Origin of the sequence: Psychrobacter sp. 78a-MNA-CIBAN-0178, assembly GCF_040309625.1 — a bacterium.
Lineage (GTDB): Bacteria > Pseudomonadota > Gammaproteobacteria > Pseudomonadales > Moraxellaceae > Psychrobacter > Psychrobacter okhotskensis.
The window spans coordinates 1-51557 of record NZ_JBEOOZ010000022.1; the positions used below are offsets into that span (position 1 = coordinate 1).

At 44.8% G+C, this 51557-nt stretch carries 41 protein-coding genes; 9 read left to right on the forward strand and 32 right to left on the reverse strand.

Annotated elements, in window-relative coordinates:
* Positions 1-43: 43 nt before the first annotated feature.
* From AAEY80_RS11275 to AAEY80_RS11290, 4 genes are all read right to left on the reverse strand, one after another.
* The gene (locus AAEY80_RS11275) at positions 44-763 is read right to left on the reverse strand and encodes an NAD(P)-binding domain-containing protein (protein ID WP_350588327.1); all 720 of its coding nucleotides are present in this window, start codon (positions 761-763) and stop codon (positions 44-46) included.
* Between the two features lie 467 nt (positions 764-1230).
* Positions 1231-1872: a MarC family protein gene (locus AAEY80_RS11280; protein WP_025653130.1), complete on the reverse strand. Its 642-nt coding sequence runs from the start codon at positions 1870-1872 to the stop codon at positions 1231-1233.
* A gap of 267 nt (positions 1873-2139) precedes the next feature.
* Complete coding sequence (nadC, locus tag AAEY80_RS11285; protein WP_101211549.1) at positions 2140-3000, reverse strand: carboxylating nicotinate-nucleotide diphosphorylase; 861 nt, start codon at positions 2998-3000, stop codon at positions 2140-2142.
* A 168-nt stretch (positions 3001-3168) separates the two neighbouring features.
* Positions 3169-4272: an NUDIX hydrolase gene (locus tag AAEY80_RS11290; protein ID WP_201555375.1), complete on the reverse strand. Its 1104-nt coding sequence runs from the start codon at positions 4270-4272 to the stop codon at positions 3169-3171.
* 492 nt (positions 4273-4764) lie between these two features.
* Here AAEY80_RS11290 and nadA point away from each other — a divergent pair, with 492 nt between their 5' ends.
* From nadA to AAEY80_RS11305, 3 genes are all read left to right on the forward strand, one after another.
* Positions 4765-5904 (forward strand): quinolinate synthase NadA, encoded by a 1140-nt coding sequence (nadA, locus tag AAEY80_RS11295; protein WP_350588328.1) that lies wholly within the window; start codon positions 4765-4767, stop codon positions 5902-5904.
* Position 5905: 1 nt separating this feature from the next.
* Complete coding sequence (gene nadB / locus AAEY80_RS11300) at positions 5906-7855, forward strand: L-aspartate oxidase (RefSeq protein WP_350588329.1); 1950 nt, start codon at positions 5906-5908, stop codon at positions 7853-7855.
* 78 nt (positions 7856-7933) lie between these two features.
* A complete protein-coding gene (locus AAEY80_RS11305; RefSeq protein WP_350588330.1) occupies positions 7934-8827 on the forward strand; it encodes a phosphatidate cytidylyltransferase in 894 nt (297 codons plus the stop codon).
* A gap of 143 nt (positions 8828-8970) precedes the next feature.
* Here the strand turns inward: AAEY80_RS11305 and AAEY80_RS11310 are convergent, their stop codons facing one another.
* The 3 genes from AAEY80_RS11310 to AAEY80_RS11320 are packed head-to-tail and all read right to left on the reverse strand — an operon-like array spanning position 8971 to position 13810.
* Positions 8971-9786: an SDR family NAD(P)-dependent oxidoreductase gene (locus tag AAEY80_RS11310; protein ID WP_201607445.1), complete on the reverse strand. Its 816-nt coding sequence runs from the start codon at positions 9784-9786 to the stop codon at positions 8971-8973.
* An 8-nt stretch (positions 9787-9794) separates the two neighbouring features.
* Positions 9795-11000 (reverse strand): patatin-like phospholipase family protein, encoded by a 1206-nt coding sequence (locus AAEY80_RS11315; RefSeq protein WP_350588331.1) that lies wholly within the window; start codon positions 10998-11000, stop codon positions 9795-9797.
* A gap of 14 nt (positions 11001-11014) precedes the next feature.
* On the reverse strand, positions 11015-13810 hold the full coding sequence (locus tag AAEY80_RS11320) for an alpha/beta fold hydrolase (RefSeq protein ID WP_350588332.1): 2796 nt from the start codon (positions 13808-13810) through the stop codon (positions 11015-11017).
* A 267-nt stretch (positions 13811-14077) separates the two neighbouring features.
* Here AAEY80_RS11320 and AAEY80_RS11325 point away from each other — a divergent pair, with 267 nt between their 5' ends.
* Positions 14078-14989, forward strand: coding sequence for a LysO family transporter (locus tag AAEY80_RS11325; RefSeq protein ID WP_201566363.1), 912 nt, complete (start codon positions 14078-14080; stop codon positions 14987-14989).
* Positions 14990-15034: 45 nt separating this feature from the next.
* On the opposite strand, the gene AAEY80_RS11330 is transcribed toward AAEY80_RS11325, so the two are convergent.
* The 9 genes from AAEY80_RS11330 to AAEY80_RS11370 all read right to left on the reverse strand — a co-directional run bounded on the left by AAEY80_RS11330 (position 15035) and on the right by AAEY80_RS11370 (position 23233).
* Positions 15035-15751: an OmpA family protein gene (locus AAEY80_RS11330; protein WP_350588333.1), complete on the reverse strand. Its 717-nt coding sequence runs from the start codon at positions 15749-15751 to the stop codon at positions 15035-15037.
* Positions 15752-15828: 77 nt separating this feature from the next.
* Entirely contained in the window at positions 15829-16413 is a 585-nt protein-coding gene (locus tag AAEY80_RS11335; protein WP_173239406.1) for an OmpA family protein, read from the reverse strand.
* Between the two features lie 84 nt (positions 16414-16497).
* The gene (locus tag AAEY80_RS11340) at positions 16498-17691 is read right to left on the reverse strand and encodes a hypothetical protein (protein ID WP_350588334.1); all 1194 of its coding nucleotides are present in this window, start codon (positions 17689-17691) and stop codon (positions 16498-16500) included.
* Between the two features lie 58 nt (positions 17692-17749).
* A complete protein-coding gene (locus AAEY80_RS11345) occupies positions 17750-18403 on the reverse strand; it encodes an OmpA family protein (protein WP_350588335.1) in 654 nt (217 codons plus the stop codon).
* Between the two features lie 85 nt (positions 18404-18488).
* Positions 18489-19151 (reverse strand): OmpA family protein, encoded by a 663-nt coding sequence (locus tag AAEY80_RS11350; RefSeq protein ID WP_350588336.1) that lies wholly within the window; start codon positions 19149-19151, stop codon positions 18489-18491.
* A 12-nt stretch (positions 19152-19163) separates the two neighbouring features.
* A complete protein-coding gene (locus AAEY80_RS11355; RefSeq protein WP_350588337.1) occupies positions 19164-19826 on the reverse strand; it encodes an OmpA family protein in 663 nt (220 codons plus the stop codon).
* Between the two features lie 11 nt (positions 19827-19837).
* Positions 19838-20536 (reverse strand): OmpA family protein, encoded by a 699-nt coding sequence (locus AAEY80_RS11360; RefSeq protein WP_201566358.1) that lies wholly within the window; start codon positions 20534-20536, stop codon positions 19838-19840.
* 38 nt (positions 20537-20574) lie between these two features.
* Positions 20575-21843, reverse strand: coding sequence for an FAD-dependent monooxygenase (locus tag AAEY80_RS11365; protein ID WP_350588338.1), 1269 nt, complete (start codon positions 21841-21843; stop codon positions 20575-20577).
* Positions 21844-21922: 79 nt separating this feature from the next.
* Positions 21923-23233 carry an FAD-dependent monooxygenase gene (locus AAEY80_RS11370; RefSeq protein WP_420877192.1) on the reverse strand — a complete coding sequence of 437 codons (1311 nt, stop codon included), beginning with the start codon at positions 23231-23233 and terminating at the stop codon, positions 21923-21925.
* A gap of 669 nt (positions 23234-23902) precedes the next feature.
* Here AAEY80_RS11370 and AAEY80_RS11375 point away from each other — a divergent pair.
* On the forward strand, positions 23903-24991 hold the full coding sequence (locus AAEY80_RS11375) for a PhoH family protein (protein ID WP_037026095.1): 1089 nt from the start codon (positions 23903-23905) through the stop codon (positions 24989-24991).
* Positions 24992-25135: 144 nt separating this feature from the next.
* Positions 25136-25732 carry an rRNA maturation RNase YbeY gene (gene ybeY, locus AAEY80_RS11380; RefSeq protein WP_025653111.1) on the forward strand — a complete coding sequence of 199 codons (597 nt, stop codon included), beginning with the start codon at positions 25136-25138 and terminating at the stop codon, positions 25730-25732.
* 68 nt (positions 25733-25800) lie between these two features.
* Here the strand turns inward: ybeY and AAEY80_RS11385 are convergent, their stop codons facing one another.
* Complete coding sequence (locus AAEY80_RS11385; RefSeq protein ID WP_025653110.1) at positions 25801-26676, reverse strand: mechanosensitive ion channel family protein; 876 nt, start codon at positions 26674-26676, stop codon at positions 25801-25803.
* Positions 26677-26837: 161 nt separating this feature from the next.
* Positions 26838-27725 (reverse strand): energy transducer TonB, encoded by an 888-nt coding sequence (locus tag AAEY80_RS11390; protein ID WP_201566356.1) that lies wholly within the window; start codon positions 27723-27725, stop codon positions 26838-26840.
* A 770-nt stretch (positions 27726-28495) separates the two neighbouring features.
* Here AAEY80_RS11390 and AAEY80_RS11395 point away from each other — a divergent pair.
* Positions 28496-29293, forward strand: coding sequence for a hypothetical protein (locus tag AAEY80_RS11395; RefSeq protein WP_201566355.1), 798 nt, complete (start codon positions 28496-28498; stop codon positions 29291-29293).
* Between the two features lie 185 nt (positions 29294-29478).
* On the opposite strand, the gene AAEY80_RS11400 is transcribed toward AAEY80_RS11395, so the two are convergent.
* From AAEY80_RS11400 to ndhC, 14 genes are all read right to left on the reverse strand, one after another.
* Positions 29479-30309 (reverse strand): ferredoxin--NADP reductase, encoded by an 831-nt coding sequence (locus AAEY80_RS11400; protein WP_201566354.1) that lies wholly within the window; start codon positions 30307-30309, stop codon positions 29479-29481.
* Positions 30310-30480: 171 nt separating this feature from the next.
* Complete coding sequence (gene nuoN / locus AAEY80_RS11405; RefSeq protein ID WP_025653105.1) at positions 30481-31959, reverse strand: NADH-quinone oxidoreductase subunit NuoN; 1479 nt, start codon at positions 31957-31959, stop codon at positions 30481-30483.
* Between the two features lie 3 nt (positions 31960-31962).
* On the reverse strand, positions 31963-33591 hold the full coding sequence (nuoM, locus tag AAEY80_RS11410; protein ID WP_025653104.1) for an NADH-quinone oxidoreductase subunit M: 1629 nt from the start codon (positions 33589-33591) through the stop codon (positions 31963-31965).
* 1 nt (position 33592) lies between these two features.
* Positions 33593-35467, reverse strand: coding sequence for an NADH-quinone oxidoreductase subunit L (gene nuoL / locus AAEY80_RS11415; protein ID WP_350588339.1), 1875 nt, complete (start codon positions 35465-35467; stop codon positions 33593-33595).
* A gap of 4 nt (positions 35468-35471) precedes the next feature.
* Positions 35472-35780 carry an NADH-quinone oxidoreductase subunit NuoK gene (gene nuoK / locus AAEY80_RS11420; protein ID WP_025653102.1) on the reverse strand — a complete coding sequence of 103 codons (309 nt, stop codon included), beginning with the start codon at positions 35778-35780 and terminating at the stop codon, positions 35472-35474.
* Positions 35781-35878: 98 nt separating this feature from the next.
* Positions 35879-36610, reverse strand: a complete 732-nt coding sequence (nuoJ, locus tag AAEY80_RS11425) for an NADH-quinone oxidoreductase subunit J (protein ID WP_101211531.1) — start codon at positions 36608-36610, stop codon at positions 35879-35881.
* Entirely contained in the window at positions 36607-37122 is a 516-nt protein-coding gene (nuoI, locus tag AAEY80_RS11430; RefSeq protein ID WP_420825602.1) for an NADH-quinone oxidoreductase subunit NuoI, read from the reverse strand. Before nuoI ends, nuoJ begins: the two co-directional genes overlap by 4 nt.
* 238 nt (positions 37123-37360) lie before the next feature.
* Positions 37361-38347: an NADH-quinone oxidoreductase subunit NuoH gene (gene nuoH / locus AAEY80_RS11435; protein ID WP_037026128.1), complete on the reverse strand. Its 987-nt coding sequence runs from the start codon at positions 38345-38347 to the stop codon at positions 37361-37363.
* Positions 38348-38399: 52 nt separating this feature from the next.
* The gene (nuoG, locus tag AAEY80_RS11440; RefSeq protein ID WP_350588340.1) at positions 38400-41477 is read right to left on the reverse strand and encodes an NADH-quinone oxidoreductase subunit NuoG; all 3078 of its coding nucleotides are present in this window, start codon (positions 41475-41477) and stop codon (positions 38400-38402) included.
* 10 nt (positions 41478-41487) lie between these two features.
* Positions 41488-42912, reverse strand: coding sequence for an NADH-quinone oxidoreductase subunit NuoF (gene nuoF, locus AAEY80_RS11445; protein WP_350588341.1), 1425 nt, complete (start codon positions 42910-42912; stop codon positions 41488-41490).
* A complete protein-coding gene (gene nuoE / locus AAEY80_RS11450; RefSeq protein ID WP_201566350.1) occupies positions 42909-43418 on the reverse strand; it encodes an NADH-quinone oxidoreductase subunit NuoE in 510 nt (169 codons plus the stop codon). The genes nuoF and nuoE overlap by 4 nt, the downstream gene beginning before the upstream one ends.
* A 182-nt stretch (positions 43419-43600) precedes the next feature.
* Positions 43601-45376: an NADH-quinone oxidoreductase subunit C/D gene (gene nuoC / locus AAEY80_RS11455; RefSeq protein ID WP_350588342.1), complete on the reverse strand. Its 1776-nt coding sequence runs from the start codon at positions 45374-45376 to the stop codon at positions 43601-43603.
* Between the two features lie 153 nt (positions 45377-45529).
* Complete coding sequence (locus AAEY80_RS11460) at positions 45530-46198, reverse strand: NuoB/complex I 20 kDa subunit family protein (protein WP_290188855.1); 669 nt, start codon at positions 46196-46198, stop codon at positions 45530-45532.
* Positions 46199-46318: 120 nt separating this feature from the next.
* Complete coding sequence (ndhC, locus tag AAEY80_RS11465) at positions 46319-46942, reverse strand: NADH-quinone oxidoreductase subunit A (RefSeq protein ID WP_350588343.1); 624 nt, start codon at positions 46940-46942, stop codon at positions 46319-46321.
* A gap of 848 nt (positions 46943-47790) precedes the next feature.
* Here ndhC and AAEY80_RS11470 point away from each other — a divergent pair.
* Together AAEY80_RS11470 and mgtE are read left to right on the forward strand one after the other, a co-directional pair.
* Positions 47791-49824: a UvrD-helicase domain-containing protein gene (locus AAEY80_RS11470; protein ID WP_350588344.1), complete on the forward strand. Its 2034-nt coding sequence runs from the start codon at positions 47791-47793 to the stop codon at positions 49822-49824.
* 134 nt (positions 49825-49958) lie between these two features.
* A complete protein-coding gene (mgtE, locus tag AAEY80_RS11475) occupies positions 49959-51362 on the forward strand; it encodes a magnesium transporter (RefSeq protein ID WP_101211522.1) in 1404 nt (467 codons plus the stop codon).
* Positions 51363-51557: the final 195 nt, after the last annotated feature.

Here is a 51557-nt window from a genome sequence, read left to right on the forward strand (position 1 = left end):
TCTAGTATCATTTGTCTGTAATCTTTAGAGTATGCCATAGACTTTAGTGTAACTGTTTATTGGTTCTTTGACTATAGCTGATAGTAACTGACTTGGTGCCATACTTATAGCACTGGGTGCCAATGTCTTCAGCAGAATAACTGCTGCCAATCAGTAAGATATCTTCGTCTTTAAACTCTAAGGCATCGCGGAAGTCATGGGCGTGCAAGATACGACCGGGGAACGCTTCTAATCCTTCGAAGTAAGGCATATTCGGCGTTGAGAAGTGACCGGTCGCTACTACGACGTAATCAAACTCTTCAACTTCTTGCTCACCGCTTTTATGATTCATCACCGTCACGGTGAATTTTTGTGTCTCATCATCGAATGATACCCAACGTACTGGGCATTCAAAACGGATGTACTTTTGAATGTCTTGCTTATCGATGCGTCCCATGATGTAGTCTTTTAAAACTTCACGCGGTGGGTATGAGGGGATCGCTTCACCAAAATGCTCATCAAACGAATAATCGGCAAACTCTAAGCATTCTTTTGGCCCATTCGACCATAAGTAGCGGTACATACTGCCGTGAACGGGTTCACCGTTTCTATCTAATCCAGTACGCCAACTGTAATTCCACATGCCACCGATAGCATTTTGCTTTTCATAACAGATGATCTCAGGTAAATCTGTCGCACCAGCTAAACGAGCCGCTTCAAAGGCTCGTAATTGCGCCAAACCACTTGGACCTGCTCCTAAAATAGCAATTCTTTTGTTACTCAAGATTAACTCCCATAAAAATAATGTATATCTATTATAACATATTTTCATTAATGGCGTTTTTGACAGTACTTTTGGTAATTAATAATGATTATTGAAGACACAACTACCATTTATAGTGAGTAAAAAGTGATATCGAACCAGCACGTACTACTGATATCCACTTTTGTTGCTTGCTGTGCCTGCGCAGACAAAGACTACAAAACATTGATATCAGCAATACCATCGCTTTTTTAAGATATTTTGACTATAAAAGATAGACTCTATTCAAAGTTTAGTCTTGTAACATTAAGGTGTTCAGTAAATATCGGTTTATCTGGATTAATACTGTTGGAGGGGTTTGCTAAGCGAAGATAGACTGTATATGTGTTACACAGCCTAGAGCGTGTGCTCAATCTGAACGCAAGAGCCTAAATGGCCTGAGAATGATAGTTGGAATGTTGGAAATGAGATGTCGAAAAAATAAGTAATTAGACTAAATCGGGAAATAAGGTGCGCAGTCCACTGACAATAATTTCGATAGAGACCGCAGCCAGTAGCATCCCCATGATTCGGCTCATAATATTAAGCCCAGTATCACCCAATAGACGGCTGATACGACCTGCTGCCATCAATGCCAAATAACAAAAGAGACTGATTAATAAGCCGGCGATTAATACCGCTGATACCCGCAAAATACCAGAAACTTGTGAAGAATAAATAATAACTGTGGAGATACCACCCGGTCCAATCATCATAGGGATCGCCAATGGCACTACTGCAGCAGCCATCGTCGGTGGCGAGTCTTGTACATGATCGACATCGAAGTTTTCTTGGTCCGGCTTAACGGGATTCCCGTCGCCATTCATCATATTCAAGGCAATCAAAAATACCAATATACCACCCGCCAGCTGGAACGAGCCGATAGAGATACCCAAAGCTTTTAGTAGCGTTTCACCTGCTATCGTAAAAAAGCTGATGGTAATAAAAATAGTCAAGCAAGCAACGCGTGCCACTTTGCGGCGATTATTCATTGAATAACCACGAGTCAAGTCCAAAAATAACGTCAAGGCGCTAAACGGATTGATCAACACCACAAAAGCTAAGATAATTTTGATGATTTCAGTATTCACTGAGCGCTCGCTTGTCTATCGATAAAACTTGGGCAAAAAGATAAGGCCATCGTGCGAGTGCAACGATGACCCAATAGGCGGTTAGCAGTGGCATTGTAGCATAGGCAGATAAGCTAATTAAATCATTAACTTTGCTTACCTTTCTGACACCAGTATATCAGCGAAAATAGTGGCTGACCCCCGATCGCTCAGCAGTCATTTGGTGGGTGGATAATCTGATGAAGACTAATGGTTAAACAAGTCGTGTTAAGACAGGCGTATTGAAAACTACGCGCTAAAATCCAGACCAATATCTAGCGCAGTAGTGCTATGCGTTAAATAGCCCATAGCAATAAAATCAACGCCCGTTTTTGCGGCTGCTTGCACCGTTTCAGGGGTGATGCCGCCAGAGGCTTCTGTTCTGGCACGACCTTTACACATGGCCACCGCCTGCGACAATATCTCAGGGGACATATTGTCTAATAGCACCAAACTCACACCAGCGTCTAGTGCTTGCGCTAATTGCTCTAGCGTATCCACCTCTACTTCAATGGGAATCAAATGGCCAGCGAAATTTTGCGCTTGTTGAATAGCGGTCTTGATATCACCAGCGATAGCAATATGATTGTCTTTAATTAAAATGGCGTCATCTAAGCCCAAGCGATGATTGCGACCACCGCCGCAGCGTACCGCGTACTTTTGGAGGATACGCAGGCCAGGAATGGTCTTGCGCGTACAAGTAATTTGCGCCGGATACTCTGCTACACTGTCAACAATCTGCCGTGTTGCCGTCGCAATGCCACTCAGATGGGTCATAAAGTTCAATGCAGTACGCTCTGCCGTCAATAGATGACGCGCATTACCACGCACGATAGCCAATACCGTATCTGCTTCAACTCTCTCACCATCGGTAACTTGAGCGATGAACGCTATCTGTGCATCAACCAAGGCAAACGATAAACGCGCCAAGTCCATACCACATATCACGCCGGCTTGCCGCGCTTTAATCTGGAGCTGCGCCTGCATATCGGCGGGAATGGTGGCTTGTGATGTGACATCTCCGCGTCGACCCAAGTCTTCGGTTAGGGCAGCCTCAACCAAGGGTTTAAGCAATACTTCATCCAACGCTGGCTCTCGTGCAACTGTCATCTTTAACCCTTATATAAATTTTAATGATTTAAACTCAAAATGAGCATAAATATAGCGCAAAGTGAGCAAGCTCGCAAGCAAAGGTAAGCATTTTATAGCTCTTTGTACCTGTGCTTAAAGTTTATAGAAATAGCATGCGGCAAGAATATCGCAGGAATAAGGTGGCGACTATTTGTTTCGTTTGGGTAATTTACTGTCCATTAACAAGCTTTGTAGCTCGATATCATGACGGAAACGGTAAAGCTTGGCAGGGCGACCGCGCTGAGCGCTACTACTCTGACCGGTTTCCATGACAAGGTTTTGCGCATCGAGCAGACGGCGGAAGTTTTGCTTGTGCAGGCGCACCCCTGATAAGGCTTCAACGCTTTGTTGTAATTGTGACAAGGTAAAAACGTCTGGCATTAAGCCAAAGATAAGCGGTCGGTATTCAATCTTTGCGCGCAATCTAGAGATGGCCGTCGCAATCACGCGGCGATGATCATAATACATGGGCACGCCAATCAGCTGCGACCAATCGGTAGGCAGCTTAGGTTGATGAGAAGTAGATTGATAAGAAGCAAGCTGCTGAGAGGTTTGCTCATTAAGTTGATAATTGAGCTGATAACTGGGTGGATATGTCGGTGCTTCAGGTATCAGTCCTGCTTCGTACAGCATCTCATAGCGTAGCAGTACATGCTCAGCGACCCACTCTCTACTCTCATAAGCCTTGTCATGACTTGCTGCGCTGGCATTCTCAATATCTGTATCGTCAGCGATAGATGCTGCCGTTAAGCCCCAGCATAAGCCAATACGCTGACGGCGACGCTGCTGAATGACCTCATCAGACCCAGCGTTTGCCCAGTCCAATAACGCCGGCACGATGTAATCCAGAATGATGCTAGGCGTCCCATCCAAGTGATTTTCCCATGGAAAATAATCATACCAATCTCGCCATAGCGCCTGACTTTGGCGTGCTTGCATTTGTGTCTCTTGCACCAGACCCAGATAGCTCACATACACCAGTGCATGACCATCAACATTGCGTCTATTGGTATCGACAAAGGTATATAACTGCTCTAGATAACCAAGCGGCTGCTGCGTTTGCTCTTCCACCCATTGCCGTACACCTGCTTGCAAGGAGCGATGCAACGGCATCAAAGGGCCATTGGGCAAGAGTTTGCCTTGATCCACTGTTAAGACCCGGGCGCTGTGGTCGGTAATCGCAACTAACACCGCGACCACCTCAGTGGTACCACTTCCCTGTTGATGTGCATGTGAATAAGACAACGTCATGACTTTAGCAACGATCCTTTGATTATATGAATGGAATGATGAGCTCGTCATATGCAACTCTGACAATAGTGCTCAGTATAACGTGAATCTAAAACTATCATAGCCTGCGGTTGTAATTATAAGGGGTTGAAAGAGTTGGATACCAACAATCATTAGGGCGTGTCCTCAATTCAACCGATAGCAATCTAAATGAGCTAAAAATGGTTAAATCTTGCCAAACATCGTCAAATAGCTAGGTAATATCTCGATATTGTCTGCACTATTTTCCTTGTTTGACTACAATTCACCTCATTTTTATCACCATTTTTAAAATGAGGACACGCCCTAGGAAATTCTGTAAAAATAAATATTATTTTGAAATCAAGTTATAAAAAACACTTGTATTTATGCTCAAAATGAGCATAATTAAAACACCTGATTCGCCAGCTGTCTCTAATTGACTTGTTTTTCGCGACATATTGCTTGTCGTTACTGCCTAAAAGGTTTGCATTTATGAAAACTTATCCTTACGACGCGCCCATCATGAGCAATGACACTCGCATTGCCACTCAAATGAATATTGAATATGCCAAAGCTAAAATGCCAGCAGACTTACCATGTGCTGAACGGCTTGCGGTTGAAGAAAATATCAAGCAATTATTGAAAGAACATAATGCGGTATTGGTTGCCCATTACTACGTCGATCCCTTTATTCAGGATTTGGCATTAGCAACTGGCGGTTGCGTGGGTGATTCACTCGAGATGGCGCGCTTTGGACAAGCGCATAGTGCGCAAACCCTAGTGGTCGCAGGCGTCCGCTTTATGGGTGAGTCGGCCAAAATTTTAAGTATGGAGAAGACCGTACTGATGCCAGACTTGGAAGCCGAGTGCTCGCTCGATTTGGGCTGCCCTGCTGATGAGTTCTCGGCCTTTTGTGATGCTCACCCTGAGCGTACCGTCGTGGTTTATGCCAATACCAGTGCTGCTGTGAAAGCCCGTGCCGATTGGGTAGTTACGTCATCGGTTGGCATCGACATCATTCGTCATTTGCATGCGAATGGTGAAAAAATTATTTGGGGCCCCGATCGCCATTTGGGTAAATATATTGCTAAAGAGACGGGCGCAGATATGCTGCTCTGGCAAGGTTCGTGCCTCGTACATAACGAGTTTAAAGCGACCGAGCTGCTGCAATTAAAAGAGGATCATCCAGATGCCAAAGTATTGGTACACCCTGAATCACCTGATAGCGTCGTAGCACTGGCCGATGTGGTCGGCTCTACTAGCAAATTATTGCAATCAACTTATGAGATGGATGCCGATACCTTTATCGTCGCCACCGACTTGGGCATCTTGCATGAAATGCAAAAGCGCTCGCCAAACAAACGCTTCTTAGCCGCACCGACGGCTGGTGAAAGCGCCAGCTGTAAAAGCTGTGCATTTTGCCCATGGATGGCAATGAATGGCCTAAAAGGTATTGAGCAGTGCTTAACGCATCATAGCGGTGAGGTATTAATGACGCCTGAGCTGGCAGTCGCGGCTAAAAAGTCCTTGCAACGTATGCTTGATTTTGCCGAAGCGCAAAAGCAACGTGTGGCAGCGAGCGGCGATATTGTCAAAGACCGCGAGCTGTTCGCCAATGTCGGGGCTGCCTAATATGAGCGCGGTATTTACAGCGGAATTATTAGGTGCTAATAGCCCTGCTGCTATGGTACAAACGGATGTGCTTATTATTGGTGCGGGATTAGCAGGCTTAAGCACGGCTCTAGCATTACCAAAATCACTGAATATTACCGTACTCAGCAAAGCCAGCTTGGAGGTTTGCTCCAGTCATTATGCCCAAGGGGGTATCGCAGCAAGCTTGGATAAAGAGGACTCTGTCGCTGACCATATCGCTGATACTCTAATCGCTGGCGCAGGCCTATGCGAAGCTGACAATACCAGTAGCATTTTAAGTGCCGGACAACAAGCAGTGCAATGGCTGTGCGAGCAAGGGGTTCCTTTTACCCAGATACCGCAAGCAGATAATGCAAAACCTGTCACCGAACTACAGACTGAATTACAAACTGCCGACTTACATTTAACCAAAGAAGGCGGACATGGTTGTAGGCGGGTCGCACATGCGGATGACGCGACTGGTCGACACATTATGGAAGCTTTAACAATAAAGGTAAAAGCGGCAAGCAACATTAATGTTTTACCGTTTCATGAGGCGCTCAGCCTTTTAACGAATAGCGCCAATCCAAATAAGCAATGCCAAGGGGCGCTTGTTTTTGATCATACTCATCAACGACAGCTTACGTTTCACAGTCGTGCCGTTGTCTTAGCCAGTGGTGGCTTGGGGCAACTGTTTAAACGTGCCAGCGCGCCAAATGTCTGTGTCGGCGACGGGGTTATGATGGCATGGCAAGCAGGCTGCCGCTTAGCAAATTTAGAGTTTATCCAATTTCATCCGACCGGTTTGGCATTAGATGACAGTAGCTTTCTAATATCCGAAGCACTACGCGGTGAAGGTGGACGGCTGACTTGTCCGCAAACTGGCAAGCGCTTTATGTTAGAGATTGACGAGCGAGCGGAATTGGCACCGCGCGATATCGTCGCGCGCGCCATCGCTGAGCAGATCAGTAATAATGGTCTTGGCTACGTGCATCTGGATGTCAGCCATTTACCAGAACAATTTTTACGAGAGCACTTTCCACAGATTTATCAAACACTATTAGAGCTTGGCATCGATATCACGAAACAACCTATCCCCGTTGCCCCTACCGCTCATTACAGTTGTGGCGGTGTGATAACCTGTGCCAATGGTTTGACCGATGTGATAGGTTTATATGCTGCAGGCGAAGTTGCCTATACTGGTCTGCATGGTGCGAATCGCTTGGCGAGTAATTCACTTTTGGAATGCGTGGTGGTTGGGCGCAATATCGCTGCTGACTTGCCGCACTATTTGAAAGCATTAGAAAATCTAGATACCGTTGCCATTTATGATCACTTAAATTTATCAGGGACTACTATTTGGACACCACCAACGCTTAAAGACGCTCAGCCCGTCATACTACCACTGTCTAATTTACCTGTATCTCCTTCATATGAAACCAAGGCTAATGACAATGACAATGTTAATGTTAATGGCAATGCCAATATAGAGGCTGACATTAGCGAAATAACCGCACAGCTAAAGATATTGATGACCAATAATATGGGCATTACTCGCAGGGCTGGGCAATTAGAACAAGCCTTAATACAGATAGAAAGTTGGCGACATCAGCTTAGATACCTCAAGTCTCATTCAACCAACATCAGTAGTGAGAGTAAGAGCGATACACCTACCCTTGCCAACCTGAGATACTTTCAATTAGCACGACAATTACAATTAGCCACATTGGTTATTCAGTCAGCTTATCAGCGTTATGAGAGTCGCGGTGGCCACTATCGTCAAGATTATCCACATTTGGCATCTACACCTCGGACCAGTGTGATTGCGCCATTATCGAAGCTGATAGATGATGAAAAAACAGGTGACAAAGAGGGTGGCATTGATTGGTTGGTTCAGCCTATAATCGATGACACAGAGGTTGGATCAGCACATACAGTTGCTAACGTCTAACAGCAATTAAAGGTTGCCACTCTAATCATGACAAAACGGTAAATTGCCGTTCTTTATTGACCTCAAAGTGCTAAAAATATGGCTACTGATTTACAGTTTGTGATCGGACTTATGATGGTCGTCAGTTTGACGTGGGCAATGCTTGCCCTACCTCGCTTGCGTCAGCGCTTACCGAAAATTTATCTGATTGCCCGCTCGTGGTGGCTGATGCTAGCAGCGCTTTGCGCTTGTTATGTTATCGCTAAGATAACTGATAATAGCCAGCCCTCACAGCCTCCTACCTACCCATACCAGTGGTTACTCATCGCCTTTTTCGTCTTAATTGGCCTGCGTGGCTGTTATGAGATCAAACGCTTATGGTGTCTGCGCAACAAAGCTGTGCTGATTAACAAGCTCCAAGCGCGCGGTTTACAAGCAAATACTCAGCCTTTTAGCAAAACTCCTAACCATTCTACTCAAGCTTACACACGTTTAAATCTGTTAGACCTAGTCTTTAGTTTTGCTTTTATCGCACTGATTGTCAGTCTCATTGCCTTACAACAATTAATCTGGCAACGCGAGCAGTATGGCGTTTTATTTTTTGTATTATTCTCCAGTCAATTTAATGATATTGCCCAGTATTTATGTGGACAATTGCTTGGTCGCAAGCTGTTTAAGCGCGGTCTTGCCCCAACCATTAGCCCAAATAAAAGTATCGAGGGCGCTCTTTTCGGTAGTATGCTCGCGGCAGTATTGGCAACGCTATTAGGCATTTGGCTCACGCCGTTTAGTTGGTTGGTATGCTCATTAGCCGCTTATGGCTTAGCGGTCAGTGGTATCGCTGGAGACTTATTAGAATCCGCCTTTAAACGTCAGCATGGGGTAAAAGATACGGGTACGATGCTTGCCGGACATGGCGGCGTATTAGATAGAGTGGATAGCTTGCTCATTGGTGTGCCGCTATTTACCTTGTTTTATTGGCTGCTTGGGTAAGCGGTTACAGTCGATCCACTTTTAAATGAATATAGTGCTACTGGGATGAATTATTCGCAGCCTCTGTCGGCGTAGGCACAGCAAGCAAGAAAAATGGATACCAGTAGCACGTTATAATAGTTGTCTTTCTTTTATTTAGTATATCAACTAGGTTTATCCAATTTACTACGCAATATCCAGTTAAGCACAGGCTTAGGGAAATGATTGAGCGCCCGAGTAATATAGCGCATGGAGCGTGGAAATATGGCGAGCTCAATATCGTTATCAATCGCTTGCATGATATGGTCAATTGCTGTTTTTGTCGTCATTATAAAGGGCTTATGGCTGGCATCACCGTTATTTAAATCGCGTAAGGCTTGGGTATCGATATAGCCCGAGGCGATGCAGTTGACTTGAATATGATAAGGCGAAAGTGCCGCTCGATAAGCGCTAGCAATCGCAATCATCGCGCGTTTGCTTTTGGCATAAAGACTGGTATAAGGATAATCCATAATACCGGCGATAGAGGCGATACAAATCAGGCTTCGTCTGTTGTTTTCGTTGAAATCTGATGGATAGCTTTGGCGCTTTAACTGCTCACTTGCCCATCTAAAAACCTGCTCAAACGCTTGCAAATTAATCGCTAGCATTTGATCGCTGTCCACTTGACTAAGATGATGGACGCGCTCATTGGTGTAACTGCCCGCACTATAAATCACTCTTTGAAAACTAACATCTGACAAGCTCTCTAACAAACTTTGTGTTTGCACGCTATCCGTTAAATCACAACAATGAGTATTGATATTAGAGTGTTGCTTTTTGATATGGGTTATTTTCTCCATACTATGGCCAACGACACTCACCTGCCAGCCAAGCGCCTGATGATGCAGCGCCAATGCCAAGCCAAGTCCGCTCGTACCACCAAAGACGATGATATGCGATGGCTGATGAGTTGAAGTAGATTGTGTAAGGTCTTTCATTTGCGAGTTCATAGCCCATGCTGTTGTATATAGTTGACCGTACGCTGATAGCCATACTGCCACTGCGCCTGCATTTGCTGTACAAAGCCATCATAATCACTGTGAATGAGTTCAACGGTCATTTGCCTGATATTAAAACGCTTTTGTACATGCTGTCCTGCCAACTGTTGGCCATTATCTGCAAAGGGTAACCAATGCAATTGACGGCTATTTCTTTCTGACTCCACAAGTGATGACGTTTCCATTGGCTGATAACCATGCACCTGTGCCAAACGCTTATTAGGATCAAAACCAAAAACGCGCTGAATCGCTGGTGCTGCCAGCCATGAATCATAACCTGCCTTGGTCTCTGCAAATACCGTCTGCCCTAGCTGACATGCTAGCTCAATAGGTGTCAAATTAATCACCCCGCCTAAGCACCAACCTAAATTGTCTATAAGCGTCGGTGGTAGATAATACATATCTGCCATAGAAGCACGAACCGCTGAATTAAACGCCCACTGCTTTACGACATTTACTGATTGATGAATACGCCTATCGGCAAACGTATGCGCAGGTGAATTAAGCATTCGATCAAAGTATTCTGATGCTGCCAAACGCGGTGGTGCAAATAACAACTCTTGCAACTTAAACTCATCGTGAACAAAATTATCAGCAGTAGGCATCTGATTAGATGTTTGACTGGAATTTTTATGTAGTCGGCTGGCAATAATGGCTATCTCTGGTGCGGCGGTATTAAACGAATTATTATTCTGCTGGGGCGAAAAACGAGACAATTCATCGAGCCATTGTCCCTCGTTATCTATCCGAAACATCGCTAACTGCTGCAACTCATCTAATAGTCGCTCGTAGCTATCTGCTTGCTGCTGTTTTTGGCGGTTAGAAACTTGCCGTGACAAGCGCCAGCGTTTTAGTGCCTGCGTCATATAACGTATTTTCGAACGTTTATTGGCTTCATCTGGCGCGACATGTCTGATTGCAGTAATGACTCGATATAATTCACGACTGCACATGAGCTCCTGCAAATCCTTGGGGTCAGGCGCTAGATTGACCGAATAAGCCGACAGACTACCACCGCAAGTGCCGACGATGATATCTGGCGTCAAATCATGGGCAACCAATGCTGCATAACTGCCTAAATAATAGCCAAAACGGGAGCCGCCCCCTGAAAACAGCTGGACGCGCTCATAAGGCTTGGCACTTTTATCACTCATCTATCATCCATGTATCACTGAGCAGCATTTGGTGCTGTTTTAATCGCTAGCGACACGGTAAAGATACCAAAACGGTCGATACGCATGGCGACTTTTTTAAAACCAGCATTCTCAACCAATTGATCCATTTCCGCTTGTGAGCGACAGCGCATCACCCAACTGCTACCACGATGATTGTTTAGGGTTTTGCTGATAAATTCCTGCTCAGGATGCCACGGCTGATTGGTATAAAGTAAATAACCACCCGATTTTAAACGGTCATAAATACCCGCCAATGCAGTGGCAGGGAGCGTATTATCAGAAAATAATTCAAAAACCCCAGAAGCAATAGCGATATCGAATTTTTTATCATCAAGACCTTTAGCATTGTTACTTCCCTTCTGCATATTAGAATAACTGGCAGGGTCAAACGCATCTTTTTGACAAGTAAGGACACGATCAGCAATCTCTAACTGTTCCGCCTTTTTCTGTAAGGCTTGGATATTATGCTGCTCATAATCGCGTAGCTCAGCATATAAGCTTTCAAACTCTGTCAATAAGTCAAAGGCATAAAAGCCATGCCCACTAGCGATATCGAGTAGTTTTGGCTGGAATGACTCAGTGCTGTTGTGATTAGCTTGGTTTTGCTTGCCAGACTTAATATCTGCTAAAGCTTCACGTGCCAGCTCTAATATATGCTCGCGGCGGATACGAATCCCTTGCCAACCAATATTGCTTAAGTAAAATTTATCGACCGCCTGACCAAATTTATTCTGACCGCTCGGCTGATTATAATAAACGTGATCAAGCGAATGACCAGAATCAAATCCATGCTCAAGTCCTGTGGCAATCGCGTCGCTAACATGACCAAATTTTTGCATGGCAAATCGAGTGATGGCAAAGCTTGGGTTAAAGGGTTTAATCGCCAAACGATCAACCTTATCTTTACTGGCACTATTAAGATGAGCCGCGCTTAAATCAGGCGCTTTAACATCGGTACTGAATACCTGCTCAGCGAAATCGATACAATCCGCGAAGACGTCTGCCTTATTGGTCTCATGAAAGATCGCATGGTAGCTATCTGGATATAATTGCCAGCGTTTATCAGTGGTATTGATGGCCTCATAAAAATCGCGCTCTGCCTGTTTATCGACCACGTAATCCTTACCCGCACATAATATAAAGGTTGGCACGGTGATAGCACCCGCATCATCGAGCAAGCGTTGACCCGTTGCATGGGTATCGATGAGCAAGTCGGTCGAGATACTATTGGAGATGAGCGGATCGGCATTGTAAGCTTGCTGCGCGTCTTTATCATGCGTTAAGACTTGCGCCTTGACGTAGCTGCTCACGCGTGACATCAGTCCAAGCGCGCGAGCCACCTTTAGCGATGGTATGGCAAATGGCATGTACAAGCGAATACTCAACGCTGGCGTACCCAATATCATCCCGCGAATATTTGGCGCATAATCATGTACCCATGCTGCGGCGAGTACCGCGCCGATACTGCTGGCGACGATTAACGTATCGGTAATAGCAATGCCTGTTTGCCCAATAACCAATTGTACAAAACCGTCTAAATCGCGCTCAAGCTCGGTGACGCTTTCGGCATGGTCTTTGATACCACCCGAGCGCCCATTACCACGCGCATCCCAAGCAAATACTTGATAGCCAGCTTTTGCAAATTGTTCCCCAAGTTCTGCTAAGCGTCCCGAATGCTCGTGACCACGATGTAATAGAATGACTTGGCGCTGTTGTGTGTGTTGCTGACCGGCTTGTTTGACATTCTCTAAAGGCATCGTCAACCAATAGCGATAATAGATTGCCGTGCCATCATACGCATTGTAGCAACTTTCACCGCTAACAACTTCAGACGATGATAGATGAAGGTCATCGCTAACCTTGTTTGGGGCAGCTTTGGCATTGGTAGACTGGGGATTTTTAGAAATAGCAGGCATTGTCTGGGACTCCAAAAGGGACGTTTTAGCAGCAGAGTTTGATAGATGGGCATTTAATAAAGGAAAATTTGATGAAAAGGTATTGGGAGATAGCGTATCAGGTTGATCAATAATCGCTTGGCAATCGATAGACAAAATAGATTGATACGATGATTCTGGTATTGACTCAAGACTGTCTAAACGGTTTGAGCGTAGCACAGGTGGTTTACGCATCAAGTATAAGTCTGCCATATAACGCAGTCGATTGAGACAGGTTTTTAGTAGCAGCGCCTCTGTGACTATAAATAATTGCCCTACTCTCATATGAGATAACGCGGGCGGTACTTTAATTGCCATAACAGTGCCAAGCACACCGAGCACAAAAGCACGATCACTTTTGCCCAAAGGCCCTTGATTCGCCCGAACGCCTAAGCTTTTATTACTGAGTATCGCTAGCAATTCAGTGCCAATACTAAGCACGATTAGACCGACAATATGTGGCTGATGGATTGATATACGGTTTGGTAAATTGACTGTCGACGCTTGCGCATTATCATTAGCAACATGCGGGGCAAGACTTGCGATAAGCGCCGTATCAGCCACGATATCGCCCACTTCATTAAGCACTGCACCAATCCTTGACGCTTGCCCGTGCTCGCGTGCCATCATGCCATCGATAGCATTGAGCGCCATGCGTACAAACAATGATGAAGGCAACAGCAACCAGAGTCTAGGCTGATTTTGCGCAGGTTTAGCAATGACATACGCCGTACCAAGGCTCAATAAGATGGCTGATACGGTCACTTGGTTAGCGGTAACCTTTTGCTCAACCAATGCATCGCTAATGGGACGCAATTGATCTTGAAATTGAGACTTGAGCTGATAGAGCGACATAAGGCGAACCAAATATATTCAGTTCTTTAATGTAGCAACAAAAGTTGGTTAGGTAAATACGTAAACGTTGTTAGTAGTCAAATTATCATGAATAAAACCCTAACTTACGGCTTCGTGATTCAGTTGCTTACTTTAACGCCCAATATTTAGTCGTTAAACAGTCAGCTTTTACAAGGAATCTTAGTCGCTCATGTCAGTATTAATAGCTTGATATGATACAATCTCCAGCTTCCTAAAAATGCCTTCGAAAGCTGTGAGCACATCATCATGCAAAGCCTAGTTACCCTTGTTTTGGTATTAATGCCAATGTTTATTGGCTTTGCCATCCCCTCCAATCCCAAAATGACCAAGCTTGCTGATAAAGGCTTGTCTTATTTGGTATTTATTATCTTAGCGCTGATTGGGATTGAGCTGTCGCAAGTGGAAGGGCTTGGCAGTCAGATAGGCGAGATTGCCCTGTATGTGACCATATTATCAATATTGACGATTGGGTCGGGCTTATTTGCCTTGATGTTATTCGATCATTTGCGCCCGTGGCATGCCAAAAAACCCAGCGTAAAATCTAAAGAGCACCGTGTCAGCATCCGTGGCAGCTTAGCACAAGTGATTTGTGTGGTGATTGGTATGGTGATTGGATACTTCCTGCCAGAAAATTATATGCCACCCGAAAATACGATGACGGTGATGTTAATGATATTAATTTTGCTAGTCGGTATTGGCTTAAAGGGCTCGGGTATTACTTTAAAAGAAGTGCTGCTTAATAAACGCGGGGTGGAAATGAGCGTTATCTTTACGCTCTCGGTATTGGTTGGTGGTTTATTCTTTGCGCTGATGTTTAGCGATGTCTCTTGGACGAAGGGAATGGCATTGGCGTCAGGATTTGGTTGGTATTCGCTATCAGCAATCGTCATGACCGATGCTTATGGCGCGGTTTGGGGCAGTGTCGCGCTATTTAATGACTTGGTACGTGAGTTCTTTGCGCTATTATTTATTCCCGTCTTTATGCGCAAATATCCATCAGCAGCGGTCGGGCTTGGCGGCGCGACCAGTTTGGATTTTACACTGCCTATTATTCAGCAATCAGGTGGTCTAAAAGTTGTGCCATTGGCGATTAGTTTTGGCTTTATTATTAATATTGTCTCGCCCGTGCTGATGGTAGTATTTTCGGCGTTGGGGTAAGGTTGAAACTTGATGATTGACAGTCATTAACCATCACTTGCACCGTTATTCAAATAACTCACAGTGCTTGGCGTATCCACCATATCTTTGCATATCAGATTTATATTCAAGACTCATCAAATCATGGATGGTACTACTTGCCATTAAAGTGGCGCGGCGCTGTTTTGCCTCAAGACCTTTTAGATTAAGTGCTTTAAAACTAGGGTTTATATAATCTGTCTCTCTAACCAATAGTTTATTTGAACACTCATAAGTACGGATACGCTTAGCATCGATATTATATTGAAATACTAAAGTGTTCTTAATAATAAGAGCGCGATTGCGTGATAAAGAATCGAAACCAAGCCTCGCTAAAGCATCTTTATCAATTTCATTGGTAGCTGCATGACCAAAAATAAAAACACTGACTTCTGGATACTCGTTGATTTTTTCTGCTATTTTTATAAACTCTGTATCATAAATAGCAGGTAGTTGATTGCTTATAGGTAGAAAAAATCCCCTAAACTCCATTTCGAGTGCATCACCGCCCTCAATTATTATTTCACATCCTTTAGCATCAACCACTACGTTAGGTGGCGTTTCAGGGCATTCATCTATGGCATCAAGCACACCATCGTCATCTAAATCGCTATCTGCTTGCATTGTCCTGATGTTTTCATATTGAGGTGTAGTTTTGGTCGGTACGACTTCGGTCGTTTGGCAGCCAGCTGATATTATAGATGCTGCTAGTAACAACAACGTGCTATGGGTTTTCATGGTCATTATTACACTCTCTTTATCCAGAGTAATTTACCACTTAATTTGTCATCATTTTCACGTTTTTTAAAACGCTCAATATATTAATCAACATTGCTAATAAGCGCATAAATACGCTGGTTGAGCCAACTGCTTTCGATATCATTTGGCGCAATTGGACGTTCTGATCCATAGTAAACGGTCTTGATGCGATCAGGATCAATGTTATATGTCATGGTCATATAATTTTTAATTCCTTCCACACGGTATCTTGATAGTGTTTGATTGGCACTATTGTCTTCACTTTTGGATATGTGCCCTTCGATATGCATAACAGCGTCCAAATGATCTTGCATTTTTTTGCCTGCGTTATCTAGCTGTTCATAATACTCATTTTTTATCTCACTGCTATTTTCATCATAATACGCTCTAGCTTCCATCATAAATTCATTTTCACCAAAAAGTAAGGAATGCGGACAACCTCTTTCATCGATGACTACATTCCACGGCGTAGCAGGACATTGGTCCATGTCATCAGGAACGCCATCACCATCTGAATCAAGAATATCCGCTTGCATCGTCCTGATGCTTTCATATTGCGGTATAGTTTTGGGCGGTATAATTTCAGTCGTTTGGCAACCAGCTAGCGTTATAAATGTGGTTAATAATAAAATACGATAGCGTTTCATTATGATTCTTCCTTGAAAACAATACTTCCGTGAGATGATCCAAAACTCATTTACCTGTCAGGTAAAAGTAAAGTAAAATCTGAATTAAGCCATCGGCAGCGCTTTATTCACCTGACAAGCACGGTCATGCCATTGTACAAAATCATCAATACTGGCTTGTACTTTGCTGTTATTAGCAACTTCTTTACCAGCCATACTTTCAACATAATGGCACGCTCGATAGCCTTGGGCAAAACGATCATAGTCAACAATCCACTGTTTACGCGCCTTTAACGCGTCTTGACGTTGCTCAATGCTATTCTCCACATCGGTATTATCAGAGCCAAACCAAAAGTCCTTAGCAGGGATATCTTTAGCCAACTTATTATTTTCAACCTCAGTCATACGCCACGGCTTGGCAGTCAACCGCGCTCGAAAACACTGCTGCACCTGACTCAGCCGCACATAATTGGCATCCGCATGGAAATACTCAAACCATTCTTCGACTAATTTATCACTTGGCGAAATGGTATCGTGTGTGGCGATAATACGAAAACCTGCAGGCGTCTGATATAAACGAAAGGACTCGTTGGGATAATTGGCGACGCGATTTATGATTAAATCTGTCATATAAGGCAGTAACGAGGCGGCGTCATCGGCATATTTTTGCGTGCGGGTCTTGTCTCTGGCACTGGCTTGTTGCCACAAATAAGCAGTCACACCAAACATAACGACTAACAGCCATAACCATGACAATCCTAGCCAAGCGATGACACTGGCGATGAGTATAAAGGCAATAACAAAAAACCAAATTTTAATTTTGCTGGTGGGATTACTTTGATTAACGAGAAAGGCAGGCATAAAGCCATGATGGGTATAATCATCAGGATAGATATGACGCAATAAATCGTCATTATCAACATCAATAATAGCGATGTTATCAACGTTGGCGACTTGTGCGCCATAGCTGTTGCGCGTGACGATGAGCTTCGTTACTGCTGCACTATTATTAGATGATTCATTCTCTGGAAAAGAATGCTTGGAGACAATTTGCTCACGAATAGGAATGCTATTGCCTTCGTTATACTCTTCCCTGCGTTCACGACGCACAATATCTTCACCTGCCAGCCAGCGATGATGGGCGTCATCTACTCGTGATTTAGCATGGGATAGCGCTTCCATTTGGCTGATATCTGACCAACCGTAACGTTTCATAGTGGCTTGCTTGGAAGGGTTACTAGACGTTTCTAGCGATTCAAAGCGCTGTTTGTGTTGCGCCCAGTACTTCGGGATGAGCATAGGATTTGCCTTGGTATAGTTGTTTTAAATCAAAATCTGCTGATTGACCATTAAATAATTAATCTTCAGGCTCCATAGTTATACTAGTAACTCGGCGGTGCATAGACATCTCCTCTTCGGTATCAAAATCTGCAGTAGCTACCCCATAAACTCGACGATTCATAGACTTACCTTCTTCAGTATCAGAGGATGCAATAGGCTGTTCAGCACCAAAACCAAAGGCACTTAAACGATTAGGATCAATTTGATGCTGCATTATCAGATAGTTTTTAACCATAAGCGCCCTATTCATTGATAGAGAATCTGGTCGCAAGTCTGTAGCGGATATTTCATCTGTGGTGGCGTGCCCTTCAATACGCATCGTTGCCGTATAGTACTCTTGCAGCTTTGCTGCTACTTTATCAAGCTCAAGCTGATACTCTGGCGATAGCTCACTACTACCTTTGGCAAAAAAGGCACGATATTCCATTTTTAGACCTATCCCCATGCCAGTAAAGGGACAACCCCTTTCATCTGTTACTATGTTCATTGGAGTACCTGGGCACAGGTCTATATCATCAGAATATCCGTCGCCATCTGAGTCGATATCTGACTGCATCGTTTTGATATTTTCATGTTGAGATATATCCTTAGACGGCGCAGTTGGAGTGGTTTGGCAGCCAGCTAACGCTATAGATGTTACTAGCAGCAATAAAGTGCTACAGTTTTTCATTCCTATTTTTACCCTCTCTGAATACCTTCAAAAACAATTTTTTGTTTATGTTGAGCTGACAGCTATTTATCAATAAAAACTCTCTTTAAAATTCAATGCAGATGCCTGCTTTTAAATTGCTAGGATAGTCATTGCCTTCTTGTTCTTCAGGTTTGGTAACAACGCTATAAACACGGCGATTCATAGATCTACCCTCTTCCGTATCATTGGGTGCGATAGGTGCTCTAGCCTCACAGTTTAAAGTCGTTAAACGACTAGGCTCTATGCCGTGTTTTAATAAAAGATAGTTTTTAACCATCAGCGCTCTATTTTTGGCTGGCGTATTTGATTTAGCTATCGGATCACCATCATCTATTTCATTTTCTGAAATACTGCCTTCAATACGCATAGTAGCCGTATTATGCATATTCATTATTTCACCAACTTTATCCAGTTCAGTTTGATATTTTGGTAGTAGCTCGCTACTACCTTTGGCAAAAAAGGCGCGATACTCCATCTTTAAATTCATATCAGGTCCCATAATGAGGTGACAGCCCCTGTCATCCACTACTACGTTACCTTTCATTTTTGTATTTGGACATTGATCTATATGATCAGGGACACCATCGCCATCGCTATCTAAAATAGCTTCAACAACTGGTATATCAATAATTTGAGTTGCTTGATTAGACAGATCGGCGGTTTGACAGCCTGTTAATAATGAAGCACTTACCAAAACTAAAAACGTATTTCTTGGTTTAATTATCATTGTATTTTACCTTTAAAACTCGATACATCTGTTTGAGCCTAGGTCATTTTGATAATGATCAGCTTTGTGGTTTTTTGAATCGCTTACTAAGCTATAAACTCTACGATTCATAGATCTGCCCTCCTCGGTATCAGAAGGCGCAATAGGACCTCTAATACCGCAATCGAGAGTAGTCAGACGACTAGACTCAATTTTGTGATTTAAAATTAGGTAATTTTTAACAACGAGCGCTCTATTCTTAGCCAGTGAGTTTGATTGCAAAGTTGAGGTAGAAGCTTCATTGACCTCGTCCTCTGAGACATGAGCTTCAATTCTTATAGTAGCCGTCTCATAGTTATTCATCTGTGCTGCTACTCTATCAAGCTCATCATGATACGGTGGCAATAGCTCACTGCTATCCTTGGTAAAAAAAGCACGATACTCCATCATTGGAGGCATACCAATAAGACTTATAACCTCAGGACAACCTCTCTCGTCCACTGCCACGTTCTCTGTCGTATTTGGACACTGATCTAGCTCATCAGGAACGCCATCACTGTCACTATCCAAATTAACGACAACCGTTGGCATGTTGATGGTTTGACTTGTTTGCTTAGACAAATCGGCGGTTTGACATGCGGATAGCGTTAAGACGCTGATTAAAACAACAAGCGTACTTCTTAATAGCATGGTCATGTCTTCTACCTTTAAAATTGCTGACAAAATTCTTTATAGTACGTGAGTGAGTGCTCATTACCACTGCCCGTATAAAAATCATCTGCCTTTAACGCTTTGCCATAAATACGCTGGTTCATTGAAGCGCCTTCCTCATTATCGTTAGGTGCAATCGGCATACTATCAGCGCAATCAAACGTATAAATTTTATCAGCAGCTATATTTCTGTTAATCAAAGCAGTTTTTATTACCTGTGCCCGCTCACGTCCTAATAGACGTTTATCAGCTTTTACTTGATTCGTTTTTCCGTCTATATCTACTGATTTTTGCGCAGCTTCAGGCTCCGAGATGTGACCAGATAAGACTACCACCAGCTCAGGATCACTATGCATTTTTTCCGTTACTTTTTCTACTTCTGGTAAGTACTTCGTTTGCAACTCATTACTATTTTGCTCAAAGAAAACTCGTAGCTCCATCGTAAGATAATCGATCAAGCTCACCGCTACTGGACAGCCATACTCATCTACCACTACCCCTTTAGGAGTGTTTGGACACTGATCTAGCTCATCGGGCACGCCATCATTGTCTGTATCTGCAAGTGGCTCTATCAGGACTTTAGGTGTGTTGTCTGCCTTTTCATCGATTATGGTTTTTTTGGGTACGGATTGGCAGGAAGTTAAAGTAAAACTAGCTATTACCACGGCTATCGTCATCCATGACTGAGTCTTCATACGTCATCCTTAGTGTAGTTAATAACTTCAATAAAACGCTAAACCCCGCTCGCCTGCTTAGCAAACAGTCTCATCAATGGCTTAATCTTACCAACTCGATACATACCTTCGCTGCGGATTTGTTGAATAGGACGCATCTGTGCAAGCGACCCTGCAAATAGCCAATTAAGCGCGGAAAAGCTATGCATCATTAGACTGTTATGCGGACGGCGCAAACACTCGTAGCTACGCAACGTTTGATTGCTGCCCCAACTGGTTCCACCGCTACGGGCAAAGTCGTGTGACAATTGCTCGCTTAACGTCTGCACATCGAGCATGCCCAGATTCAACCCTTGACCTGCCAGCGGATGCACGCCATGTGCCGCATCACCGATTAAGACCAAATTATCTGCGACATAACTTTTCGCTTGTTGCGCAGTCAATGGAAAACTCGCGATTGATTCAATCTGAGTGATAGCACCAAGCTCATAGTTACTGGCAGCAGCCAATTTATCAGCAATGACGCGCGCGTCCTCCTCTATCAACGCCAATGCTTGATTGCGCGGCAACGTCCACACGATCGACTGCCAGTGTTGCGGCTTGGCTTTATCTGCATCAGTGATATCCGCTAACGGCAATAGTGCCAGCGTACCTGTGGGCAGCATCGCTTGACGCGCAGTAGCTTGGTGAGGTTTTTCAGTTTGAATAGCGCAGCAAATCGCCGTTTGCTTATAGTCTAAAGTATCTAGTTCGATAGCGGCTTGCTGACGCACAAATGAACCGCGGCCATCCGCGCCCACTAATAATTGAGCGTCAATCACAGTACCATCATCAACGGTGACACGATAACCTTGCTCTGCACCTAGCCAATCCATATTGATAACTTTATGTCCAGCGATGACGGTTAAATAGTCACTGACATCATCTTCAGATAAACGCTGCCATAACGCATGTTCAATGATGGCGGGCTCAACCATGCTGCCAAGCATTTGCGGCAGCGTACTGTTAGGATGATTGTCGCTGCTATCGCCAAATAACAGCTCGCCCATACCGTTGAGTTGCCATACCTGCATTTGTGAGTAGTCCGCTTTACGCTCAGAGGCAGCAATCTTTTGCCACGCGCCGACATCGCTCAGCAAGTTAATACTGGCCACGCTCAGTGCATAAACGCGAGCGTCGCGTTGCTTCAATACTTCTTGCCAATCCGACTCATCACGCGCAGGACGTGCATCAATCAACGTCACGGGCATTTTTGCTTGCGCCAGTTTTAACGCCAATGTCGCCCCAACAATACCGCTACCGATAATCAGCGTATGATTATTTTTCATAAGTTATTCCTACATTTAAGTGCCATCGTATAGAACATTGGTATAGACAATTGATATAACGTACTCGTGCTATGACAAACTACGACTTCAAACCCATCGCATAGTTAGCGATTAGCGGCTTAATATTTGGCAGTTTATCAAAGGCAACCAAAGCCACGTTACGTGCCAGCTTCACCGCTGGATTTGGATGCGTAAAGCCATGTACGACGGCATCACAAAAGCGAATCACGCGTTTTTGATCGGTTTGACGTGCCTTCTCATAGCGTTTTAACAGTTGCGTATCGCCGATATCTGCGCCCTTTAACACTTGCCTACTCATCATTTGCGCCAGTACATGAGCGTCACGCATACACAGATTAAAGCCTTGTCCAGCGACTGGATGCAAGGTGTGCGCTGCATTACCCATGATGACGCAGCGACCCTCGACTTGTTTGTCAGCGAGCACTCGCGTTAAAGGATAAGCGCCGCGACGACCAGCCGCTATAAAGGTGCCAGCGCGCGCGCCAAAAGCCTGCTGCAAAGTCGCTAAAAAATGCGCATCGTTATCTAGATACTGCGTTTCCTCACCCGTTGGACAAACCCAAACCACCGAGCGTCTATAGCCTTTTTGATAGTCATCATTACCATCACCTTCTGGATCGGTCAATGGCAATACCGCCAGTGGCCCTGCTGGGCTAAAACGCTCAATCGCCACATGCTCATGTGGCTTGTCAGTCTCTACCACGCCGACGATAGCAGTTTGCTGATAATCATAAGTTGTCGTGCCGATATTCAATAGCTGACGTACGGTAGAGTCACGACCATCACAAGCGACCAACACGCTGCCCTGCAATTGCTGCTCATCGTCCTTTTCACCATGACGGCTAAAGCTCATCGTCACCATATCGTCTTGCTGCGCAACTGCCGTGACATTGGCATTATCAATCAAAGTGATCAGCGGTTCTTGTTGCGCAGCTAATAACAGCTTGCGTCCGAGCCACGCATTTTCCATTACTTGGCCGAATGACTCGACCCGCTCTTCCGCTTTGTTTAATTGCGCGCGCCCAAAGCTGCCCTGCTCGCTAATTTGCACCGCATCAATACGGCAAGCGTGACTTTGCAGCTCGTCCCAAAGGCCAATCTCTTGATAGATCTGTACCGTGCGCCGCGATAAAGCAGTATTACGGCTATCCAAATAATGGCGGCGCTTAGCATCATCACTGGGACTAATGGTTGGATAGCTCATCTTCTCAAGCAAGGTGCTACCAATACCATGATGTGCGAGTAACAGCGCAAAAGACAAGCCTACATGACCACCGCCGGCGATAAGGACTTGCTGCTCAGTCATTGCCTTTGTATTTTTAGACTGGTTTGTAGCATTCGATAAATTTGAACCTTTCTGTTGTGTCATTATTATTCCTTATGTGATCTCTTTAGCATGCTGGCTGGCTATCCATCATTAGCAAAAACGAGTTATTGATGAACCTTCAAGAACGTTATTATCGTAGACGTTATATTGTTCTATGTGAAAACGTCATCGTTCTATTAAGACGTGAATTTCTCTGTTAAGTTAGCTATTTAGATATAGTCAAAATATCCTAAAAACGCGACGGTATGGCTGATATTATTTTTCACCACTATAACTAATTAAATTGTGATGATATGGCTGATAGATTACCACAAATTGTCTACTATTCTGTGCTCTCGACGGTATAGACAGCGTGTACAAAAACTATTGAAATATCTAAAACAGCAGTGATAGTGTGCTTGAGACACAAAGTTATATAGTTTAAGCATCAGCGCTTGTAAAATCTTGGCGCAGCGGTTGCAATCGTCATACAAAAACAAGGCCTTTCACGCCATCTATTGCTTGAATTTTAAAATCTATCTACCATAATGAAGGCAGGCCATTCACTTATTATCATCCACAAACCCCACAATAATTTTACCGTCATTGTTGTCGCTACTCTCTAAAAGCAATAAAGCATTACTGACTATTTTATCTATTATGCCCCTGCTTCTATCAATAATAGCAATAGCATCGGGCTACCAATATAAGGATAATCGATTGACTGACTCCATGAGCCGCCGTATAAAGTTCGAATCATTGACTCCAGCACAGCTAAAAACCGTGCTTGGTGAATACAATAACCATATGAAATATATCCAAGAACGCCTCGATATCAAAATTAGCCAACGCCAAGGCGATTTTTGTTTGAGTGGCGATATCACTGGCGTTGAGCGCGGCGAACGTATCATTTATAAAATGGTCGATGAAGCTCAAAATTCAAAAGATATTAGCGCAGAAGAGCTGCACCTCATTATCCAGTCAAGCATCTCGCGCGATCAAGACAATGAGGAAGATGAGCAAGCAGCTGCTGAGGAGAATAAGGACGACTTAGCTACTGCTAGTGAGTTTACCCCGATCAGCTTGCGCACGCGCAAAGGTAAAATCATTCCGCGCGGTGGCAATCAGCAGCGTTATGTGAGAGATATTTTATCGTCTGATGTGTCGTTCGGGATTGGGCCTGCCGGTACCGGTAAGACTTATTTGGCAGTCGCTTGTGCCGTCGATATGATAGAGCGTAATGAGATTGAGCGTATTTTATTAGTGCGCCCTGCGGTAGAAGCAGGCGAAAAGCTAGGCTTTTTACCCGGTGACTTGTCACAAAAAATCGATCCCTACTTACGCCCTTTATACGATGCGTTGTACGAGATGCTTGGCTTTGAAAAAGTCGGCAAAATGATTGAGAAGCAAATTATTGAAGTTGCCCCGCTGGCCTATATGCGTGGTCGTACTTTGAACAATTCGTTTGTCATTTTGGATGAAGCGCAGAACACCACGCCTGAGCAAATGAAAATGTTTTTGACACGCTTAGGTTTTGGCTCACGTGCAGTCATCACGGGTGACATTACTCAGGTCGATTTGCCTCGCGGTACCAAATCAGGACTGACGCAGGCGCTCGAAATCCTAAGCGGTATCGAAGAGATTCATATCACTAAGTTTGATTCAAAAGACGTGGTCCGCCATCAGTTGGTGCAACAAATCGTTGAAGCTTATGATGTGTTTGATAATGAGCAGTTGATACTAGAAGAAAAACGCAAACAAGAACGCTTAGCTGAGCAAGAGCGCAGACAAGCGATAAGTAACGCGGCGGCTAAACTATAGGTGAAAAGCTATAGCTGTTGAATTGTAGCTATCATGAAACGTTTAGCTTTAAAACGTTTAGCTTCAAACTAATCAAAACCGGATTACTAAAGACAGTAGTTCGGTTTTTTATTAGGCCGTGCTATTTGTTAATAGGATAGAAAAATGAACCAATCTAATGATAATAATATGAATGAAACAGATGCAAACAATCTCACCAGTGCTGAGCTCAATGTCAGCGCTATTGACAGTATTAATGATGATTTGATTGAGCGCTTTTATAGTGAAGATAGTCTGTTGTCAGTCATAATGGCGACTTTAAATTATATCGATAAACGTATTAACACTGGCATGACGCTGCCTTATTTTGCAGATATCAGTCATGAGCAATGGCAACAGAAGCCAAAAGCACTCGATATATATATTACGGATGAGGCGGAGGGACGCGAGTTAAATCTGGAAGCGCGTGGCAAAAATTATGCGACCAATATTCTGTCCTACCCCAGTGAGATGCCAGCCAACATTATTGAGCTGATGCCAACGCTGCCGCTGGGTGAGCTAATTATTTGTCATGAAGTCATGGTACGTGAGGCCGCCGAGCAAAACAAAACCGTCGCGCAGCATATTAGTCACCTATTGATACACGGTATGCTGCACTTATTAGGGTTTGATCATGAGCTCGGACAGACCGAGCAAGATGAGATGGAAAGTTTTGAGATTGAGATTTTGGCAGGTTTAAACCTACCAAATCCCTATATTTAATTTAACGACTGTTTAATTTGATAGTTGTTAAGTTAATAAACAGTTAAATTTACGCGGCCAATCTTTGGTTAGTCTTTAGTCATGGTTAGCTTTTGTGCCTCACCCATTTGGTTAATCATTTGATCTAGACCTTTGACATGGACACTACGCTGCGGGAATGGAATCTCAATTTTCTCATCATCAAGCGCATGTTTAAACTGTTCAAGCAAGTCACATTGCATTGACCACCAGTCGGCGTTAGTCGTCCAGACATTTAAAGTCAGATCAACCGAGTTATCACCTAGGTTGGTCACCCGTACGATGGGCTCAGGGTCCGTAAAGGCCATTGCATTATTTCTAGCCAAACTTAGCATGACCTCTTTTGCCGTTTTAATATCGGCATCATAGCCGATACCTACTGTGATATCGACACGGCGATTGGGCAGCGCCGTATAGTTGATGACCGCTGAGGTAGTGATATTGCTATTAGGAATAATAATATCGTGATTGTTGGTCGTCGTAATATGCGTATTGACTAGCGTAATCTCAGTGACGGTGCCAGTGTAACTGCTGATCTGCACAAAATCACCGCGTACGAAGGGACGAAAAGTCACAATCATGATACCAGCCGCGAAGTTTGACAGCTGATCTTTGAGGGACAGACCAATCGCAACCGCAGCACCACCTAATATAGCGACAACCGAGGTAGTCTGTACGCCAACTTTACTTAGCGCAGCCAAAGATACCACGACCAGCAGTACCCCATAAATTAACCGACCTAAAAAGCTTGCAACGGTGTCATCTAAGTGGCTACGTAGCATAATTCGATGCGCGACGGTGACAGCTTTTTTTGCCAGCCAGCGCCCTACGACGAATATGAGTATGGCTAAGGCCACTTTAATAACTAAGCCTAAAGCGTTACTGGTTAAGCTGGCAACATCTACGGTAAAACCTAAAAATTCCATACTGACTCTTTACTCTATTACTGTGTTTTATGAATGTGGGTAGTTGCTATAAAAGACACGATTATTAAAAAACGGCCATTAAAGACTATCATTAAAAAATTGTCGTTAAATCTATACCGTTATAGACGTCATTTTGAAAAATAGAATGGGCTTTTAACAGTTTAATAAGTCACGTCTACTTTGTCACTATAACGATAGGTACGTATCAAACGCAACTCGACGATATCATGCATGTCTTCAGTGAATTTGCCAAAGGGCGCTGCTTGCCGTACTGATTGCTTGGCAGCTTCATCGAGTATCGTGGAGTTTGAGCTTTCAAGCAGACGAATGGCTTTAATATTGCCATCATGATTGATAATAACCATGAGGCGCACCTCGCCCGTAATACCTTGCGCACGCGCTTGGGCAGGATACTGTAAGTTGCCAACGCGCTCGACGTGCTCACGAAAAGTATTGATATAATCGGCAGCTGCACCACGCGTCGTTGAATTACTGTCAACGGTCACCACTTTCGACTTGGTCGCGTAGAGCTGCTGACGCTGAGACAGTTGCGCCTCTAACGTGGCAATCTCTTTACGCAGCCGCTCTTCTTGCGCCATGAGATCATCTTTTGCTTGCTTACTGTCATTATCAGACTCTACCGTAGCCTGCCGCCAGCTCAGCGTGGTACGCAGATAGCTCTCTTGATAGCGCTGCTGGCGCACTTGGCGCTGCAAACTGATCACATCTTGCGTTTCGCTCATTTGCTCAGCAGAGAGCGGACTACTCTGATCGCTCTCTTGCCGCAACGGTTCACGCACTGTGCCACCGCCCTCTTGGGAGGCATTGGCAATAAAATGCGCATCTTCATTCGGCTGCATATTATCGGTGAGTGCCTTGGCCACGTCTTGCATCATCGCGGCAGGGTCTTTGCCCATCGAAAAACTGATACCAAAAATAATCACCGCATGGACGGCAACGGCGATGACAATAGCAACAGGCAAGCTAATATCACGCTTAGGGGTTTGCGCTGAAAAGTGGTAGCTTTGCGAGTCTTTGATATAGGCCACAATTGGTCTCAGCTTTTAGGTATGAGCGAGCTTATAGTTATTTATAAATATAAGGGTGCAGACAATATGATTGTAATGTTGGCGCGCTATTTAAAGCACATGAGCATATGTCGGCGCTATCATAACATGACACATAATTATGTCGCTAGCATAACTGTTGCTAGCACACATTGCATCATCTTGGCATTTTTTGGCAAAGTCATAACCTAGCGAGGGTGAGACAGTTTTATGACGAATATCTGTTAACAGGGGTACATTATTAGTTTATTAACCTGCAATAGGTTTAAATGAATAGCGACAAAACGCATGTGTTCATTTTGCATGCTGCTGATTTGTTATATACTGTTTCTAATGATGACAATAATAAATAGTAGGTATTACCCTAACAATCGTGAATTTCTATTGTATATGACATAGCGCTGCTCTAAGCTTAGGGCGTGTCCTCCTTTGAAAAATGGAGATAAAAATGAAATAAATTGCAGTCAATCAAGGAAAACAGCGCAGATAATATCGGGATATTGCCCAGCTCTTTGACGACGTTTGACAAAATTTAGCCATTTTTAGCTCATTTAGAGGTTCATCGCTTGAATTGAGGACACGCCCTAGTATCCATATATGTCATTTAAACCCGTTTTATAGTGACCATTTTTTGAGCCAAAACTACTTTGAACTCATGTAGCATGTCTGACTTTTACAAGACGTTTTCTATTTTATAGACGCTATTTTTCATAAACGCTACTTTGCGTCGCCTCTGATGTTGCTGCCCGATAATGATAAGGATAATAAGTTTGAGTGATTTTGATAACATGAATAATTCAGACAGCTTCGATGACTTCTTCGATAGTATCGGCTATCGTTTTGACGAGTCATTCAGCGATGGTTGGGAGCGCCTGACCCAGACTATTAAGAATATATATAACAGAACGACTGACAAGTTTGAGGACGAGCTATCGCTGCCAGTGGCACAAATCTATGTCAATGATGCCCTGCAAAAGTTCGTGACCGACAATGTCAAAGCCATCTTAGAGCTGCGTGTTGAGATGCATGACGATTGGTTCCGCTTATACTGCACGATAAATGCAGCCGGTATTTATGCGGAAGTTGCCAGTAATTTTAGCTTGGTTCATGTGCAGCTTGATCGCAATGTACAGCGCTTTGTATTTGGGCAGCAGACTTATACCGATGTGCTCAACCTACGCTGCGAGTCGTTTATCAAGCGCCAAGGCATTAAGCTCTTTATCTGGTTCTATCACCGCATCTTGAAAAAAGACCCGTTGGGTTTTATTTTGTCCTATATCAATATCGCTCGCGCAAAAGACGAAGTCATCTATCTTGATATCAATCGCTGGCTGAAGAAGAACAAAAAAATCATGAGCACTTTGCATAAGGTGCAAGTAAATTATGGCGAAATTGAAGAAGAGCAAATGATTTTGAAAACGCAAATCAATTATAGAGATCTATTGGCAGCGAGCAGCAACGAAGACATCATTGGTGACGATGATGAGCCTGAGCTGATGCAAGGCCCAATCAATCCAATTGCTGATGCCACTGAGCCGAGTCAAGTTTAGACATTATTACTCTTAGCTCATAAAAAAACGCTGATTCTTGGAGACTATGGTCTTTTAAGAGTCAGCGTTTTTTTATTGATACCAATTTTTTGTAGCTTCTGTCTGCGCAGGCACAGCAAGCAAGGAAAATTGATATCAGCAGTGCGTCATGTATCGATATTACTTTTTACTAACTATAGCGAGCGTTACCAGTAGTTTTCTACCGCAATATTGCCCTCACCGCGACGATTCATCACCAAACCTAACGACTTTAGCGTCTCTTTAGTGTCTTCTACCATATCTGGATTGCCACATAACATAACATGCGTGCTCTCAGTGTCTAACGCTATGCCCGCGCGTTCTTGTAACGTACCATCTAATAGCAGTTTTGGTAGCCGCTCTGTCAGTGCGCCCTCAACTGGCTCACGAGTAACAATAGGAATGAAGATTAATTTGGCTGGATTATCGACCAGCGAGCCAAAGTCTTCTTGCAAGCGTTCAATCTGCTCGACATAGGCCAGCTCCTCTATCGAGCGCGCACTATACGCCAAGACAATATGATCGTAATCCTGCCACGTTTGCAAGTCTTGTAGCATCGACAAGAACGGTGCCAAGCCCGTACCTGTCGCCAGCAGCCATAAGTCTTTTGGCAACGGCTTTTGATAACGGGCCAAGGTTAAAAAACCAAACGGCATGGTATTGAGCAATAGCTCATCGCCCACTTGTAAGTGCTGCAGCTGCGAGGTGAACGCGCCATCAGGAATCACGATAGAGAAAAACTCTAATACCTCATCAAAAGGAGATGAGACGATAGAATAGGCACGAAAGATATCTTCATTCAATGCAGCATTAGGTGCATCTTTGGCAGACCCGCCTTGCTGCTGATAATATTTTAATTGACTCGGGTTGACACCCAAACGTACAAATTGCCCCGCCGTAAATTTAAAACTATCTGGACGGCTGACGGTAAAGCTAAACAAATTCGGGGTCCAAGTGGTTTTACTCAGTACCGTCACGCTTTGGATATTGTCACTCATAATCATTTGTCACTCATATTTTATTAAGATTTATACTTATAAGAATTTAAAAAGTACAAAAAAAGATGCGCCAAGCTTATCATAAAGCGGGCGCATCTTGTTTTTCTAACCGTAACAGCAGATAAGCAGCTCCATAAAAATGCAGCGACTTACCTTACATTTATAATAGTATTACCAAATACGAGCCAGACTTGCCCACTCAATTAAGGTGTTTGGCAAGATACCGAAGAAGACAATCAGCGCAGTCGCGGCAATCACCATGATACCACCGGTACGAATACCCCATTGTCCAGCGACGTCAAACTCGATAAATTGCTTAGGACGTTTAAATAAGGTAAGCATCACGCGCAAGTAATAGAACAAGCCAATGGCACTACCCAAGATAATCATAGCCGCCAAGAACCAATGCGTGCCTTGTACCGCAGCCAATATCGCAAACAACTTAGTGATAAAGCCTGCCGTCAGTGGAATACCAGCCAATGACAACATCATAATTGTCATAACAGCGGTCAGCACCGGACGACGCCAAAACAGCCCTTGATAATGGGTCAGCTCATCCGCTTCACCAGCCAATCGATACGGGCTCGACATCAAGGTCACCACACCAAAAGCACCGATAGAGGTAAACGCATAAACGGCCATATACATGCTAGAAATACTATCCGCTGCCGTACCAATGCTGACGATGACAATAAGCACGTAACCCATATGCGCAATGGATGAATAACCCAATAAGCGTTTTAGGCTAGTCTGACGGACTGCCAACAAGTTACCCGCCAAAATCGATAAGGTCGCCATAACCATCAGTAACATCTGTACCGACGGTAATGCCAATAAAGACGTATCGATTAAGAATCGTACTGCAAGCGCCATCATAGCGACCTTTGATACCGATGCTAAAAACGTGGCAATCGGTGCCGGTGCGCCTTCGTAAACATCGGGCGTCCACATATGAAAGGGTGCAGCCGACAGTTTAAACGCAATACCGAACATCATCATTGCCGCGCCGAGTATTAATAGTGGCGACTCAAACACGTCACCCAACATAATACTAATCGGTTTAAAGGCCAACGTGCCGACTTGCGCATAGATAAAGGCCATGCCCATGAGCAAGGTTGCCGATGCCGTCGCTGACAGCACCAGATACTTAAGCCCTGATTCAAGCGAGCGATTGCGCATGTAAGTATAAGACAACAGACCATAGAGTGGCACTGAGAGCAGCTCTAAGCTCATAAAGAACGATGCCATATGCTGAGCACAGACCATGAGCAGCGCGCCAGTGGTCGATAGCAGCATGAGCAAGTACAGCTCATCTTTATTGTCTTTGAAATCAGCCAAATAAGCATAAGACAACGTACAGCAAGCCAGCGCACAGATCAGTATCACTACCATATTGAACTGCGCAAAGTTATCAATCACAAAAAGCTGTTCGGCGACTGGTAACTGCGACCCACTAGTAATGATGCCTGCCATTTGCCCAATTAACGTAAACAAACCAATGTTGAGACCAACGACTGTAATAGTGCCGGTTATCATATGTGAGCGTTTAATAGTGATGGCGATCATTACCAGCAATACCGTAATGACGACGGCAATGATCGGTGCATAAGGCATCAGTCCCATCAAATCATTCATCGTAAATTCATTCATGACTTAACGTGCCTCCATTGCATCAAGCAGCTGCGATGCGTCTACTTGTGTCACTTGACTATATATATAGGCATTATTAATCCACTGCATCGCGTGGCTTGAGGTATCAAGGAACGGCTGTGGATACAGTCCGAGCCAGACCAAGCCTGCGGCGAGCATCAGTAATAATGACAGCTCACGTTTGCCCAAATCTTTTAATTTGCGGCTCGGTAAACCGTGTGATTTGGTCTCGCGCATGGCCAATTCTTTAACATTATTGGTACCAAACAACGCGCTATGAATCAAGATAAGGGAGTACAACCCTGCCAATACCAAGCTAAAGGTGGCCAATATCACAAACACAGGATACTGAGCAAATGCGCCTAATAAGATCATGAACTCGCCGATGAAGTTACCAGTACCTGGAATACCTAACAAAGCGGCACAGAAGAACATCAGTATCGGTGCATAGTAGCGGAATTGTCCCCACATACCGCCCATTAAGGTTAAATCGCGGGTATGCAGACGCTCGTACAACTGCCCTGCCATAATAAATAGAGCCGCTGAGCTTAAGCCATGGGCCAGCATTTGAATCATCAAACCTTGCAAGCTGAGCAACGTACCTGCATAGATTGCCAATACCACAAAACCCATGTGCGAGATACTGGTATAAGCCAGCAGGCGCTTCATATCGGTCTGCATAAAGGCTAGCCATGCGCCATAAAAGATACCAATCGTACCCAAGGTCATGGCTATTGGCGCAAAATCTTGTGATGCGGCTGGGAACAGTGGTAAGACAAAACGAATCAAACCATAAGCGGCGGTCTTGATCAGTACCCCTGCCAAATCCACTGAACCGGCGGTTGGTGCCTGCGCATGGGCGTCAGGTAGCCAGCCGTGAAAGGGAACAATCGGTAGCTTGACCGCAAAGCCAATAAAGAAGCATAGCATGATGGGATATTCCCAACCGCCAAGCGAGGTACCGAGCAAGTCATTATAATTAAAGCTGACCACGCCTTTTTGTGCGTAGCTAATGATTACCAGTACCAAGATACCGACCAACATGATGAGGCCAGACGCTTGGGTATAGATAAAGAACTTGGTTGCCGCGTATTCTTTGGTCTTGCCACCGACCACATCATGACCCCAAATAGCAATCAAGAAGTAGATAGGAACCAGCATCATCTCCCAAAAGAAGAAGAATAAAAACAAGTCAATTGCTAAGAAAACACCGATAACGCCGCCCAAACTCCACAGCAAGTTTAGATGAAAGAAACCAACGCGGCGCTGAATCTCATTCCACGAACAGGCCACTGCTGCGATACCCAGTAGCCCTGTAAGAGCCACCATCATAAGCGACAAACCATCCATCGCTAAATGAAAACTAATACCAAAAGTCGGTATCCAAGGCACCATAAATTCAGCGACCCAAGGCACAGCAGCATCTGGTGCAATCACCTGCTTGCTCATACCACCAAAATCACCGTATTGCCACAGTACCAGTGACAAAGCAAAAGTCAACGTCATACCAATTAAAGCAATCCAGCGCGGCAGACGTTTATTAAAGCGCTCTACCAGCCAACACAGCAATCCAGCAATAAACGGAATCGCAATCAATGCTGGTAGCATCCACGTTTGTTGTAACTCAATCATTTTATACCACCGTCATCATTACCAGCACCAGCAATACAGCCATGCCCAAGCCAAAGCTTGTAGCGTAACCTCGAAGTGACCCTGTTTGCGTCGCAGACAATACCCTATTACCAGCCGATGCCAGCTTAGGTAATAGGAGCCACGATTTATCGACAGGATCGGCTTTAAATAAGCGGCCGATGAACAAAAAGGGTTTTACAAAAATTATATCGTATAGCGCATCAAAGCCCAGACCGTGGTAGCACCAATGATATAACGCACCGCCGATACGTGAGCGCTTAAAGCGTGTGAGTGTACGACCTTTATCCACCACATATAATAGTGCTGCTAAGACAAGCCCTGCGAGCATCGCACCCATCGCGATATACTCTGCGGTGTGCTTGGCATGCGCTTGACCAGCAACTTCTAATAAGTGTCCAACGCTCTCTGGCAGCACCCCTTGCAATGGCGGAGTAATCAATGCGCCAACCGCAGTTGATAACACCAGCAATACAGTCAGTGGCAACCAATATGACACCCCTGACAACGTGTGCGCATGGGTTTTTTCTTCGCCAAAAAACACAATCCAAATCATACGGAAAGTATAAAGCGCGGTTAAGAAAGCACCGAATACACCCATATAGAATAAAACTTGATGACCAGTGGCATAGGTTTCCCACAGAATGGCTTCTTTAGAATAAAAGCCAACGGTGACCCAAGGTATCGCAGCCAGCGCACCGCCACCGATGATATAACACCAAAACACCAATGGAATCTTTTTGCGTAAGCCGCCCATCTTAAAGATATCTTGCTCGTGGTGTACCGCCAAAATGACTGCGCCTGATGACAAAAATAGCAACGCTTTAAAGAAAGCATGGCTCATCAAATGGAAGATCGCTCCTTGCCATGCGCCCACACCAAGTGCTAAGAACATATAGCCAATTTGGCTCATAGTCGAATAAGCAAGGATACGTTTGATGTCAGTTTGCGCCAGTGCACAAAAGCCAGCAACGACCAACGTCAGTGCTCCAACGCCGCCGACCCAATATAATAAAATACCAGGCGTCAGCAGGAACAGTGGATGCAGACGGGCGATTAAATAAACCCCTGCCGTGACCATCGTTGCCGCGTGAATCAATGCCGAAACTGGCGTCGGACCTGCCATCGCATCGGCAAGCCACGTATGTAATGGCAGCTGTGCTGACTTACCCATCGCGCCACCAACGAGCATCATGGTCGTTAGAATCATCGTTGGATTGTTAATATCAAACACGTCTGGAGCGCGCGTAATAATCTCTTGAATATTAAGCGTGCCAAATTCGCGGAATAATAAAAACAAACCAAAGGCTAAGAACACATCACCCACACGGGTGACAGTAAAGGCTTTCATCGCTGCACGACCATTAGCGCGGTCATGATAATAAAAACCAATCAACAAGTACGAACAAATACCAACGCCTTCCCAGCCGAGATATAGCAAGAACAGGTTATCTGCCAAGACTAGCAATAGCATGCTGGCGACAAACAAATTCATATAGCTAAAGAAACGCGCAAAGCCTGTATCGCTTCTCATGTACCATGCGGCAAATAGATGGATTAAAAAGCCAATGCCAGTAATAACACCTGTCATCGTTAATGCTAAACCGTCAAAGCTCAAGCCAAAGCTTGGTGCAAAGTCTCCCACTTGGAACCAAGTCCATAGCGGAACCTCAATGACCGTGCCCGCAGGATGCGTCGTTAAAAAAGTATAGCTGACCACCAGTGTACATAGCGCTGATAGCAGCATACTACCGACACCGACAATCGCGGCTACTTGCTCTGATAATTTGTCACGCATAAAGGCTAAAATCAAAAAGCCAACGAGCGGGAATATAAAGGTTAATGGTAATAAACTCATGACATCATCCTTTCATCTCATTGGCGCTATCGACATCGAGATGCCCACGCTGATGATAAAAACGTAATAATATTGCCAGACCAATAGAGGCTTCAGCGGCTGCCAACGTCAAAATAAAGATAAACATAATTTGTCCATCCGGATCGACCCAGCGACTGCCTGCGACCACAAACGCTAAGGCTGCCGCGTTCATCATGATCTCAAGGCTCATTAGCATAAATAAAAAGTTACGCCGTACCATGACACCGCACAGACCAATGGCGAATAAAATTCCCGCCAAAATTAGTCCGTGGCTCATGGGTATCATACCCAGTACATTCTGCGCCGCGGCAGCGGGCTGTACTAAGCCTGCCACCTCATGGGCAAACGGCACGTTCGACACGTCTTGTGCCACGCTTGCTGCTAGTACCATCAGTCAGACTCCTTGCGCGTGACTTTCTTCATACCCACCTGCATACTTACCTTCTTACCAACGTAGTCATGTGGATCGACATCTTTATATTCGTAGGGTTTAGCCATTTTTACCGCATCATGTTCAGTATGAGTGCTATCGTTATCGTATTGGGTGATACTGCCCACACTGGGCTTAAAGTCCTGACTGTCATTGCCGACAATTTCATCATCACTCGACTCTTTGCCCACATGATACGCAGCCACTAGCGCCGCTAATAATAACAAAGCAGCGACTTCTACCAACATAATATACTTACTAAATAAGGCAGTACCCACTGCTTTAGCAGGAACACTCATACCACCAATAACGGCTGCTTCGTCGTGATTAAGACCAATCAGCGCATAGAGCACAACGGCGATAACGATCGTCAACCCTGTCGGTATTGCCCAAGTGCCTGCATCGAGCCAGCGCTCTTCACGCTCATCATTACTCATACCCAAGTTGAGCATCATAATAACAAAGACGAAGAGCACTAAAATTGCGCCAGCGTAAACAACAATTTCTAACGCCCCAGCAAATGGCGCACCCAGCACAAAAAATATGCCAGCGACCGCCAATAAAGACACAATCATCGACAAAATAGCGTGTACAGGATTGGCATGGGTAACTACCCGTAGACTGGCAAAGATAGCCACCGCGGCAAGCGCATAAAAACCTGCCAGTTCAGGATTGTTCAAGATATTCATCATGGCAGCAAGCTCCTTAGATCAATCGGTGCTGCTTCATTTTGAGCAGCGCCTTTTGGTTTGTCCGCTACCGCCATACCCGTCACACGATAATAGTTATAATCGGGATATTTACCCGGTCCTGAAATCAGCAAATGCTCTTTTTCATAAACCAAATCTTGGCGCTTATATTCACCGAGCTCAAAGTCGGGGGTCATTTGAATCGCGGTCGTCGGACAGGCTTCTTCGCATAGGCCACAAAAAATACAGCGCGAGAAGTTGATACGGAAAAACTCCGGATACCAACGACCATCTTCACGCTCCGCTTTTTGTAAGGAGATACAGCCGACTGGACAGGCCACGGCACATAAGTTACAAGCAACACAGCGCTCATCACCATCAGGGTCGCGAGACAATATAATACGTCCACGAAAGCGCGGCGGTACCGGTACCGGCTCTTCAGGATAAAGGATGGTGTCACGTGGCCTAAGGGCATGACTGTTAACCATCCACATACTGCGTACAATGGTAAACATACCAATGACGATCTTTTTTATGGCCGTAAAAAAAGTTGCTAACATGGAACTTTCCTTTGCATATTTGCAATGCTAAATGATTAGGTTTATCCCAAATATGGATAAAGTTGCTCAACAATACGAGCAATCACCTCATTTCTATCCGAAAAATCACGGATGTATCTACCACAAACAAACTTATAAAATAAGATACGTGTTCTTCATTCCAAACTACCGCAATGATATTACGTCAATGCCTTTAATCCATCATCAGCAATATGACTGCCGCAGTAGCCAATAAATTAATCAGCGTGACGGGCAGGCAGACTTTCCAGCCAAAGTTCATCACCTGATCATAGCGCGGACGCATGAGTGAGCCTCGAGCCAGAATAAACATGGTCATAAAGAATAGCGTCTTAATCATGAACCAAAAAGCGGGTGGAATGAATGGAATATCTAGGTTAAAAGGCGCAAGCCAACCACCGAAGAATAAACATGTCATTAATGCAGAAATCAAAACGACGTTGACATATTCGCCGATAAAGAACATCCCAAACTTCATGCCTGAATATTCAACATGATACCCTTCGGCCAGCTCTTGCTCTGCTTCTGGCTGATCAAATGGATGTCTGTGCGTAACAGCCACACCAGCCACGACAAAGGTCAAAAATCCGAAAAACTGCGGAATGATATACCAGCCGTCAATTTGTGACTCGACAATCTCGCGTAAGTTAAATGAGCCGGTCAAGGCAACGACACCCATCAACGATAAACCCAAGAATACTTCATAACTGATGGTTTGCGCCGCAGACCGTAAGCCACCGAGTAAAGAAAATTTATTAGCCGATGCCCAGCCACCAAACATAACGGCATAAACAGCGATACCTGCCATCGCAAAGAAAAACAGGATACCGATATCCCAATCAGCCACACCCAGTGTTGGTGAGATAGGAATAACTGCGAACGATGCCAACGCAGTAAACATGGCCACTGCAGGTGCTAGAGTAAATATAAATTTGTCGGTAAAATTGGGCGTCCAATCTTCTTTAAAGAAGATTTTGAGCATATCCGCGACCAGTTGCAAAGAGCCAAAAGGTCCCACACGGTTTGGACCATAACGGTCTTGCCAAAGCGCCAACATACGGCGCTCATAGACAATCATCAACGCTGCAACAATGACTACCACTAAAAAGATAACCAAAGATTGTACGACCAAAAAAAGTATCGACCAAGTATCAAAGCTCATGCTACTCGCTAAAAAGCTTGGCACATCAGGGATAATACGGGTAACTTGCATATTACACCTCCTGTGTAGTGGTCGGCGCGTTGTCTACTGACGCTGTATCGTTAGTATTCGCAGTTAAAGAGCTGTCATTAGCCATACTGCCCATCATCGTTACTGGCGCATCAACCTTACGTACTGATGCTGGCATGGATGGATGAATAATACTCACCTGCCCAACCGGATAACCAATACAACCTTCTGCTAGATAACCGACAATCTGTACCGGCAAGGTGATTTGCTGCTTATCAATCTCAATGGCTAAGTAATCACCAGCTGCAATATTCCAGTCTTTGGCATCGTCCATACCAATACGCCATGTCGCGATAGGCAATTGCTCAGCTACGATTGGGCTACGTGATGCCATCATTGAGCTGGCATAAATATTATAAATAGGCACAAGCTTAGCCTGTCCCTGCTGCATGTCGGTCGTGGTTGCAGACATCGCTTCTGGTGCAACATATTGACGCATGGCTAAACGCTCTAATTGATCAAATAAGCGTACACCGGGATCACCATTTTTTAGACTGCCGCCCACTTTGTCTTGATACTTATTCCACGCTTGCGGTGAGTTCCAACCTGCCGCATTGGCAAAAGGAATCATCGAGCTTGGTGTTTGTTTGCCACTATAGCCTTCCATTGAAAAGGTTAAACCAGTATCCAAATCTTTTGGCTGCATTGGCTCATGGACTGAGATTGGGGCCCGCATGGCGGTACGGCCTGAATAGCGACGCGGCTGACGGGCAATCTTTAGACCCGTCATACGGTAATCAGCATCAGGCGCAGCATTCTTGATACCAGCAAGCTTAGGATGCGTAGCGATTAGTGCATTAATAACATCATCAAGCTGTGTCCAATCGACGTCGCGACCTTCAATACTGCTATGTACCGCGTGCAGCCAGCGCCAGCCTTCTTTGATGCTACTCATCGGATGATAATATTCGTTATCATAAACTTGGAAGAAGCGCTGGGCACGACCCTCAGCAGATATCAATGTGCCGTCTGCTTCTGCAAAACTAGCCGCTGGCAATACGATATCGACGTCTTTATGCCAATCAAGTAGCTGATGATCCAATGCAATGACGGTTTTATCAGATAATAGCTGCGTTAATTTATTGGCATCGATGGCATCAGTCAGCTGATTTTCAGCGACGATGACGACATCAAAATCAGTCGCTAACAATTCTTCGACTGACTGACCGCCGAGCATGCAGACACCCATGCTGTTGGCATCAGGAACCGTTAGATAGACACCGGCTTGCGCATGATAGCTGTCATTCACTTCTTTTAGCTCAAGCTTGGTTGCAGGCTCACGCTCGACATCGTCTTGTGCTTCTGTATCAACGCCCGTTTCCGGTTTGTTGGGTTTAGCAGACAAGTCTTTGTCTTCGCTTTGCTGAGCAGTTGCTGTTTGTGCTTCAGCGGCGCGAACCTGCTCATTATGTGCCTCAACTTGCTGCTGTTCCGTTGCTTTAATCGCAGCACGTTTTTGTGTTAATGCTTGAGTAATCTGTGCCGCCGCTTCTATTAATGCGGTAGACGACAGGCTAGTACCAGAGATGATTAATGGCTTATCCGCTTGAACCAAATCATAAGCGATCTGCTGAGCCAATGCTTGCATCGCATCCACATTAGCGTCTTGTTCAGCCGCTTGTGGGTCCGCTACTTCTGCTAAATCATCAGCGAAGTTAGCAATTTCATCAGCGACTTTAAAGCCAAGTTTAGTGATGTCTTCAGGTGTGGCAACCACGCTCACTTTACTGATGTCTTCTAGCTTGGTTTGGGTCACATCGATGACATAGACTGGGCTTAACGCATCTTGCGCGATACGCTTAACCGGTTCAGCAAGCCAAGGCTGCGTTTGCAGCGCCGCCGCCATTTTTAGGCCTTCGTTCTTTGCGGCTTGGCGTACTGATAATGCCACGCGTGATGAAGTCTGCGTGATATCTTCACCCAATATCAACACCGCATCATGACTTTCAATATCGGTCATGCCTGGGTTATAAATCCCTTCGGTGCTGAGCACTTCGATGCATTTATTGACCAGTGCTTGCTGCTGATGATTCAGACCTGTTGAGAAGTTATCAAAGCCGACCAGATTTTTTAGCGCAAAGTTAGTCTCTAAACTGGCACGTGGTGAGCCAATCCCGATAACTTTTTTATCTTTGATACGTTTGATGGTTTCATCAAGAGCGTAGTCAATATTAATTTTGACATGCTTATCATTGATGCGTTCAAGCGCTTGGGTTGGACGATCATCACGATTGACATAGCCATAACCAAAGCGACCACGATCACATAAGAAGTAACGGTTTACTTCGCCGTTATAGCGGTTTTCGATGCGGCGCAATTCACCATAACGCTCACCTGGTGAGATATTACAACCTGCTGAGCAACCATGACAGATGCTTGGTGCGTACTGCATATCCCATTTGCGGTTATAGCGTTCAGAATGCGTTTTATCGGTAAATACACCCGTTGGGCATACTTCGGTTAAGTTGCCTGAGAACTCGCTTTCAAACTGACCATCTTTATCACGGCCAAAGTAGACGCGATTGTTTGAGCCATAAACACCCAAATCTTCGCCGCCTGCGTAGTCTTTATAAAAACGTACACAGCGATAGCAAGCGATACAGCGGTTCATCTCATGCGCGATAAACGGACCAAGCTCTTGGTTATGATGGGTACGTTTGGTAAAGCGATAACGACGACGGCTATGACCTGACATGTAAGTCATATCTTGCAAATGACAATGGCCGCCCTCTTCACAAGTTGGACAGTCATGTGGATGGTTGGTCATCAGTAGCTCAACCATCGACTTGCGGAATGCTTTGGCTTCATCGTCAGTGACCGAGATGTACATGTCATCGCCAGGGGCAACCATACATGACATAACCAGACGACCGCGACCGGCTTCCATATCTTCTTTATTTTGGAATTGCTTGACCGCGCACTGACGGCAAGAACCGACTGAGCCAAGGGCTGGATGATAACAAAAATACGGCACATCAATGCCGAGTGATAAGCAGGCTTGTAGCAAGTTATCTGCGCTATCTACTTCGACAGTGGTCCCATCAATATGTATGACTGCCATGCCGCTCTCCTTATTTCACTTCTGGCTGTTGATTGGCTGCAGCATCAATGACATCTACACCAACCGCCTGCGCGATTTTTTGATCAAACTCTGGACGGAAATATTTAATCGCACTCATCAGTGGTTCCATCGCACCCGGAGCATGCGCACAGAATGTTTTACCAATCCATAAGTCACGCGTCAGACCCTCTAGTTTTTCCACATCGCCGACTTGCCCTTCACCATCATTGATGGCGGTAAGCAGTTTAACGCCCCAAGGCAATCCATCACGGCACGGGGTACAGAATCCGCAAGATTCGCGTTGAAAGAAAATCTCAAGGTTGCGCAGCAGTGGCACCATGTCCTGTGCTTCGTCAACGACCATAATCAACCCAGTACCCATACGGCTACCGGCTTCTTGAATGGTGTCGAAATCCATGACCACATCTAAGTGATTGGCAGTCAAAAAGTCAGTCGATGCACCGCCAGGTAGCCATGCTTTTAACGTCTTACCTTCTTTCATGCCGCCAGCCAACTCTTCGATAATCTCGCGAGCCGTATAACCAAATGGCAATTCCCACAGACCTGGGTCATTGACCAATCCTGAGCAACCAAACAGTTTGGTGCCTGGCGTTTTACTTTTACCTTTAATCTCGGATAGTGATTGATACCACTCTACGCCGTGATTCAAGATGGCTGGCATATTGCATAAGGTCTCAACGTTATTGACAACCGTTGGTCTGCCCCATGCACCAGAGATTTGCGGGAAAGGGGGTTTGGTACGTGGGTTAGCACGGCGACCTTCTAAGCTGTTAATCAATGCGGTTTCTTCACCGCAGATATAACGCCCAGCGCCAGTATGCACATGCAGATTGAAGCTAAAGTCTGAGCCAAGAATATTGTCGCCCATTAGATTATTGGCCAGACATTCTTCAATAGCCGCAACCAAACGCTCAGCAGCCAATATATATTCACCGCGGATAAAGATATAGCCGTCAGTCGCGCCGATAGCGTGCGCAGTAATGAGCATGCCTTCAATCAACTGAAACGGCAGACGCTCCATCAATAGACGGTCTTTAAAGGTACCCGGCTCCATTTCATCAGCATTACAGATGAGGTAGCGTGGCAAGCCGTCTGGTGGTGACATAAATGACCATTTAAGACCGGCGTTAAAACCTGCACCGCCACGACCTCTGACGTTGGCTGCTTTAATCATATTGCCGACGTCTTTAGGCGACTGAGACAATGCTTCTTTTAGGCCCGTAAAACCTTTTAGAGATTCATAAGTGGCTAAATCGAGTACAGCATCATGATGTGCCAAACGCCATGTCAGCGGTTTGGTTTCGCTAGTGGCTGTGGCCTTATCACCATAAATTGGAACACGCTGTGCGTTTAGCTGACTTGGCGCTTGGCCTTGACCGCGACGAGCAATCTGCTCTGAAATCGTTAAACTCATGCGTATAGCTCCAATAATTGCGCAACCTCTTCAGGCTGGACAGGACCATAAGTGTCTTCGTCTATCAGCACGGCAGGACCTTTGTCACAGTTACCCAAGCAGCAAATCGGTAATAGCGTAAAACGACCATCAGCAGTCGTCTGTCCATACTCGATACCCAACTGCGATCTAATCTCAGCCGATAGCGCCTCATAACCGGTCAAATAACACGCTACTGAATCACAAATAAGAATCACATGGCGACCAACAGGCTGACGATAGATACGGTTAAAGAACGTGGCAACACCGTCCATATCTGACATCGGAATATCTAAGATATTGGCAATGGCATTCACTTGCGCATCATCGACCCAACCGTTGCGCTTTTGCACGATTTTTAGCGCGTCTAGCGAGGCGGCGCGCGCCTGTGGGTAATGATGCATAAACTCGTGAATGGCAGCAATTTCCTCAGCAGTGAGGATACTTGCCACATCTACTTTTGGCATTTTGTCGGAAACAATTTTCATAATCTTCTATCTTTCCTCACTCATCACGCTTTATCACAATACCATAACTGTCTAAATACTGACTGTCATTGCACTGAAACATTACAGCATTTTGGTGTGCCATCTGGCAGTAATATATTGATTAACTTATCTTTTTTCAAAACCATCATTTCTGATTAAAGCTCTATTCTCAAACCAAAGCACTAACGATCACAATCGGCCATCACAATATCAATCGATGCCAGATACATAATGGCATCAGATACCAAGGATCCATTAATCACTGATGGCATCTGCTGCAAATGTGCAAATGTCGGCGTACGTATACGGGTGCGATAGCTCATCGTGGCCTTGTCTGAGGTGATGTAATAACTGTTCAGACCTTTAGTCGCCTCAACGATCGTCGTACATTCGCCCGCTGGCATCACAGGACCCCAAGATACTGAAATAAAGTGATTAATAAGCGTTTCGATATCATTTAGCGTACGGTCTTTCGGCGGCGGTACTGCTAGCGGATGATCAGCTTTGTATGGACCTTGTGGCATATTATCCATACATTGGCGGATGATGCGCAATGACTGACGCATCTCTTCAACTTTCACCATACAGCGGTCATAAGCATCACCGTTGTAGCCAACCGGTACTTCAAAGTCGTAGTTCTCATAGCCCATGTACGGACGCGCTTTACGTAAATCAAAATCCAAACCTGTTGCACGTAAGCCTGCGCCTGTCACACCCCAAGCCAATGCTTGCTTAGTGTTATATTGTGCAACACCTTGAGTACGACCTTTTAGCACACTGTTTTGCAATGCCGCTTTGACGTATTCGTCCAAGCGTTTTGGCATCCACTCTAAGAACTCACGAACCAAACGCTGCCAGCCACGCGGCAGGTCAGCAGCAGTACCGCCGATACGGAACCACGCTGGGTGCATACGATAGCCAGTGACGGCTTCGATGACATCATAGGCTTTTTGGCGATCGGTAAACATATAGAATACCGGCGTCATACCACCCGCATCCTGAATAAAGGTACCGACGAACAGCAAGTTATTGGTAATACGGAAAAACTCACTCATCATCACGCGGATGGTTTCAGCGCGCGGAGGGATAGTAATACCGGCAAGCTTTTCAACCGACATGATGTACGGCAGCTCGTTCATTACGCCGCCAAGATAGTCGATACGGTCGGTATAAGGAATAAATGAGTGCCACGTTTGACGCTCCGCCATTTTTTCGGCGCCGCGATGGTGATAGCCAATATCAGGGATACAATCAACGACTTCTTCACCGTCAAGCTGCAACACCAAACGAAAAGCACCATGAGCCGATGGATGGTTAGGACCAATGTTCAAGAACATAAAGTCTTCATCGCGACCTGAGCGCTTCATGCCCCACTCTTCTGGAACAAAACGCAGATTTTCTTGCTCATATTGCTGTTTGGCGGTATTCAAGAAGTAAGGGGTAAATTCAGTCGCACGCGCATGATACTCTTTACGTAGCGGATGACCTTCCCAGTATTTTGGTAATAAAATGCGAGTCAAATGCGGATGCCCACTAAAGACGATACCAAACATGTCCCACACTTCACGCTCGTACCAGTTGGCATTTGGCCAAATTTGGGTGGCGCTCGGTACATTGAGATCGTCTTCGTCTAGCGCGACTTTGATACGGACATCACTATTACGCTCAAGCGACATCAAATGATAAAACACCGTAAAGTCACTGTCAGGCAAGCCTTGGCGATGTTGACGCAAACGCTCATCTATCGCTGACAAGTCAAACAGCATGACATAAGGTTTTGGCAACTTACGCAGGAATAAGAGAACGTCTAACAAATCAGCACGCGCCACCCAAACCGTTGGAATCTCATCAACAGTGTGCTGCACCACAAATTTGCCGGCATATTTATGCTCCAGCTCTTTGATAACTGCTGGGACAGGCTTAATCTTAGGATCTATGTTTTCGACTACCGTGACCATGAATGATGTATTCCTTCATTAATCATAACTGAACTATGTTAGTCATAACCGAACTATGTCAACCATAACTGAGCTATGTTAATCATAACCGAACTATGATAAGCGCATAAAATTTTGAGTTTTTTTGCTGTGAATCTAAATACTGTCTAGAACTTAAATACCATCTGGGCTACGTAAGTTTTTGACAGCGATACGATCTGCTTGCTTACGGTCACGCTCAGGCGTCATTTGTGGCTGGTAGATACCCTGCTCATTGACATGAATACCTAACGGACGACGCTCTTTGGTAATAGACTCTTGCAGCAGCATCAAACCCTGAATCAAGGCTTCTGGACGCGGTGGACAACCAGGTACATAAACATCGACAGGTATGATTTTGTCTACACCTTGTACCACTGAGTAGATGTCATACATACCGCCCGAGTTGGCACAGGCACCCATTGAGATGACCCATTTCGGCTCAAGCATTTGCTCATAAAGACGCTGAATAACAGGCGCCATTTTCACAAAACAAGTACCAGCAACGATCATCACATCCGCCTGACGTGGCGACGCACGAATGACTTCCGCACCAAAGCGTGACAAGTCATGAACGGCTGTTAAGGTGGTGGCATATTCGACATAACAGCAAGAAGTACCAAAGTTAAATGGCCATAGTGAGTGCTTGCGCCCCCAGTTTGCTGTTGAATGAACAAGGTCTTCAAGACGACCCATAAAGACATTTTTATTGACTTCGTCTTCGAGCGGGTCATTGACCGTTTGACTCGTCTGTGCAGGATAGGTATCTGCATCAGGGTTGGCTTTAGTTAATGTGTATTTCATAACATACAACCTTTATATTTGGCGCAGCGTGGCAATCGTCTTGCCATTATTGTCGCCTTAACTTCTATTATTAATAGATGACCATTTTGCGATGAAGTGCCGCAAGGCTGTCAAAGGTGATTAGCGTTTGACAGTATCCTGTTGCGCAGGCGTCGCAAAATCCACAGAGGTAATATTACCTGTGGTATTAATGTGATCAATATTTTGTAGATGACGGCGATTGGTCTCAATGTTATTTGAGACATTAATCTGTCCTGACGACTGTGCAGGTATTTTACCCGTTGGGTCAACCATCAGCTCATCGACACCATCAAACTTGGTGATGTCTGCCAAATTAAAGCCTGCAGGCGCTGCATGTAGACGGGCTTTTTTGCGGCGTTTGTCCGCCGGTGCCCAGTTCATCGCACCCAAGCTCAGCTCGTAGATCAAACCGATGATAAGAATGGTAATAAAAGTAGCGGCAGCAGCAAAACCAAGCCAGCCCGCTTCACGAACAGAGACGGCATAAGCGTATAGGTATAACGCTTCTAGATCAAAAATCACAAAGAAAATCGCCACCAAATAGAATTTGGCAGACAAACGAATACGGGCGTTGCCAGCTCCGACAACACCCGCTTCAAATACTTCTTCTTTTTGTGAACCCTGAGAGCGACCGCCAAGCAAACGCGGTACGACCAGCATAAAGACAACCAGCCCAATGGCGGCTAGGATAAAAGCAATTGCTGACCAATTAAAAGCAGACATGATAATACGTGCTCCTCACCCAATCGAGTGTTAAGCGCAGCGCAGATACACCAGTTAAGGCAGTCGTGCGACAGGCGTAACGCAGACGAAAACACAAAGTAACTGTCAATGAGTCACTCACATAAGCAACTCGTTAACTATTATAGGTACTGTGCTGGTAATAACCAATTATCAAGCTTATTGACGACGGTGTCAGACGTGACCAACTATAGAATTTCCGGCACGCATGCGGAGAAAGCTGGTCGCCTAACGCATCTTCTAACAACGTAAGATCAACGTATTAAATCAATATCATATTTGATGTTTTATTTAATTGATTTAATAGCTCATTACACGTGGTCAATAATGACGTGACAACTGGCATAAATTATTTACGTACTATACGCATATCATGGCTCAAAAGCTAGTTTTTAACTGTATTGTACGGTCACTTTATAGGCAAAAAAAACATATTTTTTTTATTATAAATTATGCTATAGACGTTACCTTATATTGAGCACAAATCCACATTTCTAAAAAAGCGCTGGTATATATAATGTAAGTCACCAGATCCAAACGATTTTTTACTAGGCACTCATCATTGAACTCCTCACCCAAAGATAGGGTTTTTGCTTTATAATAACCCACCGAATTTCATGGTTATGTCAGTGGCTGTTTTAATGACGGCTCTCATGATTAATTGTCACAAAATATTAATGATCATGAGCTTGATGAGCAGACTGCATGATTAACCCTATCGATGCCATATGACACTATCAATTTGCTTAGTATGGGCATTTTTCACTTAGCTAAATCGCTTTCAATATCAGCTCTGTTCTCTTTTTTGCTTTTGTCTTACAGGTCACCTTATGAGTCAACTTAATCCCAAACAACAAGAAGCGATGCTCTACGTATCTGGTCCATTGCTTGTGCTAGCAGGTGCAGGCTCCGGTAAGACGTCAGTGATTACTCGCAAAATTGCTTACCTCATCGAAGAATGCAACATGCCAGCTGAGCGCATCACGGCGGTGACCTTTACCAATAAAGCCGCGCGCGAGATGAAAGCTCGTGTCAGTAAATTACTGCCAAGCGAAAAAATGCGCGGTTTAACAGTATCTACCTTTCACCAATTCGGTCTGCAATTTTTGCGTTATGAGCTGATTCATACGCCTCTAAAAGGTAACTTCTCTATCATGGACAGCGACGATAGTAAGCGTTTGCTGATGGAGCTGATGATGCGCGACAACTTAAGCGGTGCGGAAAGTCGCGAGCTGGTTGGCAAGGCCATTAAATTCATTTCTGACTGGAAAAATGATTTGGTTGAACCTGACAAGGCGATGGAAACCTTAGACGACCCAGAAGATATGATTTTTGCCACTTTATATGCCCTATATGAGCGTAATCTACGTGCTTATAATGCCGTCGATTTTGACGACTTGATTGTACTACCAACCAAGATACTGCGTGAAAATCGAGAACTACGTGATAAATGGCAAAACCGTATTCGTTATTTGCTCGTCGATGAGTATCAAGACACCAATACCGCCCAGTACGAAATGATTAAATATCTGGTCGGACCGCAAGGGCGCTTTACCGTGGTTGGTGACGATGATCAGTCTATCTATGCGTGGCGCGGGGCTAAGCCTGAAAACATGGCGCTGCTAAAAGAAGACTTTCCAAAGTTGAAAATCGTCATGCTTGAGCAAAATTATCGCTCGACTACCCGTATTTTGACCTCAGCCAACGCCGTTATTATGAATAACGAACATTTATTTGAAAAGAAACTGTGGTCGGATAAAGGTCAAGGCGAAAAAATTCGCATTATTAATTGCCGTAATGATGACGATGAGTCCGAACGGGTGGCAAAAGAAATCGTTACTCACAAGCTGCGCTTTGGTAATGAGTGGGAGCAATATGCCGTCCTCTATCGCAGTAACTTTCAGGCACGCATGCTAGAGGCGCAATTGCGTCAGCTGCAAGTGCCTTATAAACTGTCCGGTGGTCAATCATTTTTTGCCCGTAGTGAAATCAAAGACATCATGGGCTATTTGCGCCTGATTTTGAATCCCGAAGATGACAGTGCATTTTTACGCATTATTAATACGCCCAAGCGCGGTATGGGACCAGCAACGCTGGAAAAACTGGGCTTATTTTCGCAAGAACACAGCATATCGTTACTGGCCTCTTGTACGCATGCAGGTCTCAGTCATGTGTTGCCGTCTAAAGCCTATGGCACGATAAAAGAGTTTGGTGAGTTCATTGAGCATTATACTCGCGAGCTGGATCAACACCCTGACCCTGTGCCAATCGTGCGCCAGATGATTGATGAGACCGGTTATATTGACTTCGTCCGTAGCGATGCCAAAACGCCGCAACAAGAAAAGAACCGTATCGATAATATCGACATGCTTTATACCAGTATTCAATCGTTGATTAATCGCGCGGAAGAAGATGAAGACCGTACCATTGATACCATTATTCGCAAGCTGGTGTTACTCGACATGCTTGAGCAACAGCAAGAAGAAGAAAACACCAACAAGGTCAACCTAATGACCTTGCATGCGGCAAAAGGTCTGGAGTTTGATTTTGTTTATATCATGGGCCTTGAGGAAGAGATGCTGCCACATCGCAACTCTATCATGAGCGAGACGGTCGAAGAAGAACGGCGTTTGATGTATGTGGGTATTACCCGAGCCCGTCGTGAGCTGACGTTGACTTTAGCGACTCAGCGCCGCGCCGGTGGGCAGATGCGCGTGACCTCTGAATCACGCTTTTTAGATGAATTACCAGAAGATCATATCGACTGGCCAGCCAAAGCGAAAAAGAAAAAAGCGACCAAAGATCCAGAAGCCGTCGCTGATGAATATTTGGCCAATATTCGTGCCTTACTGGGTAAACGCTAGACCGATAAAAATCGTAACATGGCTAGTGGCTAGAACATGCACTAGCCACTAGCCATGTTACATTGAGCGCCACACCATTAGCATGAGGTTAATGGTTGGCAAAAAAACTATTCACTCACTACTCTGGAACGATTATGCCTGCTCCCACGCCTACTCCTGATCGTCAGCCAACCTTGCAGGCAGATTATAATCCGTTAGAATATAGTGCCGAATATAAGCTGTTATATCTACAGGAACTGGTCGCTAAAGACTCGCATAGCGACATCGCTGAGTTCTTAATCAAGCAGTCAGAGTATGAGATTGCCAACCTACTCGAATCCTTCCCGACGCAAGCGCGGCGCATTATCTGGGCGCAAGTCCCTGACAACTTAAGAGGTGAAGTCCTCGCTGAGCTGGACGTAGATACGCGCCAGCCCTTGATGGAAAACATCTCTTCAAAAGAGATATCGCTTTTTACCCAAGACCTTGATGCGCAAGATATCTCTGAGATTCTAGACACCGTTACTGAGAGCGTGCGTACCTCAGTCATGGCGACTTTAGATGAAGATATTAGGATTCAGGTTAATAAGCTCGATACCTATGCCGACTGGGAAGTTGGTAGCTATATGGATCCCGACCTCATCCAAGTGAAGGATGATATTAGTCTGGCGCAAGTACAGCAATGGCTGCGCGAAAACGACGACTTACTTGATGATCAAAGCCAAGAGCTACTGGTCGTCGATCAAGGTCAGCAGTTACTTGGGCTACTCAGTCTGGTCGATTTGATCAAGCATGATCAGAATACCTTGGTCTCAGCGCTGATTGATAATGCGATTACCATTAATGATCGCTTAGACATTCAAGATGCTGCCGCGATTTTTCGTTCAGAAGACATTCGTTTTGCGCCAGTGATTAATAGTCATGGCGAGCTGGTTGGTCAATTAAATGGCGAAGACATCATGGAAATTATCCAAGATGATGTCGACAGCACCATGAAAAATCTTGCTGGTGTCAGCCAAGATGAAGAGCTGTTTGCGCCTATTTTAACCAGTGCCAAAAGCCGTAGTATTTGGCTTGGCATCAACTTGTGTACCGCGCTTTTAGCCGCAGCGGTGATTGGTCAGTTCGAGGAAGTACTGGCGCAAGTGGTGGCGCTGGCGATATTGATGCCCGTGGTTGCTAGTATGGGCGGCATCGCTGGCTCGCAGACGCTGACTGTGGTCATTCGCGGTATGGCGATGGGTCAAATCGGTGGTTCTAACCGTCTGTGGTTACTCAATAAAGAGCTGTGGGTCGGTGCGATAAACGGTATCATCTGGGCGATAATTATGGCGTTTATCGCGCAACTGTGGTTTCATGATATTAAAATTAGCTCGGTGATCGGTTTTGCTATTGCCATTAATATGACCGCTGCCAATGTATCGGGCATTAGTATTCCATTGGCATTGAAACGCATGAATATCGATCCTGCGCTGTCCGCTTCGGTTATCTTAACCACCGTGACTGATATCGTCGGCTTTATGTCATTCTTGGGCTTGGCAAGCGTGCTGATTCTTTAGTAAAACCGTTATTAGAAGTTAAATCCCAAAAGTTAAAAATCAGCAGCTATTTATAATAATAGTTGCTGTTAAGTATATTTAAAATACTCAAAGTTAAAAATGTGATTCGTTCTATTTATAAAACCTAGATTCAAATAAGAAGTGCAACGTTTTAAAAGAATGAGTTGAAGAGTAAGATGTGCCGTGTTGCATTTC

Coding starts and splice junctions, on each gene's coding strand:
- nadC (WP_101211549.1), bottom strand. CDS start 3,000: ATGACAGTTGCACGAGAGCCAGCGTTGGATGAAGTATTGCTTAAACCC.
- AAEY80_RS11290 (WP_201555375.1), bottom strand. CDS start 4,272: ATGACGTTGTCTTATTCACATGCACATCAACAGGGAAGTGGTACCACT.
- nadA (WP_350588328.1), top strand. CDS start 4,765: ATGAAAACTTATCCTTACGACGCGCCCATCATGAGCAATGACACTCGC.
- nadB (WP_350588329.1), top strand. CDS start 5,906: ATGAGCGCGGTATTTACAGCGGAATTATTAGGTGCTAATAGCCCTGCT.
- AAEY80_RS11305 (WP_350588330.1), top strand. CDS start 7,934: ATGGCTACTGATTTACAGTTTGTGATCGGACTTATGATGGTCGTCAGT.
- AAEY80_RS11310 (WP_201607445.1), bottom strand. CDS start 9,786: ATGAAAGACCTTACACAATCTACTTCAACTCATCAGCCATCGCATATC.
- AAEY80_RS11315 (WP_350588331.1), bottom strand. CDS start 11,000: ATGAGTGATAAAAGTGCCAAGCCTTATGAGCGCGTCCAGCTGTTTTCA.
- AAEY80_RS11320 (WP_350588332.1), bottom strand. CDS start 13,810: ATGTCGCTCTATCAGCTCAAGTCTCAATTTCAAGATCAATTGCGTCCC.
- AAEY80_RS11325 (WP_201566363.1), top strand. CDS start 14,078: ATGCAAAGCCTAGTTACCCTTGTTTTGGTATTAATGCCAATGTTTATT.
- AAEY80_RS11330 (WP_350588333.1), bottom strand. CDS start 15,751: ATGACCATGAAAACCCATAGCACGTTGTTGTTACTAGCAGCATCTATA.
- AAEY80_RS11335 (WP_173239406.1), bottom strand. CDS start 16,413: ATGAAACGCTATCGTATTTTATTATTAACCACATTTATAACGCTAGCT.
- AAEY80_RS11340 (WP_350588334.1), bottom strand. CDS start 17,691: ATGCTCATCCCGAAGTACTGGGCGCAACACAAACAGCGCTTTGAATCG.
- AAEY80_RS11345 (WP_350588335.1), bottom strand. CDS start 18,403: ATGAAAAACTGTAGCACTTTATTGCTGCTAGTAACATCTATAGCGTTA.
- AAEY80_RS11350 (WP_350588336.1), bottom strand. CDS start 19,151: ATGATAATTAAACCAAGAAATACGTTTTTAGTTTTGGTAAGTGCTTCA.
- AAEY80_RS11355 (WP_350588337.1), bottom strand. CDS start 19,826: ATGACCATGCTATTAAGAAGTACGCTTGTTGTTTTAATCAGCGTCTTA.
- AAEY80_RS11360 (WP_201566358.1), bottom strand. CDS start 20,536: ATGAAGACTCAGTCATGGATGACGATAGCCGTGGTAATAGCTAGTTTT.
- AAEY80_RS11365 (WP_350588338.1), bottom strand. CDS start 21,843: ATGAAAAATAATCATACGCTGATTATCGGTAGCGGTATTGTTGGGGCG.
- AAEY80_RS11370 (WP_420877192.1), bottom strand. CDS start 23,233: ATGACACAACAGAAAGGTTCAAATTTATCGAATGCTACAAACCAGTCT.
- AAEY80_RS11375 (WP_037026095.1), top strand. CDS start 23,903: ATGAGCCGCCGTATAAAGTTCGAATCATTGACTCCAGCACAGCTAAAA.
- ybeY (WP_025653111.1), top strand. CDS start 25,136: ATGAACCAATCTAATGATAATAATATGAATGAAACAGATGCAAACAAT.
- AAEY80_RS11385 (WP_025653110.1), bottom strand. CDS start 26,676: ATGGAATTTTTAGGTTTTACCGTAGATGTTGCCAGCTTAACCAGTAAC.
- AAEY80_RS11395 (WP_201566355.1), top strand. CDS start 28,496: ATGATAAGGATAATAAGTTTGAGTGATTTTGATAACATGAATAATTCA.
- AAEY80_RS11400 (WP_201566354.1), bottom strand. CDS start 30,309: ATGAGTGACAATATCCAAAGCGTGACGGTACTGAGTAAAACCACTTGG.
- nuoN (WP_025653105.1), bottom strand. CDS start 31,959: ATGAATGAATTTACGATGAATGATTTGATGGGACTGATGCCTTATGCA.
- nuoM (WP_025653104.1), bottom strand. CDS start 33,591: ATGATTGAGTTACAACAAACGTGGATGCTACCAGCATTGATTGCGATT.
- nuoL (WP_350588339.1), bottom strand. CDS start 35,467: ATGAGTTTATTACCATTAACCTTTATATTCCCGCTCGTTGGCTTTTTG.
- nuoJ (WP_101211531.1), bottom strand. CDS start 36,610: ATGATGAATATCTTGAACAATCCTGAACTGGCAGGTTTTTATGCGCTT.
- nuoI (WP_420825602.1), bottom strand. CDS start 37,122: ATGTTTACCATTGTACGCAGTATGTGGATGGTTAACAGTCATGCCCTT.
- nuoH (WP_037026128.1), bottom strand. CDS start 38,347: ATGAGCTTTGATACTTGGTCGATACTTTTTTTGGTCGTACAATCTTTG.
- nuoG (WP_350588340.1), bottom strand. CDS start 41,477: ATGGCAGTCATACATATTGATGGGACCACTGTCGAAGTAGATAGCGCA.
- nuoF (WP_350588341.1), bottom strand. CDS start 42,912: ATGAGTTTAACGATTTCAGAGCAGATTGCTCGTCGCGGTCAAGGCCAA.
- nuoE (WP_201566350.1), bottom strand. CDS start 43,418: ATGAAAATTGTTTCCGACAAAATGCCAAAAGTAGATGTGGCAAGTATC.
- nuoC (WP_350588342.1), bottom strand. CDS start 45,376: ATGGTCACGGTAGTCGAAAACATAGATCCTAAGATTAAGCCTGTCCCA.
- AAEY80_RS11460 (WP_290188855.1), bottom strand. CDS start 46,198: ATGAAATACACATTAACTAAAGCCAACCCTGATGCAGATACCTATCCT.
- ndhC (WP_350588343.1), bottom strand. CDS start 46,942: ATGTCTGCTTTTAATTGGTCAGCAATTGCTTTTATCCTAGCCGCCATT.
- AAEY80_RS11470 (WP_350588344.1), top strand. CDS start 47,791: ATGAGTCAACTTAATCCCAAACAACAAGAAGCGATGCTCTACGTATCT.
- mgtE (WP_101211522.1), top strand. CDS start 49,959: ATGCCTGCTCCCACGCCTACTCCTGATCGTCAGCCAACCTTGCAGGCA.